At 60.8% G+C, this 46,054-nt stretch carries 35 protein-coding genes, 1 tRNA gene and 1 pseudogene; 18 read left to right on the plus strand and 19 right to left on the minus strand.

The annotated features are described in order from the left end of the window. Positions 1-125: pseudogene (locus G7020_RS19110) on the plus strand (IS5/IS1182 family transposase); the annotation flags it as partial. An 82-nt stretch (positions 126-207) separates the two neighbouring features. Here G7020_RS19110 and G7020_RS19115 read toward each other — a convergent pair. From G7020_RS19115 to G7020_RS19135, 5 genes are all read right to left on the minus strand, one after another. Beyond that, positions 208-501 (minus strand): type II toxin-antitoxin system RelE/ParE family toxin, encoded by a 294-nt coding sequence (locus G7020_RS19115; RefSeq protein ID WP_181086673.1) that lies wholly within the window; start codon positions 499-501, stop codon positions 208-210. Next, on the minus strand, positions 489-761 hold the full coding sequence (locus G7020_RS19120) for a CopG family ribbon-helix-helix protein (protein WP_181086674.1): 273 nt from the start codon (positions 759-761) through the stop codon (positions 489-491). The genes G7020_RS19115 and G7020_RS19120 overlap by 13 nt, the downstream gene beginning before the upstream one ends. Positions 762-1,122: 361 nt before the next feature. Further along, positions 1,123-2,010 (minus strand): metal ABC transporter ATPase, encoded by an 888-nt coding sequence (locus tag G7020_RS19125; protein ID WP_181086675.1) that lies wholly within the window; start codon positions 2,008-2,010, stop codon positions 1,123-1,125. A gap of 212 nt (positions 2,011-2,222) precedes the next feature. After that, a complete protein-coding gene (locus G7020_RS19130; RefSeq protein ID WP_181086703.1) occupies positions 2,223-2,996 on the minus strand; it encodes an aldo/keto reductase in 774 nt (257 codons plus the stop codon). Positions 2,997-3,037: 41 nt separating this feature from the next. Continuing rightward, the gene (locus G7020_RS19135) at positions 3,038-4,210 is read right to left on the minus strand and encodes an NAD(P)/FAD-dependent oxidoreductase (RefSeq protein ID WP_181086676.1); all 1,173 of its coding nucleotides are present in this window, start codon (positions 4,208-4,210) and stop codon (positions 3,038-3,040) included. A 158-nt stretch (positions 4,211-4,368) separates the two neighbouring features. Here G7020_RS19135 and waaA point away from each other — a divergent pair, with 158 nt between their 5' ends. Next, positions 4,369-5,655 (plus strand): lipid IV(A) 3-deoxy-D-manno-octulosonic acid transferase, encoded by a 1,287-nt coding sequence (gene waaA / locus G7020_RS19140; protein WP_181086677.1) that lies wholly within the window; start codon positions 4,369-4,371, stop codon positions 5,653-5,655. Between the two features lie 325 nt (positions 5,656-5,980). On the opposite strand, the gene G7020_RS19145 is transcribed toward waaA, so the two are convergent. After that, positions 5,981-7,411 (minus strand): TolC family outer membrane protein, encoded by a 1,431-nt coding sequence (locus tag G7020_RS19145; RefSeq protein WP_181086678.1) that lies wholly within the window; start codon positions 7,409-7,411, stop codon positions 5,981-5,983. A gap of 228 nt (positions 7,412-7,639) precedes the next feature. Here G7020_RS19145 and G7020_RS19150 point away from each other — a divergent pair. The 3 genes from G7020_RS19150 to G7020_RS19160 all read left to right on the plus strand — a co-directional run bounded on the left by G7020_RS19150 (position 7,640) and on the right by G7020_RS19160 (position 9,794). Then, positions 7,640-7,714: transfer RNA gene (locus tag G7020_RS19150), tRNA-Thr, on the plus strand. A gap of 99 nt (positions 7,715-7,813) precedes the next feature. Then, positions 7,814-9,226 (plus strand): MBL fold metallo-hydrolase RNA specificity domain-containing protein, encoded by a 1,413-nt coding sequence (locus G7020_RS19155; RefSeq protein WP_181086679.1) that lies wholly within the window; start codon positions 7,814-7,816, stop codon positions 9,224-9,226. A 106-nt stretch (positions 9,227-9,332) separates the two neighbouring features. Then, on the plus strand, positions 9,333-9,794 hold the full coding sequence (locus G7020_RS19160) for an REP-associated tyrosine transposase (RefSeq protein WP_181086680.1): 462 nt from the start codon (positions 9,333-9,335) through the stop codon (positions 9,792-9,794). Positions 9,795-9,826: 32 nt separating this feature from the next. Here the strand turns inward: G7020_RS19160 and G7020_RS19165 are convergent, their stop codons facing one another. Further along, positions 9,827-10,936, minus strand: coding sequence for a glycosyltransferase family 4 protein (locus G7020_RS19165; protein WP_181086681.1), 1,110 nt, complete (start codon positions 10,934-10,936; stop codon positions 9,827-9,829). Positions 10,937-11,334: 398 nt separating this feature from the next. Between G7020_RS19165 and G7020_RS19170 the strand changes: the two genes are divergently transcribed. From G7020_RS19170 to gmd, 4 genes are read left to right on the plus strand one after another with little or no spacing between them, the layout of a single operon-like run. Continuing rightward, entirely contained in the window at positions 11,335-13,080 is a 1,746-nt protein-coding gene (locus tag G7020_RS19170; protein WP_181086682.1) for a type I secretion system permease/ATPase, read from the plus strand. Positions 13,081-13,103: 23 nt separating this feature from the next. Next, positions 13,104-14,417: an HlyD family type I secretion periplasmic adaptor subunit gene (locus G7020_RS19175; protein ID WP_181086683.1), complete on the plus strand. Its 1,314-nt coding sequence runs from the start codon at positions 13,104-13,106 to the stop codon at positions 14,415-14,417. Next, the gene (locus tag G7020_RS19180) at positions 14,414-15,808 is read left to right on the plus strand and encodes a TolC family outer membrane protein (RefSeq protein ID WP_258189398.1); all 1,395 of its coding nucleotides are present in this window, start codon (positions 14,414-14,416) and stop codon (positions 15,806-15,808) included. Before G7020_RS19175 ends, G7020_RS19180 begins: the two co-directional genes overlap by 4 nt. Then, complete coding sequence (gene gmd, locus G7020_RS19185) at positions 15,805-16,851, plus strand: GDP-mannose 4,6-dehydratase (protein ID WP_181086684.1); 1,047 nt, start codon at positions 15,805-15,807, stop codon at positions 16,849-16,851. Before G7020_RS19180 ends, gmd begins: the two co-directional genes overlap by 4 nt. 7 nt (positions 16,852-16,858) lie before the next feature. On the opposite strand, the gene G7020_RS19190 is transcribed toward gmd, so the two are convergent. The 6 genes from G7020_RS19190 to G7020_RS19215 form a co-directional block, all read right to left on the minus strand. After that, complete coding sequence (locus G7020_RS19190; RefSeq protein ID WP_181086685.1) at positions 16,859-18,766, minus strand: CHASE2 domain-containing protein; 1,908 nt, start codon at positions 18,764-18,766, stop codon at positions 16,859-16,861. Positions 18,767-19,066: 300 nt separating this feature from the next. Then, positions 19,067-19,828, minus strand: coding sequence for a Crp/Fnr family transcriptional regulator (locus G7020_RS19195; RefSeq protein ID WP_181086686.1), 762 nt, complete (start codon positions 19,826-19,828; stop codon positions 19,067-19,069). Positions 19,829-19,882: 54 nt separating this feature from the next. After that, positions 19,883-24,496: an FkbM family methyltransferase gene (locus G7020_RS19200; protein ID WP_181086687.1), complete on the minus strand. Its 4,614-nt coding sequence runs from the start codon at positions 24,494-24,496 to the stop codon at positions 19,883-19,885. Further along, positions 24,496-25,719, minus strand: coding sequence for an ABC transporter ATP-binding protein (locus tag G7020_RS19205; protein WP_181086688.1), 1,224 nt, complete (start codon positions 25,717-25,719; stop codon positions 24,496-24,498). Before G7020_RS19205 ends, G7020_RS19200 begins: the two co-directional genes overlap by 1 nt. Further along, positions 25,719-26,510, minus strand: a complete 792-nt coding sequence (locus G7020_RS19210) for an ABC transporter permease (RefSeq protein ID WP_181086689.1) — start codon at positions 26,508-26,510, stop codon at positions 25,719-25,721. The genes G7020_RS19205 and G7020_RS19210 overlap by 1 nt, the downstream gene beginning before the upstream one ends. Before the next feature lie 77 nt (positions 26,511-26,587). Then, positions 26,588-27,757, minus strand: coding sequence for a tetratricopeptide repeat protein (locus tag G7020_RS19215; RefSeq protein WP_181086690.1), 1,170 nt, complete (start codon positions 27,755-27,757; stop codon positions 26,588-26,590). A 270-nt stretch (positions 27,758-28,027) separates the two neighbouring features. Between G7020_RS19215 and G7020_RS19220 the strand changes: the two genes are divergently transcribed. The 9 genes from G7020_RS19220 to G7020_RS19260 all read left to right on the plus strand — a co-directional run bounded on the left by G7020_RS19220 (position 28,028) and on the right by G7020_RS19260 (position 38,733). Next, positions 28,028-29,371 (plus strand): FecR family protein, encoded by a 1,344-nt coding sequence (locus G7020_RS19220; RefSeq protein WP_181086691.1) that lies wholly within the window; start codon positions 28,028-28,030, stop codon positions 29,369-29,371. Between the two features lie 125 nt (positions 29,372-29,496). Further along, complete coding sequence (locus tag G7020_RS19225; RefSeq protein ID WP_181086692.1) at positions 29,497-33,405, plus strand: DUF4214 domain-containing protein; 3,909 nt, start codon at positions 29,497-29,499, stop codon at positions 33,403-33,405. 111 nt (positions 33,406-33,516) lie between these two features. Continuing rightward, the gene (locus tag G7020_RS19230; protein WP_181086693.1) at positions 33,517-33,807 is read left to right on the plus strand and encodes a hypothetical protein; all 291 of its coding nucleotides are present in this window, start codon (positions 33,517-33,519) and stop codon (positions 33,805-33,807) included. 13 nt (positions 33,808-33,820) lie between these two features. Beyond that, positions 33,821-35,884, plus strand: a complete 2,064-nt coding sequence (locus tag G7020_RS19235; RefSeq protein ID WP_181086694.1) for a hypothetical protein — start codon at positions 33,821-33,823, stop codon at positions 35,882-35,884. 69 nt (positions 35,885-35,953) lie between these two features. Next, the gene (locus tag G7020_RS19240; RefSeq protein ID WP_181086695.1) at positions 35,954-36,340 is read left to right on the plus strand and encodes a DUF6165 family protein; all 387 of its coding nucleotides are present in this window, start codon (positions 35,954-35,956) and stop codon (positions 36,338-36,340) included. A gap of 363 nt (positions 36,341-36,703) precedes the next feature. Beyond that, positions 36,704-36,976 (plus strand): type II toxin-antitoxin system Phd/YefM family antitoxin, encoded by a 273-nt coding sequence (locus tag G7020_RS19245; protein WP_181086696.1) that lies wholly within the window; start codon positions 36,704-36,706, stop codon positions 36,974-36,976. A gap of 367 nt (positions 36,977-37,343) precedes the next feature. After that, the gene (locus G7020_RS19250) at positions 37,344-37,616 is read left to right on the plus strand and encodes a type II toxin-antitoxin system Phd/YefM family antitoxin (RefSeq protein ID WP_181086696.1); all 273 of its coding nucleotides are present in this window, start codon (positions 37,344-37,346) and stop codon (positions 37,614-37,616) included. Continuing rightward, positions 37,582-37,896, plus strand: coding sequence for a type II toxin-antitoxin system RelE family toxin (locus G7020_RS19255; protein WP_181086697.1), 315 nt, complete (start codon positions 37,582-37,584; stop codon positions 37,894-37,896). Before G7020_RS19250 ends, G7020_RS19255 begins: the two co-directional genes overlap by 35 nt. A gap of 147 nt (positions 37,897-38,043) precedes the next feature. Then, complete coding sequence (locus G7020_RS19260; RefSeq protein ID WP_181086698.1) at positions 38,044-38,733, plus strand: transposase; 690 nt, start codon at positions 38,044-38,046, stop codon at positions 38,731-38,733. On the opposite strand, the gene G7020_RS19265 is transcribed toward G7020_RS19260, so the two are convergent. The 6 genes from G7020_RS19265 to G7020_RS19290 form a co-directional block, all read right to left on the minus strand. Next, entirely contained in the window at positions 38,647-39,039 is a 393-nt protein-coding gene (locus G7020_RS19265; RefSeq protein ID WP_219852767.1) for a hypothetical protein, read from the minus strand. The genes G7020_RS19260 and G7020_RS19265 overlap by 87 nt on opposite strands. 173 nt (positions 39,040-39,212) lie before the next feature. Next, on the minus strand, positions 39,213-40,457 hold the full coding sequence (locus tag G7020_RS19270; protein ID WP_181086699.1) for a DUF4214 domain-containing protein: 1,245 nt from the start codon (positions 40,455-40,457) through the stop codon (positions 39,213-39,215). A 171-nt stretch (positions 40,458-40,628) separates the two neighbouring features. Continuing rightward, positions 40,629-41,768, minus strand: coding sequence for a DUF6447 family protein (locus G7020_RS23905; RefSeq protein WP_219852768.1), 1,140 nt, complete (start codon positions 41,766-41,768; stop codon positions 40,629-40,631). 154 nt (positions 41,769-41,922) lie between these two features. Then, entirely contained in the window at positions 41,923-43,458 is a 1,536-nt protein-coding gene (locus G7020_RS19280; RefSeq protein WP_181086700.1) for a class I SAM-dependent methyltransferase, read from the minus strand. A 128-nt stretch (positions 43,459-43,586) separates the two neighbouring features. Beyond that, positions 43,587-44,354, minus strand: a complete 768-nt coding sequence (locus G7020_RS19285; protein WP_181086701.1) for a SapC family protein — start codon at positions 44,352-44,354, stop codon at positions 43,587-43,589. Between the two features lie 193 nt (positions 44,355-44,547). After that, complete coding sequence (locus G7020_RS19290; protein ID WP_181086702.1) at positions 44,548-45,720, minus strand: glycosyltransferase family 4 protein; 1,173 nt, start codon at positions 45,718-45,720, stop codon at positions 44,548-44,550. Positions 45,721-46,054: the final 334 nt, after the last annotated feature.

Here is a 46,054-nt window from a genome sequence, read left to right on the forward strand (position 1 = left end):
TTGAGCGTCTATTCCGGCGCTTGAAGGGGTTTCGGCGTATATTCTCTCGCTTCGAGAAGCTTGATGTGATGTTCATCGGATTCATCAACTTCGCGCTAATAGTTGACGGACTGAAGATGTGTTAACAGGCCCTAGCCGCAGGCGTAATCCGGGTTTCGAAGGCGTAATCCGACGAGCCGCTATTGAGTCTTCGCGACGCTTGCCTGCTCAGTATCCAGCTTCCTTCTGGTGCCTGAAGGCCAGCACATACACGGTCGTCTCAGCGGGTACATAACGATAAAGCGCAACGTATCCCGTGTCTCCGAACTCGATGACCAGCTCGCGCAACTCTGGCAGATCGGGAAGCGGACGACCGATCTCTGGATGTTGTTCCAGCTGGGTCAGGTGTCGTCCAATCGCCTCGCCAGCACGTCGGGCTACCTGCGGACTTTTCCCTGCCAGAAACTGCCTGCAGCGCTCGAGCCCACGTCCGGCGCCTTCGGTAATGATCAGTCGTGACACTCGGGCAGCTCCGTTTCCACGTCAGTGCCCCAGGTATTGAGCCAGGCGCGAGCTTCCTGGCTGGTCAGGTGCCGGCCCGTTTCCTGGTACGAGGCCCAGGATGCCAATGCTTCCTGCTTGAAGCTCTCGCGGGCCTCCTCGCGCGCTACGTACTCCTCGATGGCTTCACGCATGATCCAGTGGGCTGATCGATGCCTTAACCCTGCCAGCCTCTGGATACGGCTTTTCAATTCATCGTCGATTTTGATTGAAGTTGCCATGCCAGAACCCCTCAGTATCACTAGGTACTACCTTTCGATGAAAAGTAACGGCAAGCTGCGTTGATGTCCATTCCGTCTATCGATGCATCGGGAATGAAAGCGTACTCGTGAAGACTTCGTGGCTGAAGCCACAGGTATTGCAGCAACCTATTGTGGGAAACAACTACAAGACCACGACGGGTACGGTTCCTATTTGTATGGTGTTTGATCGCTTGCTCGTCGGGTCGGTGAAGCGTGACCCGACCTACGACAGCACGGTGTCACGTTTTTCGTAGGTCGAATTAGCCGAAGGCGTAATCCGACAATTCGACGACGTAATCCTTGAGTCTTCGCGACGCTGCCTGCTCCTGATTACAGCACTTCAGCGCACCACGTTGAGCGGCCTGGTCGCCCACCAATCTCTCCAGCGAATGCGCTCTTCACGCACTAGCCATCCATCCTGCGGCGCGAAGCTTTCCGAGAGCCATAGTCCGCGTGTACTCACAGTGCTGAACTGACCGTTACGCAATTGCAGCAGCTGTTCCTGTGGCTGGCCCTGGCACAGTGGAATCAGATACAGATCCGCCCGACCGCGATCCAGGCGCGCTACCAGTTGCCCATCCTCAAGGCGCTCGTCCACGTGGAACAGGCTGGGCTGGCGGGCGCCCTTCGGCAGTTCCAGACGCATGTCGTAGACCAGTTGCAGGGATGCCGTGGGCAAATGGACATAGGCGCGCGGGCGCTCCATCAGCACCTGACTACCGCACTGCACCGGACGTGCTGCACCCGATAGCGAGGCGAGCTTGAAATGGAGCGTTTCGTGATAGGGCAGGCTGCTCTGGTAGGGCGTGGGTAGCCAGGTGTCGCCGAAGCGCCCGGCGAGCCAGCCCTCGGGGGTTTCCAGCAGGCACTCTTCGGCGATTTCCTGAATTGCGGTGAGCAGCGGCAGGTTCAGCTCATGCGCCGGGACATAGCCGGAGATCAGCTTGAGCACCACGTCGCCGCGATCCAGGCGGCGTTGACGGACCAGGACCCAATATTCGCGGCCCTGCCAGCAGAGGGTCAGGCGCACCGAGACGCCGAGGTTGGCCAGCTCGATGGCGAAGGTGTCGGTATCGGGAGCGCTCACCGGGCGTCGACGTTCGATCACTTCACTGAAATTCAGCGGCCTGCCAAGGCTCTGGTAGCGAAGGCTGTCCGGGCTGGCTTCGACATACAGCGGCAGGGTCTTGAATGCAGCGGGGCTCTTGCGCAGCAGGACTTTTGGCATGGGTTTGTTTCTCCGTAGCGGCCCTGGCCGCGAATGGACGGGGCCGATAACCGACCATCGCTTCGCAGGCATGGCCCGCTCCTACAGCGATGCGGCACTAGCGACGGTGCCTTGTAGGAGCGGCCCCTGGCCGCGAATGGACTGGGCCGATAACTGACCATCGTTCGCGGGCGTGGCCCGCTCCTACGGGAGCTGTCAGTTCGTAGGTCGAATTAGCCGCAGGCGTAATCCGACGTTTTGCTGCTCAACACCGAGGCTGCCGTGCAGACATTATCCTCAAGATGCTTCGGGTTTATCGTCCCAACAATGGCGCTGCCGACCCCTGGCTGGCTGAACAGCAATTCGAAACTGCGGCGTACCGGGTCTTCCCCCGGCGCAAGATGGCCGCTGGCCAGTGCCTTCTTCACCAGAATGCCCTTGCCGTGGGCGGCGGCGTAGTCGATCACCTGGCGCTCGGCCTGCTCGTTGAGGTTGTAGGTCACCATCGCGCAATCGCCCTGTTCCAAGGCTAGTAGTCCGCCTTCCACTGTCTTGCCGGAGAAGCCGAAACCGAGAATCTTGCCCTCCTGCTTAAGCTCCGCAAGGGTCTGGTAGACGCCGCTGTTACGCAGGATATCTACATCGTTGCCATCCGAATGCACCAGCACCAGCTCGATGCGGTCCGTACGCAGGCGCCTAAGGCTGCGCTCCACAGAGGAGCGAGTGTGCTCTGCGGAAAAGTCGAAACGCGACTGGCCGTTCTCGAATTCCTCGCCAACCTTGCTGACGACTACCCAATCGTCGCGCTGATCGGCCAGCAGCGGCCCCAGGCGTTCCTCGCTGACACCATAGGCCGGCGCGGTATCGATCAGGTTGATGCCCAGCTCGCGGGCCAGCGCCAGCAACTGCCGCGCCTGGTCATCGTCGGGAATGCTGAAGCCATTGGGGTATTTCACACCCTGATCGCGGCCCAGCTTGACCGTGCCCAGGCCCAGCGGTGCAACCATCAGCCCGGTGCTGCCCAGTGGGCGATAATGATCGTGCAACGTCACAGCAGGCCCTCCCAGAATGGACCTGTCACAGCCGGGCGTGGCAGCTGCGGCAGGGGGGGCTGGTTGCCGGGGAGGATGCCGTCGCGCTCCAGCGCAGCCAGCACGCGGTCGGCGAAGTCCGGCGACAGCGCCAGCTTGGTCGGCCAGCCGACCAGCAGGCGACCCTGCTCGGCGAGGAAGGCATTGTCTGGCCGGGCCAGGCTGGACTGCGCGGGCTCGGCGCGATCGACACGCAAGGTTGCCCAGTGCGCGGCGGAGAGGTCGATCCAGGGCACCAGTTCGGCCAGTTCCTTCTTCGCCGAGGCTATCTGGCCGGCTTCGTCGCGCGCCACGCCATCGGCTTCGGCCAGATCGCCGCCCAGGTACCAGACCCATTCGCCATCCGCCGCCGGATGGCTGGTCACGGTGATCCGAGGCTTGGTGCCGCCGCCCAGGCAGTGGGCGTAGAGCGGCTTGAGCGTCGCCGCCTTGACCATGACCATGTGCAGCGGGCGGCGCTGCATGGCCGGTTGCTGCAGGCCCAGCGTCGCCAGCAGCTCGGTCGTACCGCCGCCTGCGCTGAAGACGATGCGCTGGGCGCGGATTTCCCGTCCATCCACGCGCAGGCCGACCAGCTCATCACCTTCGTGCAATGGCTCTATCTGCTGAGCGGCCAGCAGACTATCGCCGGCGAGTTCTGCAAGCCGGGCGATCAGGCTCGGCACATCAAGCACCAGCTCGCTGAGGCGGTAGACCTTGCCCTTGAACTTCGGGTGTTGCAGTGCCGGCGGCAGGTCGCTGCCCTTGACCTGGCCGACCCGCGAACGTACCGCCTTGCTGGCGAAGAAACTGGTGAGGTTGCCGGCCAGGGTGCCCGGCGACCAGAGATAGTGGGCGTCGGAGAGCAACCGCACGCCGGAAAGATCCAGCTCACCACTGCCCGCCAGCGCCTCGCGCCAGCGTCTGGGCATGTCGGCGATGGCCTCGGAGGCGCCTGTCAGCGCGCCCGTCAGCGCGTACTTGGTGCCGCCATGGATGATCCCCTGTGACTTCACGCTCTGCCCGCCGCCCAATGCGGCTTTTTCCACCAGCACAGTGGCAAAGCCTTGCCTGCGCAGACGCGCATTGAGCCAGAGACCGGCGACGCCGCCGCCGATGATCAGGACATCGGTGCTGAGGGGTTCGGACATGGAAGCCTCGCCTGTAAAGCTGTAAATGTGGGCCGGCAGTATAAACCGGATGACCTCTAGGAGCGGGCCCTGCCCGCGAACCAATACGGCTCCGTTCACGGCCATGGCCCGTTCCAGCAGAGAGCCGCCCGCTTTTCTTTCGCGTAAACTCCGCTCCCATGAACCGTACCCTATATACCTTCCTGTTCCACCTCGGTCTGCCACTGGTGTTCCTGCGGTTGCTCTGGCGCGCCAGGCGGGCGCCGGCCTATTCGCGGCGTATCGGCGAGCGCTTCTCCTTTGGCCTGCCCACGCTCAGGCCGGGTGGTATCTGGGTGCATGCGGTGTCTGTGGGCGAGAGCATCGCGGCGGCGCCGATGATCCGCGAACTGATGGCCCGTTATCCCGAGTTGCCGATCACCATCACCTGCATGACGCCGACCGGCTCCGAGCGGATCAGGGCGCTGTTCGGCGGCAGCGAATACGCCGGGCGGGTGCAGCACTGCTACCTGCCTTACGATTTGCCCTGGGCGGCGGCGCGCTTCCTTGATCGTGTCCAGCCCGAACTGGCCGTGGTGATGGAAACCGAGCTGTGGCCCAACCACATTCATCAGTGCGCGCGGCGCGGCATTCCGGTGGCGCTGGCCAATGCGCGGCTGTCCGAGCGCTCGGCCCGAGGCTATGCACGCTTCGCCCGGCTGACCGCGCCGATGCTGGCCGAGCTGAGCCTGATCGCCGTGCAGACGGAAGCCGAGGCCGAGCGCTTTCGTCGTCTGGGTGCGCGGCCCGAATGCGTCGAGGTGACCGGCTCGATCAAGTTCGATCTCAGCATCGACCCGGCGCTGCCGGCAAGGGCGGCGACGCTGCGCGGGCAATGGCAGGCTGAAGAACGTCCGATCTGGATCGCGGCGAGCACGCATACCGGTGAGGATGAGATCCTGCTGGCTACGCATCGGCAACTGCTGGTGGCTCGTCCCGATGCCTTGCTGATCCTGGTGCCGCGTCATCCCGAGCGTTTCGGTGCGGTGTACGAGCTGTGCCGCAAGCAGGGCTTCGTCACGGTCAGGCGTTCCCTGGACGAGTCGCCTGAAGCGGCTACGCAGGTGTTGCTCGGCGACACCATGGGCGAGCTGCTGTTTCTCTACGCGCTGGCGGATGTCGCCTTCGTCGGCGGCAGCCTGGTGCCCACCGGCGGGCACAACCTGCTGGAGCCCGCCGCGCTCGGCAAACCCGTGCTCACCGGGCCGCACCTGTTCAACTTCCTCGACATCGCCGCGCAACTGCGAGACGCCGGCGCACTCGCCGAAATCACCAGTGCTCCCGAGTTGACGAGGGAGACCGAGACCTTGTGGAGCGATCCCGCGCGAGCCGATCGCATGCGAAACGCGGGATACACCGTGTTGAAGAACAACCAGGGCGCGTTGGGAAGGCTGTTGGCAGGGCTGGAGCGGCTGATCACCCCGTAGCGGGCCACGTCCGCGAACCGGTGGCCGGTCATTGGTGTGGTTCCGTTCGCGGCCAGGGGCCGCTCCTACAGGTACGACGCAATCCCACCTGTCGTAGGAGCGGGCCACGCCCGCGAACCGGTGGTTCGGATATCTGCGTGGTTCCGTTCGCGGCCAGGGGCCGCTCCTACAGGTGCGTCGCAATCCCATCCGTCGTAGGAGCGGGCCACGCCCGCGAACCGGTGGCCGGTCATCGGTGTGGTTCCGTTCGCGGCCTGGGGCCGCTCCTACAGATGCGTCGCAATCCCACCTGTCGTAGGAGCGGGCCACGCCCGCGAACCGGTGCTCAAGGCTTCGGAAAATCCGGTGGCAGAAAGTCGCTGTCCGGGTCGTAGTCGGCCTTCAGGTAGGTGGCAAGGTCCTGCAGGTCGCCGGGGTTGAGGGTGCCGGCGGCCTGCTTCAGCCGCAGGTTGTCGAGAATGTAGTCGTAGCGCGCGTTGTTGTAGTTACGCACCGCCGCATACAGTCGGCGCTGGGTGTCGAGCACATCGACGATGTTGCGTGTGCCCACCTGATAGCCAATCTCGGTAGCCTCCAGCGCACTCTGGTTGGAGAGAATCGACTGCCGGCGTGCCTGCACCTGCTCGATATCGGTGTTCACCGCACGGTGCAGGTTACGGGTGTTTTCCACGACCTGTCGGCGCAGGCCCTCGCGCCGTTGTTCAGCCTCGGTCAGTTGGTGAAACGCCTGGCGGCTCTGCGAGCTCGTCATGCCGCCGCTGTAGAGCGGGATATTCAACTGCAGACCGATGCTGCCCTGTTCGACGTTGCCGTTGTAGCGCGGATAGCCCGGCAGCACATCGCTCATGCCGCTGTTGGCAAAGCCCAGGCTGTCATTGTCGCCCTTGCGGTAGGCGGCCACCGCATCCAGCGTTGGCGCATGGCCGGAACGGCGCTGGCGCAGGGTTTCGCCGGCGGCATTGACGGCCTGATCCACCGCCAGCAGGGTCAGGTTCTGCTGCATCGCGGTATCGACCCAGCGGCTGGCATCGTTGGGCATCGGTGGCAACACCGGCAGGCTGTGCTCGATGCCCTCCAGCGCCACATGGTTGCGATTGGTCAGTGTGTACAGCGCCTGGAAGGCATCCTCAACCTGCCGCTCGGCGACCATCCGGTTGGCTCGCGCGGTATCGAAACCGGCCTGGGCCTCCAGTGTATCGGTGCGGTCGGAAAGGCCCACCTCGAAACGTTCGTTGGCCTGATCGAGCTGACGCTTGAAGGCGGCCTCCTCGGCCTTGGCCGCCGCCAGGTTGTCCTGCGCGCGCAGCACGGCGAAATAGGCCAGGGCGCTTTGCAGAATCAGGTTCTGCTCGGCAGCTGAAAACTCCAGTGCCGCCTGTTCGCTGATCGCCTCGGCGGCCTGCAGTTGAAACCAGCGGTCGGCGCGAAAGATCGGCTGGCTCAGGGTCGCCTGGTAAGCCGTGCCGCTGCGTGACAGCGTGCGCGAGCCGGCACTGGTATCGACTCCGGTGCGGGTATCGCTCAGCTCGGCACCGGCACGCAGATTAGGCAGCAAGCCGGCCCGAGCCTGGGGCACGGCTTCGCGAATCGCCTCGAACTGGGCGCGTGCCGCCGCAAGGTCCGCGTTGTTTTCCACCGCCAGTCGATAAACGCTGACCAGGTCGCTGCGCGGGGCGAGCACCGGGGCAGTTTCAGCCCAGGCGGATCCCGATACGGCGGCGGTGACGGCGAGGGCCAGAGTAAGTGTGCGCGGCATTGTATCGGTCCCTGAAGCGGAGTGATGGGCAAGGCTAAGCGGCGCCATGGACAGGGTCAAGGTGCGCGAAATGGGCGCGATTCACGGGCGGGTATGGCCGGAATTGCTCGAATCGCCGAGGAGCGGGCCCCGCCGCCGTGCAATCCGTTGTTCGCGGGCAGGGCCCGCTCCTACCGGTGGGGGCTTGTGGCGCACTGCCGCAATCTCTATGATGTGCGCCCTCTCAAGGCCCATGTAGCTCAGCGGTAGAGCACTCCCTTGGTAAGGGAGAGGTCGGCGGTTCAAGTCCGCCCATGGGCTCCATCCTTTGCGTAACCTTCCTGACTGTGAACCGGGCAACCGCCCACGGCGAACTGTCACGCTATCCTTTGCCGCTCCAAGACAGCGTTAAGGGATTAACCGATGGAAATCATTCACCACGGTGCGCGGGACGGGGTGACCGGCTCCTGTCACCAGCTGCGCATGGATGATCGGCACAGCCTGCTGATCGACTGCGGCCTGTTCCAGGGGGCGGAGGTTTCGGCAGGTGCTGCCGGAGCGGATCGGTTGCAGATCGACTTCGACATCACCGGCATTCGCGCCCTTATCGCCACCCACGTGCATATCGACCATGTGGGGCGGATTCCCTATCTGCTCGCGGCTGGCTTCAAAGGGCCGATCCTCTGCAGCGAACCTTCTGCTAGATTGCTACCCATCGTGCTGGAGGATGCCTTCAAGCTGGGCGTCAGCCGCGACCAGCACAAGGTCGAGCGCTACCTCGCACTGATCCGGCAGCGCATCATCGCACTGCCCTACAACAGCTGGTTCAGCCTCCACGAAAGCCCGGACCTGTCAGCGAGGATTCGCCTGCAGCGTGCCGGGCACATCATCGGCTCCGCCTATGTGGAAGTGGATCTGTACTACCCAGCGCAGGGCGAGCGCAGGCGCGTGCTGTTCTCCGGAGACCTCGGTGCGCCCTACGCACCGCTGCTGCGCGCTCCGAAGCCGCCTTACGGCGCCGATGTGGTGGTGCTGGAAAGCACCTATGGCGACCGCAACCACGATGACCGTCGCCTGCGCCGGCAGCGTCTGCAGACGGTGATCGAAAAGGCCCTCGCCGATCAGGGCAGTGTCCTGATTCCGGCATTCAGCATCGGGCGCACCCAGGAACTGCTCTACGAACTGGAAGACATCATCTTTCGCGCCCGGCGGGGCAGGCCGGGCGCCGATGCAGGCTGGCAGGCGCTGCCGATCATCCTCGACTCGCCATTGGCCAGCCGCTTCACCGAAGCCTATCGCGAGCTTCAGCCGTTCTGGGATGCCGAAGCCCAGCAAAGGCTGCGCAAGGGACGCAACCCGCTGGCCTTCGAACAACTGCTGACCATCGATTCCCACGATGACCACACGCGAATGGTCCGGCACCTGACACAAAGCGGGCGTCCGGCTGTCGTCATCGCTGGTGGCGGCATGTGCAGCGGTGGGAGGATCGTCAACTATCTCAAGGCCATGCTCGGCGACCCCAGGCACAACGTCCTGTTCGTCGGCTACCAGGCCAAAGGCACGCCGGGCGAGAGCATCCAGCGCTTCGGCCCGCGCGGTGGCTACGTCGAGCTGGACGGCGAGCGCATCGACATTCGCGCCGGCATCGAGAGCATCGGTGGCTACTCGGCCCATGCCGACCAGCGCGGGTTGGTCAACTTCATCACACGCATGCGCCATTGGCCCGGCGAGATTCGCCTGATACACGGCGAGGCCTCGGCCAAGGAACAGCTGCGCCAGGCGTTGCAAAGCGAATACGCGCGTAAAGGGACCAAGGCCAGCATCCATATCCCCTGAAGCATCGGTTCGCGGGCGTGGCCCGCTCCTACAGGTTTGGCAGATTGCGTCGCCCCTGTAGGAGCGGCCCCTGGCCGCGAACGAAACCTGGCAAGGAGGCCGGAATATGCAGGAACGTATAGCCCACGGACATACGCTTAGAAAAGGCCGGCTATCCGAGGTGGGGCGGATTTACCTGGTGACGACCGTAGTGCGTAACCGGCGCCCGATATTTCTAGACTGGCGGTTGGGTCGGCTACTGGTGAATGTCATGAGACAGGCCGAGCAGCAGGGCAGGGTTGAATCCTGTGCCTGGGTGATCATGCCGGACCATCTGCACTGGTTGTTCCGCCTCACCGACGGAACGCTGGACGGGCTGATGCGGGATATGAAATCGCACAGCGGCAGGCAGATCAATCGAGCCGGCGGCTTGGTGCCGCCATTCTGGCAGCCGGGCTACCATGATCACGCTGTCAGGCAGGATGAGAGCCTGAAGGCCATGGTGCGTTATGTCGTGGCCAATCCACTCAGAGCCGGTTTGGTCACGCGGGTGGGTGAATACCCGCTATGGGATGCGGCCTGGCTCTGACCGGACCGTCGGTTCGCGGGCGTGGCCCGCTCCTACGGGGTGATCTCACGGTATACCCGGGCGGTTGCTGCGCACATGCGCTCGGCGGTGAATGACTGCTCGAAGCGTATCGCCGCATTGGCGCCGAACTGTTGCGCTTGCTGAGGATCGTCCCAGAGGCGGCCCATGGCCTCGCGCAAGGCCGGAGGATTGGCTGGCGGCACGGCGAGGCCGGTTTCGCCATGGATATTGACGAACGTCGTACCCGTGCCGATTTCGCAGGAGATCATCGGCTTGCCGTACATGGCCGCTTCCAGCAGCGAAATGCCGAACGCCTCCGAGCGCAGATGCGAAGGAAACACAAAGGCATGACACAGTTCGAGCAGGCAGGCCTTGTCCGCATCATCGATACGCCCAAGAAAGGTCACATTCTGAAGGCCAAGCCGGCGTGCCTGCTCTTTCAGGTTTTCCTCTTCCGGCCCCGAGCCTGCGATCACCACCGGCCAGGACGTTCCCTCCAGCGCCTCCAGCAGGAAGCTCAGCCCCTTGTAATAGCGCAGCACGCCAACGAACAGGAAGAACGGTCCGCTCAACCGCGCCCGCCAATGGGCCAGCCGCTCGGCAGGCGGTGCCGGATAGGCCGCGCGGTCCAGGCCATAGGGGATCACCTCGGTCTTGTCGGTGAAGTGCGAAAGCACCTCGCTGCTGCGCATGTAATTGGGCGAGGCCACCAGAATCCGGTCAACGCTGGCCAGAAAGCGCATCATCAGCGGGCGATACAAGGTCAGCAAGCCGCGCTGGCGCACGATATCGGAGTGGTAGCTGACCACGCAGGGTTTGCCGTGGCGCGTGGCGAAATGCACCACATCCATCACCGGCCAGGGGAAGTGAAAATGCACCACGTCGGCTTCGCGTGCCATTTCCTTGAACGCCGCAAAGGCTTCGCGGGAAAAGCCCGTCGAGGCGATGAAGAAGTCCTGCCGCGCCCGCCGCACCTCATGGTTCGCTACGCGCAGGCGAGCGGGTTGCGCATCGGCGCTCAGCGTCAGCACCTCGCTCTCGATACCCAGGCTGCGACCACCTTCGGATAGCTGGTAAATCACCTGCTCGATTCCGCCGGTCGTGTCTGGCAGGTAGGTTTTGAAAAAATGAAGGACGCGCATGAGGCTTCCGAAGTCGTGTTCGTTTGGCGAAAGGAGGGTGGCTGCACGGGCGGCGGGCTTCACCAGCCATTCGGAAGCGGCGCAAGACTCTACCGGGCGCGACGCAACCGGGCAACCGTGTTGCTTCGCGGGCGCAATGCCATCCATGTGGATCGGCCCCTGGCCGCGAACGAAGCCATGCCGATGCCCGAGCACTGGTTCGCGGGCAGGGCCCGCTCCTACGCGCGGGGGTGAGAGACACGCTGGAAGCACGCAACACCTGTAGGAGCGGCCCCTGGCCGCGAAGGGAGCCGCGCAGTACGTCGGGCATCGGTTCGCGGGCATGGTCCGCTCCTACAATCGAGAAAGCATCGGTGTTAAACTCCCGCGCTTTTCAACGTCCTGGCAGTTCCCAATCTATGCGCAGCACACATGAAAACAGCCTCAAGGCCGCGCTGAAGGCCTGCAGGGGAAGCTTTATCTCGGTTGGTTTCTTCAGCCTGTTCGTCAACGCTCTGATGCTGGTGCCATCCTTCTACATGCTCCAGGTGTACGGGCGTGTCGTTACCAGTGGCAGCATCACCACGCTGGTAATGCTGACAATCATCATGACGGTGCTGATGGTCACCATGGGTGGGCTGGAATGGGTCCGTTCACGCATCATGGTTCGCCTGAGCACCAAGCTCGACGTCCTGCTCAGCCGTGATGTCTATCGGGCGAGCTTCAAGCGCGCTCTGGACAGCGGTGGCATGGACGCCTCTGCGCAGCCTCTCAATGACCTCACCGGGTTGCGTCAGTTCCTCACGGGTAACGGTCTTTTCGCGTTTTTCGATGCGCCCTGGCTGCCAGTCTACATTGGCGTCATGTTTCTCTTTCACCCATGGTTCGGCTGGGTGGCGATTGCCAGCGCCATCGTCCTGCTGTGCCTTGCGGCCGTTAACGAAAGGCTCACGGGCAAGTCGATCGCCGAAGCCAACAAACAAAATATTGCTGCGAGCCTCTATACCACCAAGAACCTGCGCAATGCCGAAGTCATCGAGTCCATGGGCATGCTGCACACTCTGATGGGGCGTTGGGGGCAGCGGCAGAAGAAAGTGCTGCAACTGCAGTCGCAGGCAAGCGACAACGGTGGTTTGATCAGCAATACGTCTAAAACCTTCCGCATGCTGGTGCAGTCGCTGATCCTGGGCTTGGGTGCTTACCTGGCGGTCAAGCAGGAAATCACCCCCGGCCTGATGATCGCCGGCTCCATCCTGCTGGGCCGTGCACTGGCGCCAATCGATTTGATGATCGGCAGCTGGAAAGGCTTTATCAGCGCGCGATCACAGTACAGCCGCCTCAACGAAATCCTGGATATTCAGCAGGCCGAGCCGCAGCGCATGTCATTGCCACCACCCGAAGGACATGTACTGGTCGAAAACCTGATCGTCAGCGCGCCTGGTTCAAAAACACCGATTCTGAAGAACATTGGTTTTGCGGTACCCGCAGGTTCGGTGGTGGGCATCATCGGCCCCAGCGCCTCGGGTAAATCGACGCTGGCGCGTGCCCTGCTGGGCGTATGGGCACCGCAGCACGGCGTGGTACGGCTTGACGGTGCGGACATCAATAACTGGGACAAGCAGGAGTTGGGGCCCTTCGTAGGCTATTTGCCTCAGGACATCGAGCTGTTCGAGGGCAGCATCAGCGAAAACATCGCCCGTTTTGGCGAGATCGACTCTGAAAAAGTCATTGCCGCCGCCAAGACCGCAGGTGTGCATGAAATGATCCTGCAACTACCCGAAGGCTACGACACCGTCATCGGCAGCGACGGAGTCAACCTTTCCGGCGGGCAGCGTCAGCGTGTCGGTCTGGCGCGAGCCATCTATGGCACACCCCGGCTGATCATTCTCGATGAGCCTAATTCCAACCTTGACGAGGTGGGTGAGCGTGCTCTGGCGCAAGCGATCCAGCAAGTCAAGGCCACCGGTGCGACCATTTTCATCATCACCCATCGCACCAGTATTCTGGCCCAACTGGATCAGTTACTGGTTATGAGCGCCGGGACAATCGCCATGTACGGTCCGCGTGAGCGGGTCATGGCTGAACTGAATAAACAGCAACAGGCCGCCCAGCAGCCTGTTGTCCAGGCTGTTCCAAGCGTCAGCGCCGCCACAGTGCGTACCTGAGCAGGACTATCTAGATGACCAGTATGAACAAAGCAATTGAAGATAGCCTGGCCGGCCTGCCAACCTCCGATTACCGGACTCGACTGATCGGCTTCCTGATCGTATTCGTCACCTTCGGTATTTTCGGTACCTGGGCCACCTTCGCGCCGCTCGAAAGCGCAGCCCTGGCGCCCGGTGTCGTGACGGTACAGTCCTATCGCAAAACCGTGCAGCACCTCGAAGGCGGTATCGTCAAGGAGCTGCATGCCCGTGACGGCGAAGTCGTCTCCGCCGGCGATCCGCTGATCGTCCTCGACGATACCCAGGTGCGAGCCGAATACGGCATCACCCGTAGCCAACTGGTTGCCGCCCAGGCCATGGAGGCGCGTCTGCGGGCCGAGCGTGATGGTCTTGAGACGATTGACTACAGCCGCATGCTCGAAAGCGACAGCCACCGTGCCCAGGAAGCACGTGAAGGCGAGACCCAGGTATTCAATGCCCGCAGAGGCTCACGGCTCGGCGAAGTGGCGGTGCTGGAAAAGCGCATCGGCCAGTTGAAGGAGCAGATCAGCGGCCTGCGTTCGATAATCATCACCAAGGGCAGCCTGGAAAAATCCTACAAGGACGAAATAGGTGAGCTGGCGGATCTGCTGGCCGAAGGTTTCGTCGACAAGCAGCGCCTGCTGGACCAGGAGCGCAAACTGAACATGCTGCGCTCCGAGATCGCCGATCATCAGTCGGAAATCACCAAGACCCGCCTGCAGATCAGCGAAACCGAATTGCAGATCCTGCAGCTCAACAAGGACTTCAGCGCCGAAGTGGTCGCACAGCTTGCCGAGGTGCAGACCAAAGTGTTCGACCTGCAGGAGCGCATGTCCGCCCTTGAAGACCGCCTGACCCGTATCGTCATCCGTGCCCCCGAAAACGGCATGATCATCGGCATGACCGTGCACACCGTGGGCGGCGTGATCAGTCCCGGCACGCCGCTGCTGGACATCGTTCCGGCTCAATCCGACCTGATCGTCGAGGCCCAGGTATCGCCAGCCGATATCGACCGTGTACGGGTCGGCAAGCAGGCCGACATTCGCTTCAGCGCTTTCAACAGTTCTACCACGCCGGTGATGAAGGGCGAGGTCGTACATGTCTCGGCCGATCGTCTGATCAACAAGGACACCGGCATGCCCTATTACCTGGCGCGTGTGGTGCTGACCGAAGAAGGCACCCGTGCGCTCGGCTCACTGCAATTGCAGCCCGGCATGCCTGCTGAAGTCCTGATCAATACCGGCCAGCGCACCATGCTCCAGTACCTGGTATCGCCGGCGACCGACGCCTTTGCCAAATCGATGATCGAGGATTGATCGTGCGAATAGCCGTCAGCCTGCTTCTGGCCGCCTTCGTTGCTCACGCCCATGCCCAGGAGCCTGACAACCTGCCGCCAGCGCCTGCCAGCATCAGCGCTAATGAATATGCCGCTGACCTGATGCAGCTCTACCGCGAGTCGCGGCTGGAAGACCCCCGCGTGCTGGCTGCCTACGCGCATGCCCAGGCCGGTGTGGATCGCCAGCGCGAAGCCTTTGGCGGGCTGCTCCCGCAGGTTACCGCCAGTGGCTCCTTCAACCGCACCAATCGTGACGTGGAAACCTACTCCGAAAGCTACAACAACGAAAGCTACGCCCTTCGTCTCAGCCAGCACCTCTACAACAAGGCCGCCTGGGAGAACTACCAGAAGTTCAAGCAGCTTGCACGTCAGGGCGAATTCGAATCGGTGGATGCCCAGGCCGAAGCCACGGTCGATCTCGCGCAGCGCTATTTCGTCGCGCTGGCCTCCGATGACGAGCTGGAACTGATCCTGGCCGAGCGTCGCGCCACCCAGAAGAACCTCGACCGCGTCAATGCCCTGTACGACAGGAAAATGGCCATGGTCACCGACGTGCTCGACCTGCAGGCGCGTGTCGATGCACTGGCCGCGCAGGAAGTCGAGGCGCGCAATCAGGTGCGGCTCAGCCGCGAAGAACTCTCCGAGATCGTTGGCAGGCCCGTCGAGGAAAAGCTCAGCCGCATCCGTGAAGACGTTGAACTGCAGGTTCCCGGCGAGGCCATCGATCAGTGGATCGATCGCGCCCTGGCGGCCAACCCCGCTCTCAAGGCTCGGGAACAAGCCCTGGGCGCAGCCGATGCAGCAGTGCGCGAGAGCCGTGGCGCGCATTATCCCAGCCTCAGCATGAACCTCAGCGCCCAGCGCAGTGATGTGGGCTATGACAACACTCTGGCGCCGCGTTCGGACAGCTACGTTGCCAGTTTCGGCGTGCAGATCCCCATATACAGTGGCGGCTCCGCCTCGGCGCGTGTGCGCTCGCTGCACAGTGACCGTCTGGCGACCGAACAGCAACTGGAAGCGATTCGCCGCCAGGTCGTCAAGGAAACCACCAGCGCCTACCTGACGGCCCAGTCCAGTATCGAAAGGATACGCGCCTCGCGCAATGCACTGGAGTCGGCGGAAAAATCCAGCGTTGCCGCTGAGCGCGGCTTTCAGTACGGCGTGGTCAACGCCGTCGACGTGCTGACCAGCGTGCAGAATGAATACAAGGCGCGGCGTGACCTGCTCAAGGCCCAGTACGATTTCATCACCAATCTTCTGGTATTGAATCGTTGGGCCGGACGGCTGTCCGAGCAGAGCATCGAAAACGTAAATGTGTGGCTGGCTCGCAGCGAACAAGCGCGAGCCCTGGAAAGGAAAACAACGGAATGAGCATGAACAGCAAGACTGCAATCGTCACCGGCATCACCGGCCAGGACGGGGCATACCTCACCGAACTTTTGCTGGAAAAGGGCTACAAGGTGTTCGGCACTTACCGCCGTACCAGCTCGGTGAACTTCTGGCGCCTGGAGGAAGTCGGCGCCATCGGCCACCCGGATCTGGAACTGGTCGAACACGACCTCACCGACCTGGGCGCAAGCATCCGCCTGATGGAAAAGGCCCAGCCTGACGAGGTCTACAACCTCGCAGCACAGAGCTTTGTCGGCGTCTCCTTCGACCAGCCCATCACCACGGCTGAAATCACCGGGATTGGCGCAGTCAACCTGCTCGAAGCGATCCGCATCGTCAACCCGAAGATCCGTTTCTACCAGGCCTCCACCTCGGAAATGTTCGGCGAGGTCCAGCAGATCCCGCAGACCGAAGCCACGCCGTTCTACCCGCGCAGCCCCTATGGCGCCGCCAAGCTCTACGCCCACTGGATGACCGTCAACTATCGCGAGTCCTACGGCATCTTCGGTACCAGCGGCATCCTCTTCAACCACGAGTCCCCGCTGCGCGGCAAGGAATTCGTCACCCGCAAGATCACCGATGCGGCGGCGCGTATTTCCCTGGGTAAGCAGGACAGCCTGGCACTGGGCAACCTCGCCGCCAAGCGTGACTGGGGCTACGCCAAGGAATACGTCGAAGGCATGTGGCGCATGCTGCAGGTCGATCAGCCGGATACCTTCGTCCTTGCCACCAACCGCACCGAGACCGTGCGCGACTTCGTCTCGTTGGCCTTCAAGGCAGTGGACATCCAGCTCGATTGGCAGGGCAGCGAAGAAAATGAGCGCGGCATCGACAGCAAGACCGGTAAAACGCTGGTACAGGTCAACCCGCGCTTCTATCGCCCCGCAGAAGTCGATCTGCTGATCGGCAACCCTGAAAAAGCCAAGGCAGTATTGGGGTGGGCACCGAGCACAACGCTTGAAGAGCTCTGCAAGCTGATGGTTGAAGCCGATCTTGCTCGTGTTGAGAGTGGTAAGTCGTTCTGACCTGGCTTCACGGGCCCGATGCTGCACCGACACCTCCAGGCGTCGCATGAGCGATCCGTCTGGAGGGGAAGGCGGGCCTGGACTGCACAGGCGAAAAAATTTCGATCACCGTGTTGGTGCCGCGTACTTGTAAAGTACCTACTGCATAGGTCTGGTGCCGCTGCAGCTTCTGATTGGCCGAAGCACCAATGACCAGCGAGACGGGTAATTCCCGAGCTGCGGCCTCCAGTCGCGAGGCGAAGTTGATGCAGTCGCCCACGGCGGTATAAGTGCTGCGGAACGGTGTACCCAGATCGCCTACCAACGCCTGACCATTCTCGATGCCAATCCTTACCCGTACAGCTTCCAAGCCATCGGCTAACCGGCGCTTATTGAAGATTTCAATCTCTTCAAGAATCTGTAGGGCAGCGCTTACCGCCTCGTCCGCCTGATCCGGACAAGCAAGTGGCGCCCCCCAAAATGCCACTACGCCATCTCCGGTGTAGCGATCCAAAGTGCCTCCATGCTCCAATACCGGACGGGTCAGGCAATCGAGAAAACCCTTGGTCAACTGGGCTGCCGCTTCCAACTCCAGTGCAGAGGTATTTCTGGTATAGCCCTCCATATCGGCGATCAGCACGGTGATCTCTTTGTGTACCGGCACAAGACTGTAAACAAGCCCTTGGCGGGTCAACTCATCCAGCACAGGCTTCGCAACATAATGCGACAGCGTTTCCAGAACCTTGCGACTTTGTCTTTGCGCTAATCGCCACTCATAAGGCACAAGCAGCAGGAACAGCAGCACATAACCTGCCAAGGGCGTGAAGAAAGGCCAGGTAGCGCCCTGTCGTGTTCCGACAATGGCTATTGCCATCCATGACAGACAGAGGGCGCTGAGCAACAGCAAGCTGCCACTGGCCGCCAGACGACTGAAAGCATGAGCTGCCAGGACCATGCTCAGCAACAGCCACAATGACAGCAACCAAGTCACCTTGGGGGAGGGGGCGTCAGCATGTGCAGCATCCAGCAGGGCGGATACGCTCTGAGCATGTACCAGTGCTCCCGTTGTGAGAGGGTCGAGGGGTGTACTGACTCGATCCCCCAGACTCATAGCAGACGCACCCACAATCACATGGCGGCCTTTCACCATTTCAACAGGAGCCGTATGAGTGAGAATTTCATGGGCTGGAATCACCACATAAGCACTAGCTGAATACCTGAAAGGCACACGCCACAGCCCCGCAGTGGAAGGCTGGGGCAGGCTGATACCGGCAGGCGGTGGATTTGCAGCGCATTCCAGCAGAGCCAGCGCGAACAGCGGGTACCTTTGGCCATCAAAAAGAGAATGAACGGGCAAGTGCCGCAACACACCGTCTGCATCCGGCAGATAGCCGATATTACCCACACAGCGTGCAGCTTCGCTGAGAACTGCATGGTTGCCGATAAAACCATAAGCAGGTTTGGCAACCGTCAGCTCTTCCTGGAGCGCTGCTTCCGGTTGATAAGGAGGCGTCAGATGCCCCCTGAACAATGGCGGCTGCCTTGGTGTGAAATCCATGATCTGCGCCAGCGCAAGGGGGGCATGTTGCGCCAGCATCGCCAGGCGAGCATCTCCGAGTGCGTCGCCAGGCTCGGTAAAAACGATATCCAGACCAATGGCCCGAGCACCGTAGTCTGCCAAAAGCACTTCGATCAGATCAGCGATTAGCGCCCGACTCCAGGGCCAGTTTCCCAAGCGCCGTATACTTTCCTCGTCAACATCCACCAACAGTACCCGCCCCTCAAGCTCAGGCACGGCGGCGTGTTGCAAAACTGCATCGCGAACTCCCTCATCCAGACGCTCGATCAAGGGTGGCCGCAGCCCCTCCAGCAGAATGCACAGGCAAAAAACAGCCAAGGCCAGCCCCAGACGAGTGAACGCCGCGAGCCTGGGCATTAGGCAAGCGCTCCAAGCATAACCATGCTGCCCAAGGCGGCGCCTACTGCAATTCCAGCCAGGTTGCAGGCCATATCAAGCAGGCAGAAGCCTGTCCCGTAAAGATGGTCCCAGCATTCCTTGGCCAAGCCAATGAGGAACACGAGCGTAAGTGCTCCTATGGGAGGCCATAACACATAAGCACCGACTGTCAGCCAAAAACTCCACTTCATGTGTAAGCGTTTGTCCTCTTCTGCAATGCACCTGCGGATTAATGCCGCTATATGAGTCAGGCAACTCCGTACGCAAGCAGCAGAATAGTTAAGCGCCATTCTTATCCTGTTCAAAAATCATGGCCTTCAACTGTTCAGGATGACGCACGATCAGGCGGCGCAGGTCTTTCTCCACCACACCCTGCTGTATAAGAACCTGCAAAGCGCGGGATACCGTTTCACGGCTGGTATTGGCCATGATTGCGATTTCCTGTTGAGGTGGAACATTCTCGATCACTGCCAGGCCGCCAGGTGCGACTTTCACCAATTGAGCCAGCAGGGCATAAACACGCCGATGGGCATTCTGGATGCCGAGAATGGAGCGGTGATTAGAGTCGGAGCGGATCTTCTCTGTTAGCCGTTGCATGACCCGCTTGGCAACCAAGGCATGGGAATAAATCAGGTTGGAGGCATGGGGTGCCGGTAAAAGGGCAATCAGGGAATGCTCCGTGGCCACCACCGAAGCCGAGCGAGGTTGTCCATCGATAATGGAAAGCTCTCCGAAATAATCTCCAGGAGAAAGAATCGATAGCCCGATTTCTCTTCCGTCCTCCGTCAGGTCCACCACTCGCAGCCGCCCGGCAAGCAGGAACAGAAGATAGTCGCCCGCGCCACCCTTGTGCAGAATGTAATTGCCCTTTTCAACCTTGCGAAAAGACATCGATATCCCGATTTGCGTCAAGATATTCGAGTCGAGTCCGGACAGCAGAGGGATTTTCTGCAGATGGACCGTGACCGTTTGCTGTCCCTGGGCTTCGACAGGTGCCTGAGGTTCCGTGCTCTCGCACAGGCTTGCATCAGCGTCGGTCATCGGAGGCTCCAGGCAGCACTGTGCTGCCCCTGAGAAGAGGGAAGCGTGGCTCGATCAATCCACATCCTCCAAGAGAATGTCCTTCAAGATAGTCGTAGACTCCTTCCAGGTCAGCCAGCCCATGCCGCTAGAGGCGGGTGCCGTTCCACGCGCCCTTGACTCCAGCCAGCGATACAAGGCTTTTGCTAAATCTTCGGGGCGCTTGCCGGAAAAATAAAATGCATGTGATCCGGCGATTTCGCGAAAGACCGGAATGTCGCGGGCAATGATTGGCAAATCGTGCTGGGCTGCCTCGATCAGTGGCAGGCCGAAGCCTTCGGTCTGCGAACCTGCGATCAGGCAATCGGCTTTGGCATAGATTTCCTCCAGAAACTCATCACTGATGCCCTCAAGCCAGAGCAGGCGGTGGCCCAGCTCGGAATGCTGCCGCAGCCGGGCAGCAAACGGCTCCATCATCCAGCCTTCCTTGCCTACTAGCACCAGACGAGCATTGTTACCGTCTCGCCATAGCATCTCGAAGGCATCCAGTGTCTGCTCCTGACCCTTGCGCGGCTCGATGGTGCCGACGCTGAGAAATACCGGGCCGCCGGCCAGAGTGTCGAGAATTACCTTGGCATCGTCTGGTTGGCCACGGGACGGTAGGGAGTGCTCAATATCCGCCCCGAGGTGAAAATGTCGCACATCTGGATGCGGCAGCGGGGCGCCATTCTCGGCGAGCCACTGCCGCACATCCTCGGCAACGGCTGCCGAGATGCAGAGCAGGCCATCAGCCTGGCGGGCCAAGGACTGCAGCCACTCGGCAAAGGCAGTGTGGATGGCCTCGATCGTGAACTGCGGGTAACGCAGCGGAATGATGTCATACACGACAAAGAATACCCGCGCTCCGGCCAAGCGGAAATTGTGCAACTGGGTTTCGGCCTCGGGAAACAGGTGCGCTCCGAGATCCAGGCCGAGGAAGATGTCGCCGGCCCGGACCACGATTTCCTCTCCCTCGGTAATGCTCTGGGCTGGAGCACCGCTTGGCGCAAAATGAGCGGTGTGGCGCCAAGGTTGCCCCTTGTTGGCAAATACAGGACAGATTTCGTAACCGGCTGGCGGTGCCGTGAACAGCTCATTGAGCACACTGCGCACCACGCGCTGGATGCCGGTTCGCGCGTCGCGGCAATGCAGCTCCGAAATATCGACGAACAGCCTGCGTGGCGTCGTTGTCATTGCCGTTGAGGCTGCTGCAGTGTGCGTAGCCGCCTCGATCTGGCGCTGTCGGCGAAGCCCGTCGAGCATGGCGGCCAAGCGGCCCGAAACGTGCTGCCAGTCACGTTCGGTCAGCCAGCGCGCCTGATGTTCGAGCAAGTTCGCGGCGCGGGCCGGCTCGGCTTCCAACTGACAGATTGAGGTAACGATGTCATCGACCCCATAGCCCGTCATGGTGCACGTGCACTCGGCGACGTCACTGAAGATATCGAGCGGCGAAACCAGAACGGGTCGCATAGTCGCCAAACCGATGGTCACTGCTGCGCTGGCGCTCTCACGAGTGTTCCTGTAAGGGAAGACGATGTAATCGGCCAGCCCGAGAATATCCAGGCACTCGTCGATTGGGCGGAAATCACTGATCCAGGTCGTATCTTTATCCACACCTTGTTTGCGGGCAGCTTTCTGCCAATCACCCAGGGTCTGTTCACTGCGAGCGTCCAGGATCGAGTTCAGGCCCAGCAGATGCACCTTGCGTCCGCTGGCGCTTGCCAGCGGCTTGAGAGCGGCAACCAGGGTATCGCCACCCTTGTGCGGTAGTGCGAAGCCAAAGGAGCCTATCACCAGCGCATCATCGGGAATATTGAAGTCGCTGCGTCGCCGGCTGCGCTTCTTCTCCTCCAACGGCTGCACCACTCCAAGCGTCAGCAGCATCACGTTATTGCACAAGCCCAGAGCCAACAGATAATTGAGGTCATCTTCCTTATGCACAATGATCCGATCTATCTGGCGTAGCGCCGCCAGTGACTGCGCCGACAGCCGATGTTCGCTGAGCAGCGGCTGCGTCGAATGCAGCTCCAGGACCACGACGCAGCCCTGCCTGGCCAGGGCAGCCAGCCGACTGCAAACGGCAGGCGTCAGAACAAACAGACTCGGCTGGTGCTGCACCAGCAAGGTATCGGGCAGGTCCTGAGCAATCAGGTCGAGCGTCGCACAAACCGAGGGGTTGTCTCCCGGCGTCCAGGACGGGACATGAACCACCTTATCCGCCTGCCCCACATCCTCTGCCGTGCGCGTATCGCAATACACACGCAATCGCCAGGACTCGTTTCCGAGAAAGGCCGAGAGCAGGTTGTGACTGTATTCGGCGATGCCGCATCGCGTCTGCCACGGGCTGAGCAGCGACAAACTGCGTATTTCAGCGAGTGCCGGAGCCTGCTGCAGCCAATGGGATACTTTCTCGACGGCCGCAGCGCACGCCTGCCACGAATAAGTGCTGCGCACATCCTCCACACCGCGTGCGCGTCGGGCTGCGAGGTTGGGAGAATCACTCTCGACTTCGGCTCTCAAGCGGCGCATCTGCATCGCCAGATCAGCCGGATTTGCACTCACCCAGCACGCGTTACCAGCGCTGACATGGCTTTGCGAACGGGAAAAACGGAAGGGCGTCAGCAGCGCATTGGCCTGCGTAGCAAAATCGAGATGCGCCCCGTGCCCTGTGACGATCAGCGGTAAACCAAGAGCCAGTGCCTCCGCCGCCGGCAGATTGAAGCCTTCACCACGCGTAGGCAAAACCATCGCCTGTGCGCTGCGGTACAGCGCAAGCATCCCGTTATCGTCGAGTGGTGCGTCATCGATCACCACCCTGGCAGGGTTAGCCAGCCCGCTGGAGAGTTCGTGCAGCAGCTCGGCGACCCGGTTGTGCGGATTGGGGAACGTCTTGATGTACAGCTCCACCGCATCATCGCCCGTGAACGCATCCAGATAGGCTCGCAGCAGAGTATCAGGCCCCTTGCGCTCGAATGCTGACGAGACATGCAGGAAGCGCAGGCGATTACCTGCCGCCGGTTTCAGATCACCAAGCGCGGCCACGTTACCGTCAATCAGATGATCGATGCCCAGCGGCACGATGAAGACCGGAGTGCGACAGCCGGAGTTGATCAACGCCCGGCGCACGAAATCCGCAGCCACCAGCACACCATCGAACTCGGCATTCAGACGCGCGATAGTGGCGGTGGGAATCGCCGTTTCCTCCCAGAAAAAAAAGATCAGCCGCTGCCGTGCCGGGTTGGCATCGTTGATGATCGGATAATGGTGCACGATAGAAACCGCATCACGTCCGGCAAATGCCTCGCTGCGCGCTATCTGGGTATGCAGAGCGTCCGCCTGGTGGGCGGGCAAATCGGTTGGGTTGGAATAAGAAGTCTCGTGCCAAGGCTGAAAGGCAACACAACCAGGGCGGATTTCCTCAAGGCCCAGAGCCAGGCCGCGGTTCACGATAGCCAGACTGTAATGTCCCTCGATATGCCCTGTAATGCGGAAAACGGCAGGCACCGTCGGCGGCTCGGCATGTAACCGAGAAGCTTCCGGCACGCGTGGCATCATCGGCATGGAAGCGACATCCACATGTGGCCACAGGCTCCCCACGTGGTCGTCAGGAAAGGCTCCAGCCATCCTCGATCTTGCCCCCTGAGCCTTGTGATACAAGCGCAGCAACAGGGCATGGGTGCCGGTCTTGCGCGCAAGCGCCCCAACCATACGTCTGAGTCGGGGCATGCGTGCTGCCTGACTGACGAAGAAATCCACTCCGTCCCTGGCCACCCACTGCCTGGTCTGCCGGATATGCTCACTGGCCTGGCGCAAGGGGGCCGTAATACGCCACGAGGTGCTGCCGTAGATTGCCTCGATATGCTGCTCTGCCTCGTCCAGGCGGTGGGCGAGCACCTCCATCTTCTTCAGCTCCGCGTGCGCCTGTCCTAACTGCGCAGCCAGTGTGCGGCTGTTCTCCTGCTCGTTGACCAGATCCGACAGAACGAACGCATCGAACACATTAGGGGGCGAGCTGAAATGCCCTGCCAGTTCGTCCGCTCGCTCTAACGGTACGTAGTAACGGTTAAGGCCGTCGAAATAGACCTGGCGGTAGCCAGCAGCGAGAATTTCCGGCTCCCAGCTGGCATCGATTTCCCGCGTATTAGGAATCGTCGCCTCGACCAGCAACACCCAGGGGCGAAAGCGCTGCAGATCCATCCCCGCCAGCACCTGCGCCTCGAACCCCTCAACATCAATTTTCAGAAAATGGATGTTCTCCGGCGCATGCTCGGCACAGATATCCTGCAGGCGACGCAAGGGTACGATACTGGACACCGTCTGTAGGCCGGCGTCAGTGTGCCTCCCAGCGATAATTGCCGAAGCCGTGGCCAGCCCGCGCACCGGCGTGTCGAACAGCTCGATTTCGCCGTTTTCCGCACCCACCGCTACCTGCAAGTTGATATCGCGAGGGCGTTCCTGCTCCAGCTGCCTTGCATGCTTGGCCAGCGGCTCGATATTGATGCCCGACCACCCGCGCTCGTAGAAAGCCTGGGTGACCGAATCCTCGGTCGGGTGGTTGGCCCCAACGTCGATATAGAAGCCGCGCTCGACGTGGCCAAGCGCACGCCACAACATCACATCTTCGAAATTCTGCGCATAGGAGATGAACATTATTGTTTCTCTATCGAAATCACAGGCTCGTTCCACAGGCAACCTGTGAAGCTGTTGCGGTCTGCATTGACAACATTGAACACGACAGCCAGATCGCGCCACTCATAGTTCTTCGACAAATGAGTATCCCGGTCCACCAGCGCGAGTTGCACCGAATAGCTGCCGACCCCGAAATTGGCCGGGAACCGGAGTGAAAACCGGTAGCGTCCGCCGGTCTCCGGCTGCTCGACAACCTGCCCGGTATGCCAGGTATTGGTGCCGTACATCACCTGTCCGAGACGATCCTTGATGCCATACCCCAGTACCAGGCTGCTGATCGGCGCATGCACTGCCACCAGAACACGCAACTCCAGTGGCTCGCCGACACGCACCACCTCAACCTTTTCACCGGTCGCGTTGTACAACCCCACCGACTCTACGCTCGCCTCGCCAGTCCCCGAGATCGTCTGCACGCGACCGTCAGCTGTCTGCTTCTGCGCCACCTGGGCATTCTCGCTGTCGGCGAGCAGGGCATTGTAATAATCCATGACTGCCTCAGGCTCACCCTCCAGCGCAACCCGGCCTGCGTTGAGCAGGATGGCCCTGTCGCAGATCGACTGAATGGCTGCCTTGTCGTGCGAAACGATCAGCAGCGTCGTCCCCTGGTCGCGGAACTGGCGAATCCGGTCGAAGCTCTTGTGCTGAAAATACGCATCGCCGACCGACAGCGCCTCATCCACGATCAGTACATCCGGACGCTTGCACGTCGCAATGCTGAAGGCCAGACGCATCTGCATCCCGCTCGAATACACCCGCACCGGCATGTCGAGGTAATCGCCGATCTCCGCAAAGGCTTCGATCTGCGGCATCAGCTCACGGATTTCGCTGGCCTTCAGGCCAATCAGCTGGCCCGCCATGAACGCATTCTGGCGCCCGGTGAAATCAGGGTGAAAGCCCATGCCCAACTCCAGCAGGGCTGCCACCCGACCTTGCACCGACACGCTCCCGACAGTCGGCTGTGTCGTCCCCGTGATCAACTTCAACAAGGTGCTCTTGCCCGCTCCGTTGATGCCGATGATCCCCACCGCCTGGCCGGGGTCCAGGGAAAAGGACACCTCCTGCAGCACCCATTTCAGACTATGGCGCGGTCTGGAAAACGGAATGATCCACTCCGCCAGCCGTTGCCAGCGAGACCCGTACTGCCGATAAGCCTTGCCCAGGCCGCACACCCTGATCGTACCCATTACAGTTCATCAACCATATCGCCCGCATGCTTCCTGAACAGCAGTACGGCATAAATGCACAGCAACAGAGCAAGCAGTGCAACCGGTGCCAGCTCACCCCAGTTCGGCCAAAGGCCGCGCACCATGATGCCCTGATAACCCTCCATCAGCGGCAACAGCGGGTTAAGACGCATCAAAGCGGCCGCCCAGTCCGGCAGGATGGAAAACGGATAAACGATAGGCGTGAACCAGAACCAGAACTGGATCAGCACGCCGAACATCTGTCCGGCGTCCCTGAAGAACACATTGAACACCCCCAGGATGCCCCCCAGACCTATAGCCAGCATCACCTGCACCAGCAGCAAGGGCAGCACCCCCAGCAAGGGCCAGCCTGGGAAGTTGCCCGAAACCAGCAGAAACCCCAGAAACAGAGCAAAGATGATGCAGAAATTGAAACCCGCGCTCAGCAGCACAATCAATGGCAGGCACAGGCGGGGAAAGCTCAGCTTCTTGATCAGGTTGGCGTTATCCACAAACACCCCCACCATCCGCTGCGTGGTCTCTGCAAACAACCCCCACGTCACAATGCCTGCGCACAGATAAATGGAATAGGCAAAGCCGCCCGACACCCCAGGCAGGCGCGAACCCATAAGCTGGGAAAAGATCACCGTATACACCACGATCATCGAAAGTGGCTGAATGATCATCCAGGCAAAGCCGAACAGAGAATTGCGATATTTAGCCTGAATCTCGCGCTTGACACTGCTCAACACAAAACCGCGAAATGCCCATAAATCACCCAGCAAACCCATGCTGCTCCCTCAAAAAGTCTCGGATCAGGGGTCTCCCCCAGGCCCGCCTGCGCCACTGTTGCTCACCTGCAGGCAGTTCAAAAATCCAGTTGCCAGCTCAGGGAGAGCTGGCGCGAACGGTAACTGAAGATACTGATGTTCTCATCGCTATCGATCTGGCGAAGCTCAGCCACCAGCGAATGCCTGCCCCCCAAGGGTTGAATCACGGCAAGTCGCCACTGCTCCACATCCTGTTTGCGTATCTCATCGATCAGCCCCGGTGCAAAATCCTGGCTACCCTGCCAATGCTGCCGCGACCACATGAACTCGCCTGCCGTCTGCCCCCATAGCACTCTGCCCCAGATGTTCACCGACCAGCCATCGCGGTTACCGCCGGGGCGATCCTGCTGGCCATAATCGCGCAGCCCTCCGGCTGCCAGGCTCAACCTGCCCCGTCCTTGCTCGTAGCTCAGCACACCCCGCAACTCCGCCTGGCGCGCATCGAAAACCGGCTGGTCCACATACTTGAGGTAAGACTGCGCCGCCACCAGCGAAAACTGCCAGGGATGGGGTAATGGAAGGGGCGGCGTCACCTGCCCCTGAATCAGCGCGCTTTGCTGATACAGCTTGCCGTCCAGCTCAAGCATGCCTCCCGCCAGTGACGCCCGCATCTGCCAATCATCGCGCTCCCAGAGCTGCTCCAAACCCAGTGCCAGGGAGCTGATATCGAACGCACGCACATCATCATGACGGCGCACGGCAAGCTGCCCAAAGCCCACAAGGTCTCCATCGGCCAGCGGCAGCGCGCCATCGACCTGCAGGCTGGTGAAACCGTCGCCCCTGGGTGCAAGCTCCGGCGCCAGCACCAGGGTCACGCCGCCTGGGCCGCCGCCGATGGGTAGATTCGGATTACTCGCTCCCTGGTTTGCATTGTCGTCATACCCGCGGCCCAGGCGCACACGTACAACCCCCGGCGCTCGCGCTCGCTGGCAGCCGCCGGCTAGCTGGCGGGCCATCAGTTCGCGCAGTGCTGGCCCCGGCGCAAAACGCAATTCGATGGTCTCGAACAGAGCCTCGGCCTCCGTCCGGTTGCCCAGGGCACAATGCAGAATCGCCAGATCCAGCCAGGCTCCCGCATGTTCCGGCTGCGTGGCTGCCAGGTGCGACAGTAGAACCCGGGCTTCTTCATAGCGGCCCTCGGCAATTGCGCCCAGGGCCTGCGCATAGGCATCCTCCCCCTCTGCTGCCAAAACAGGGGGGCACAGCATGGCCAGCAGCAGAGCGCTTGCCCACTTCAGCCCAGACCAGGCGCGACAGCTGTGCAACAGAAGAGAAAACAGACCGGACAAAAGACCGCCCGCACCAGGTAAATAGCCGCGCACTATAAGGGCAGCCCAAGCTGTACGCCAGTCCCGCCGCGCCCTTCACCTTCGGCTGTTACTGTGCTAAAAGGCAAAGCCTGGAGCAAATCCCGGCTCACAAGGCGGCACGCCCCATTGCGCCGCAACGCACAACCCAACCCTGATGGAGGCAGCGCGATGCTGATCCCGTATCCCTTTCGCGCGCTTGGCAGCATCCTGTGCCTGTTTTTCGTGGCCCTGCTTGCGATCAGTCTTGTCCCGGCAAGCGCCAGCGCACAGGGCGACGAGCCGCTCGCCGCAGGGCAGGTGGTACTCGCTATCGGCCAGGTCAGCCAGGGCACGCAAACCCTCAAGGCCGGTGATTCCGTCTTCCCCGGTGACCGGCTCGCCACAGGCGATGACGGCTACCTTTATATACGCACCCGCGACAACGGCTTCATCATCCTGCGCCCGCAAACCGCAGCCACCCTCACCACCTACCATATCGATGCCGAAACACCCGGCCAGAGCCGCTTTCGCATTGACCTCCGCCAGGGGGTGGCCCGCAGCATCACCGGCGACGCGGTAAAAGAGGCCCGGCACAATTTCCGCTTCAACACTCCCGTTGCCGCCATCGGCGTCAAGGGCACCGACTTCACCGCCTACACCGATGCTCACACCACCCGCATAGTCGTGCTTGCCGGCGCCGTCGTTGCCAGCCCCTTCGGGGCGCAGTGCCAGCCTGGCGGCAGCCACCGCTGCCAAGGCCCCGGCGCCCTGGAGCTCAGTGCCGCACAGGTCGGGCGCATTCTGCAGATTGACAAGGTTCAGGGTGCCCAACTGCTTGAAAACCCCGAGGCCAGTCCCGACCAGGCCGCTCCGCCGCGCAAGGACGAGCCCAAGCCTCAGCATGACCGGCGTGCGCCTGTCATCGATCCGGATCTGGGGCCTGCCAAAACAGAAAGTACCCTCACGCCCGAGCGGCCCCTGCTGCCGGCGCCCCACGCCGGCCCCACGCTCCAGTGGGGCCGCTGGGGCGAGCTTGCTCAAGCTGGCGATGCCCTGGACCTTGAGCAGGCCTTCGTCACTCACAAGATCGTCAGCCTCAATCCGCACTTCATTCTGCTGCGCCCGCGTGACAGTCAATGGGAGCGTCCGGCCAGCCGCACGCTGGATTTCCAGCTGCAAAATGCCCAGGCTCTCATCCAGCGCCAGTCCGATGGCAGCACCTACGCAGCACAGGTGGAAAACGGTCGCCTGAACATGGATTTCGTCAACAGCCGCTTCACCACCCGCTTCGACCTTCTCGCCGATGGCCAGCGCATCTCGCGCCATGCGCAAGGGCAGGTATTTCCCGACGGCACCTTCCAGAACGTCAGCCAGTACCTGGGCAACAACAACATGCGGGTAGACGGCTTGCTGCACCAGGAGGGCGGCAGCCGTGCTGTTTACCTGTTCCAGTCGCAGCTTGACGATCAGCGAACCGCTTACGGCGTGACCGATTGGAGTTCTCGGGAGGTGCTGCTAAATCGGCTAAAGTGACGAATGTCACATCGCCATTGCGGGCGCTTTGAGACTATTGCCGCCGCATTAATGCACAAGGGTCCTCGCGGCTTTCCTTCGAAGAAGCGAATCCCTTATCTGAACACCCCTAGGAGCAAGAAGAAATGGCTTTGACCATCGCGCAAATTCAGAATGCATATGTTGCATTTTTCAACCGCCCGGCTGATGTCGCGGGTCTGCAGTACTGGAGCAGCTACGCTGGCAACTCCGCTGACCTGCTGAACACCTTCGCCGAGTCTGCCGAGTACAAAGACCTGTACGCCGGCATGAACTCCACTCAGCTGGTAAACGCTGTTTACCAGAACCTGTTTGGCCGCCCGGCTGAAGTGGCCGGTCTGACCTACTGGGTAGGCCAGCTCGACAACGGTGCGCTGAAGATCGGCAACATTGCTGAAGCCATCAACAAAGGCTCTCAGGGCACCGACGCTGACATCATCAGCAACAAGGTGACTGCTGCCACCGCCTTCACCAACGCACTCGACACCAATGCCGAGATCGTTGCCTACGCCAGCGCCAACGATACCGCTCTGAACGCTGTCAAGACCTGGCTGAACACCGTCACCAGCGACGCAGCTTCCGTCACTGCCGCCACTGGCGCTCCGCTGGAAAACGTCCTGAACACCGTTCAGAACAACAGCAACGAAAATGCTGGCCAGACTGTCATGCTCACCAAAGGTCTGGACAACGTCCAAGGCACTGCGGGCAACGACACCATCATCGGTTCGATCACCGCCGTCAACGGTACCGGCGAACTCGATACGCTGAGTGCTCTGGACATCATCAACGGCGGTGCTGGTAAAGACACCCTGAAGATCGCTTCGAGCCTGACTGCGGGTACCGCCCTGCCTTTGGCTAACATCAGCAACGTCGAAGTGATTGAAATCGAAGGCACCACTGGCGTGACCGTCAACACCTCCGCTGTGGCGGGTGTGACTGACCTGAACGTGGTCAAGCACGGCTCCGCTGCCGTTGATGCCACCGCCGCTGCTGCAACCAACATCGCTGCCACCCTGCAGGAAAACGGTACTGCTTCAATTCTGGGTCATACCGTCAATGGTGGCAACAACGTCACCGTGACCGCTGCTAATGCAGGCGCCGCTTCCAATGCCGACACCATCACCATCGGCGGCGCCGCCGCTGCCAAGGGTGATGTGGCAGTCAACGTCACTGGCAAAGCCTACGACGCTGCCAGCAATATTGCCTTTGGCGCCATCACGGTCACCGGCGGCAAGACCGTTTCCGTGACCCAGAAGGCCACTTCTGACGCCTCCAAGGCTGCTGCCGACAATGCGGCCAACAGCGTTACCCAGGCTGCTGTCATCGTCAACGCCAACACTGACACCACCGCCATCACCGTCAAGCAAGACGCCACTGTAGCTGCCAAGAACGCTGCCTTCACCACCGGTGGCCAGACCGAAACCGCAACCGTCAAGTTCGGCGCGCTCAAGGGTGGCGATGCAGTCACCATCAACGGCCTGACCTTCACCGCTGCTGCCGGCGTCAACCTCACTGCTGAAGAAGTCGCTGCCGCCTTCTCCAACATGGTCAGCGGCCTGGCCAACCCCAACACCGACACCCAGGGCTCGCAAGTCGCTGCCAAGGGCGTCTTCACTGGGGCTTTTGCAACCGGTGCCAACGTTGCTGGTGGTTACACCGCTGCAGCCGCTGCTGGCGACACCGTGGTGTTCACTGCCGTGCGTGCCAACCAGAACGTTGCGACCGATCTGACCGCCACCCTGACCAACACCTCGGGCACCTCCGTTGCCCCGACCGTTACGGTTGTCCAAGGCAAGGCTCATGATGCAACCCTGGCTGGCGGCGTAATGGGCGTGACTGCAGGTGCTGTGACCATCGCTGGTGGCGCCGATGCTGCCGCAGTCAAGACCATCACCGTCGATGGCTACGCAGCAGCGGGTTCCGCAAGCACTGGCACCACCTCCGCGCTGGAAACCCTGAACCTGTCCAACGGTGGCAACTTCACCCTGGCTCAGGCTGCTGCCACCCTGGCGCTGAACCTGACCAACGTCGGTACCGCTGCCAAGGCTGAAACGCTGACTAGCGCTTCTGCCAACGCTGCGCCGGCCTTGCTCGACCTGAACAACACCGCTACCAAGACCCTGAACGTTCAGAGCAACGGCACCAACACCGTTGATCTGCAACTCGATGGCGCCACCGGCACCACTGCACTGAACGTCAGCGGCACCGGCCTGCTGGATTCCTCTAGCGGCTCGAGCACTTCGGCCCTGACCACCATCAAGGTTACCGAGACCGCTGGTCTGACCCTGAACAGCCAGGCGACTGCCAACGTCACTTCGGTTGACACCACCGGCACCACCGGCGCCACCACCCTGACGCTGGACGGCACCAAAGCCACCTACGCAGGCGGCGCGGGCAAGGACAGCGTGACCATCTTCAACGCCAACGTGGCCATCACCAAGGCCATCGACCTGGGCGCCGGTGACGACATCCTGACCCTGAGTGGCGTAGCTGGTGCAGCCATCGCCATCCCGACCGTTGACCTGAAGGGCGGTGAAGGCGTTGACACCATCGCCATGTCCGCAGCAGACGCCGTGGCCCTGACTGCCAATGGCACCTTCGCAGGCAAGATCGATGGTTTCGAGAAGCTGAGCCTCAACACCAAGGCGGCTGCTGCCGGTACCGTCAACCTGGCCAACCTCGACAACATCAACTACGTGGTCAGCGCCAACTCGGATTCGATTCCGGGCGTTGCAACGAAGGAAGTTGTTACCGTTGATTTCGCTACTTCTGGCGCCATTGTCGGCGCGGATACTATTGAATTCAACGGCCAGACCCTGACCCTGGCAGGTGGTGAAACCGCTGCGCAGATTGCTACCAAGTTCTATGCTTTGGGTACCGCCTTCACCGATTGGGAGGCCACAAGCGTAGCTGGAAGCGTAGTGACCTTGACGCGTAAGGTCGGTGGTGAGCAGGCTGATATCGGCACTGGTGCGTTCACCATTGTTGATGTGGGTGGTGATGGCACTACCGCTGCAGTGGTCGTCAAAACAACCACTCAAGGCGCTGCTGCTCCGGCAACCGCTGCAGCTCTGACCATCGACAAGATGGCCAGCGGCGGTACGCTGGAACTGACGGCTGCCGGCGCAGGCGCCATCGTCAAGGTAACCGACGCTGCCAAGGGCACCGCCGACGTGCTGAACGTGGTGACCAAGGCTATTGGCGACGTGGGCACCGTGACGGTCGCTGATATCGAGACCATCAACCTCAACATTGGCAACGTCAGCAAGAGCTTCACCCCTGCTGGTTTCAATGATGCCAACGGTATCCCCGTCAAGACTGCCGATGTCTCCAGCACCACGCTGGCTGTGGCTGGCAATACCGCTACCAAGGCCATCACCGTGGAAGGCGCTGGCAACCTGACGCTGACTGTCGCGGCCAACACCAAGCTGGCCACCGTTGATGCCAGCAAGGCAACCGGCAACCTGACGCTGAACCTGTCCGCTCACAATGGCGATGCCATCACCGTGACCGGCGGTTCGGGCAACGACGTTCTGACGGCTTCGCAAGGTACCAACGCCAAGGCCGACGTGCTGGTGGGTGGTGAAGGCAACGACACCCTGTTCGCTGGCTCCAACGGTGCCAAGCTGACCGGTGGCGCAGGCAACGACCTGTTCGTGCTGAAGGCTGCAACCAAGGAAGCCAACACCCACAGCAGCATCCTGGACTTCCAGGCGGGTGATGTGCTGAAACTGGAGCAAAGCGGCGCGGCTACAGCCATCAGCAGCTTCAGCAAACTGGGCGCCACGCTGGGCACCAACGCAGTGTTCTCGGACTACGCGAACGCCGCCATCGCCCAAGCGGAAGCGAACCAGGCGGTGTGGTTCCAGTTCGGTAGCAACGCTTATGTGGTGATTGATCAGGGCACGAACTCCACTGCCTTCGATAACGGCCACGACTCGATCATCGAGCTGGTCGGTATCGATCTGGCCAACGCCTCGTTCAACAGCACCTACGGCACCGTCGCTCTGATCTAACTGATTGGATACAGGCCCCGCCTTCCGGGCGGGGCTTGAGATGGAAGCCTTTGAACCCCGTCCTTCGCAAGAAGGATGGGGTTTTTTCATGAGCAAGGGAGTTAAAGCGCGATGGACCATACGATTGACGACTTCTGGAAGAGGCGTTTTTCGCTAAACCGAAAAACTCAGGGCTTTGTGGCCCGGCCTGGCTGGAGTGATATCAGCCAGCCACTGGAGGCATTCGAGGTGGCTGATCTAAGCTTGCGTGCCGGTTACAGTGACCTTGAGCAGCCGCTGTGGTTGATTGCTGCGCCAGGCGAAAAGGTTGGTGCCTCTTTTCAGGATGTGAACCTCAAGCGATACGGGGCCCAAACACAGGCCTACCTACGGGCCTCGGCTCTGCAAACCGTGAACTCGTAAGGGCGGGCTCTTTATGCGTTGCTTTGCGCTGCCACAGGACCGGCTGCTCGACGCCAGCCTGTACCGTCGTCGCTATCGGGGTGGGAGCGATCCGCAGGCCTTGCCGATGGAGTGCCTGTATCTGGATGTAGGGGGGGAGGCCCACCTGCTGAAGAAGCTGCCGCAGGACGAAGGCTGGCGATCAGGCTTGCTGCCAGGCAAGGCCGAACCAGAAGAAACGAACCAGGCACCGGGTCTGCATCTGATCGAGGAAAGCAGCTTGTTGGCCTGGCCCTATTTCCCCGTTCGGTTGGGCCGGATGTCCGCCTCCGTTGGGCAGGGCCTGCGCCTGCACCTGGAGGATGAACCCCTGCCCAGGCAGCTCCAGGCCCTGCGTGCGCGCAAGCCGGACAAGCAGCATCTACGCCTTGCCATCGTCAATGGCTTTGGCACCAACCTGGGCGACTGCACCATCGGTATCACGGCCTTCCGGGCTGTACTGAACTGCCTGCGTGAGCATTTGCCTTCGCTGAGCTGCGATATCCTGTTTGGGCCGGGAACCAGTGCGGCCACTGCGGATATTCTGCAAGATGCGCCTGAGATCGAGCGTGTGCTCTTCCATGCGCTGACGGTAACCGAGTTTGCCCAGTACGACGCTTATTTCGATTTCACCCATTTCATTCGCCAGCCCCGCTACAACGAGCTGCCCACCGTGGACTGGGTGCTGTGGTGGTGCGGCCTGGCCCCGCAGAACGTGCCGCCCGAACACAAGCGCAACCGAGGCCATATCCGCCAGGATGCCTGGCAGGCGGTACGCCAACACCTGCAGGCGCACCCAGGGCAGAAGGTGTTGTTCAATCCCAAGGCATCCGTGGCCTTGCGCACCATGCCGCCCAGGGTAGCTGCGGACTTTGCGTGGCAGTTGCTGCAACTGGCACCCGAAATCACCCTGGTGGTGGACCAGCCTCTTGATTGCCAGCATCCGCGCCTGCTGGATGTAAGCGCCCATATCGATTGCCCCGAGAGATTCCGCGCCCTGGTGGTGCAGATGGATGGCCTCGTCACGGTCAATAGCCTGGCCTCGCATGTGGCAGACATCGGCGCCGTGCCCACCGTGCATCTGTGCGTGACGGTGCCGGGGCATTTCTATCCGTATTACCCGTTCACGGCAGCGTTGAACCCCGACGGCTATGAAGCCCTGCCGGCCTTTGGCCGGGTAAAGGTAGAAGCCGAAGAGTGGGAGGTGATGCGCGAGCAGTACGAAGCGGCCTGGGCGCGCATTTCGCCTCTTCAGGTGTTGACCCTGCTGCGCGAGAAGATGGCGCAGCGCCAAACAGCTATTGCCGAGCCCGCTGGCCTGAGCATAGGCGTCGGGCACAAGCCCGCACGCAGCGTGGTGCTAGATGACAATGGTGTCCCGCGCCTCAAGCGGCAGCGCCTGGCCCCGCTGCACGCCTACGCCAGCGAGCGCTTCGCACACCTGAGTCAATCCCTGTTGAAGCCCGGCGCAGTATGCGTGATGGCCTGCGCCCCCGATGCCGGACTGGCCCAGACGCTGGCCCGGCGCGTCGCACCGCATGGCGAGCTGATCGTACTGGAACCCCGCGCCCCGCTGGCACGCAATGTGGAAGCGGCATTGCATCTGGCCGGCACGGGCTGCATCGCCCGTGTATTGCAGGCCGTACCGCTGGCCGGCGCGGCGCAGGTGCAAATCAACCTGCTGGAACCCTGGTCGGAAAGCCTCTCTACGCAATGGGGCAACCAGCCCTCGCTTGTCACTGTGCCGTGCCAGACCGTGGACCAGCTGGCGCTTGAGCACTGCGACGCCTTGTTCGTTCAGTCGCCCATGCCCTTTGTGCCCTTTATCGATGGCGCCCTGGAAACCCTCAAGCGCTGTCGCCCTATTTTTCTAATGACATCCGTCGACCGCGAGCAAGCCTTAGCCGTATGTCAGGCTGCGCGCCAGGCGGACTACGCGTTCTGGGTTGAAGCGGCCGTGCCCAACACCCCCAGAGAGGCGGGTAACTGGCTGCTGGTCGGCGCGCCTCAGGAGCGCCCGGTGCAGATTGAAGGCTTTGCCAGGCTCAAGCTGGATTGATAAATGACTTCCACTCTATTAACGATTTCGTCCTCTGCGCTCACCCCCTGTGTCGCCTCATGGCCCGCCATGCCGCAACTACCCGTAGCCTGGGGCGAGGTGTTCGACAAGCTGACCATTTTGCAGATCAAGGCGCAAAAGCTGCAGCAGGATGCCGCCAGACTGGCCAATGTGAACAGGGAGCGCCAGGAGATCGAGAGGGTCGTGGGCGACCTGTCCCGCTTTCCCGCCGACCTGCCTGCACTGGTGCTGGCGCTGAAAGCCATCAATGCTCGGATATGGGAGGTGGAAGATGCCAAACGCGACTGCGAACGACGTCAGTGCTTCGATGACAGCTTCGTCCAGTTGGCCCGCCAAGTGTATTTCTGCAACGACCAGCGTGCAGCCATCAAGCGCCAGCTGAACGAATTGCTGGGCAGCGTGCTGGTGGAGGAGAAGTCCTACCAGGCATATTGAGGGAAAAGGGGTCAGGTACATTTACTAGGTACATTTACTAGTAAAACCGGGGCCTCCAGTTCGTCCTCGTCCTCGCTGTCCTCCCACCCCGCTCCCTGTAGATTTCAGCCTTTATGGGAACACCTGATCGCGACTCGTTCTAGATGTAGCACATCAAAAAACATCTTACGGAGTGCTTTTAGGGGTGCTACGCTATGCGCGCTTACCCCGTTCGCACAATGACTTTGCGAAGACCTTAATCAAGACAGCTCGGCCCACAGTAGAGAACCACACATTCGCTCAACGAAGCGTGACGGTTCGGCCCATAGATATGAGCTCAGGCACCCTAGTAGCGCGGATAGTAGACAACAGGTGGATATGGCGATGACTTACACGGTACTGGCTGACGTTGCGGCGTCGGTGACAGAACTTAAAAAGGACCCAATGGGCACCATCCGCGAAGGTGGCGGCGAAACGGTCGTGATCCTCAATCGAAACGAACCAGCGTTCTATGCCGTGCCACCCGCACGCTATGAAGCCATGCTGGAGCTGATTGACGATCTGCGGTTGGCTGAGATCGTACGCGCTCGCGCTGGTGAACCTACTGTACGAGTAGATATCGATGGCCTCATCGCGCAAGCCGGCGGAGCCGACTAAGTAAGGGAAAAGGGGTCAGGTACATTTACTAGGTACATTTACTAGTAAAACCGGGGCCTCCAGTTCGTCCTCGTCCTCGCTGTCGTCCCACCCCGCTCCCTGTAGATTTCAGCCTTTATGGGGACACCTGATCGCGACTCGTTCTAGATGTAGTACATCAAAAAACATCTTACGGAGTGCTTTTAGGGGTGCTACGCTATGCGCGCTTACCCCGTTCGCACAATGACTTTGCGAAGACCTTAATCAAGACAGCTCGGCCCACAGTAGAGAACCACACATTCGCTCAACGAAGCGTGACGGTTCGGCCCATAGATATGAGCTCAGGCACCCTAGTAGCGCGGATAGTAGACAACAGGTGGATATGGCGATGACTTACACGGTACTGGCTGACGTTGCGGCGTCGGTGACAGAACTTAAAAAGGACCCAATGGGCACCATCCGCGAAGGTGGCGGCGAAACGGTCGTGATCCTCAATCGAAACGAACCAGCGTTCTATGCCGTGCCACCCGCACGCTATGAAGCCATGCTGGAGCTGATTGACGATCTGCGGTTGGCTGAGATCGTACGCGCTCGCGCTGGTGAACCTACTGTACGAGTAGATATCGATGGCCTCATCGCGCAAGCCGGCGGAGCCGACTAAGTACGCCCTGGAGTTCAACGCCCAAGCACTCAGGGAGTGGGGCAGGCTGGGCAACACTATCCAGCTGCAGTTCGCCAAGAAGCTGAAAGAACGCCTCGATAATCCCCGCGTCGAGGCCGATAAACTTAGGGACATGTCTAACTGCTACAAGATCAAGCTCCGCTCCATCGGCTACCGCTTGGTCTATGAAGTGATCGACAGCCGTCTGGTTGTCACGGTGATCGCGGTAGGCAAGCGGGAACGGAGTAGAGTCTACGGCAGTGCTACGAAGCGCTTGTAGGGGCCTGGGGGAAAAGGGGAAAAGGGGTCAGGTAAATTTATTCGCATTTATTCACGTCCCGCCAGTTCACAGTTTTCCCCTCCGGCGATGGTGATTCAGGGGGCAATTGTTCAAAGTGAGCTGAAGTAATCAACCCAAGGAGGGGTTATGCCGCGTCAGCCGCGGCTGGAGGTCGTTGGGCTGCCGCACCATATCGTGCAGCGCGGCGTCGACCGACAGGCCGTATTCTTCGATCATCAATGCTATCTGGAATATCTGCACCTGCTGAGCGCCTATGCGGGCCATCTGGAGGTGAGTGTTCATGGCTGGTGCCTGATGACCAACCACGTGCATCTTCTGCTGACGCCAAGCGTGCCTGGCACGCTCAGTCGATTGATGCAGAACCTCAATCGCCTGTATGTTCAGCGGATCAACGCCCGGTTCGAGCGCACCGGGCATCTTTGGGCCGGACGATTCAAGGCGAGCGTGGTGGGTAGTGAGCGCTACCTGCTCAGTTGCATGCGCTATATCGAGCTCAACCCGGTACGAGCCGGAATGGTTGCGCATCCGCAGGGCTATCCGTGGAGTTCTTGGCACGCTAATGTTGGTAAGCGGCAGTCCAGGCTGGTGACTCCGCATCCCGAATACGTTGCCCTTGGTGCGACGGATATGGAGCGCCAGGAAAATTATCGAGCTTGGGTCCTGCAGGACGAACAGAAGGACATGACAACTCAGCTGCGCAACGCTACCCAGCAGAACGCTGCCTTTGGTTCACCGCGATTCGCCCATCAAATTGAGCAGATGCTCGGGCGCGATGTAACGATCAGGCCACGAGGTCGGCCTAAAAAAGAACCATAGGATAAATGGGAAAATGTACCTGACCCCCTTTTCACACTGACCAAGACGCTTGAGCGTGTCTTCGGAATCGGCGTCCGATGCAGCATGGGCCACGGACCAGACCATGGCCTTTTGCAGATCGGCCGCTGCTTGAGGCGCGTGCAGCCAGCGCTCGTTGTCGGGAACGACAGTGGCAGTACGCACCAGCCAGACGCCAGGCTCGTACTCTTCCACCAGCACCTGGCGGCCCGCGTATTGCTTGCCCAGCGAAATCTGGCCGTTGGTGCCGACGACCTTGACGGTGGGAGAGTGTGCCGTGATGGCCATGATGAGTCTCCTTGGTAGCTATGCACGATATTATAAATTTCGTGCGGCACCAGTTCACGGTAAGTGGTGGTGGCTCTAGGATTGCCAGATTCGCAAATTTCCCAGGTGCTGCACTGGCCTGGACGTTGAGGCGCGGGGCGGGAAAAGGGTCATTTCAGTTTGACCCTTTTCCCCTAAATAGGCAGATATTCCACTCCATTCTGGATGATGCCGCTCAGTGCGACCTTGTTTTCATTGGACTCGGAAAAGCTGGCCAGTACCTGTGCTTCGTTCATCGTTCCGGTTTTCAGTTGTTTGACCCAGAAATCGAAGCCGCTTTGTTCTGGTGCGCGGTCGAGAATGTTCTGATACAGCGCAATGACGAAGTCGTCGTTGGAGGGGGCGTTCCCATACAAGCTTGTAAACTCCGTACTTGCGATAAATAGCGCGGATACGGATTCCAGTGACACTCCCCGGTCAAATTCGCTGATCCAGTAACCCAGCCCTTCGAGATCCGGCGCGCGGTTGAAGGCGGCCTCGTACAGGCGGTATGCCTGGGCAGCCTGGTCATCGATGGCCACGCTTTTGTCCGTGAAGTGAACGCGCTCCACGCCATCGAGGTAGATGCCGAGGAAACTGCTGTCGGGCTTGCTGTAGACGATATGGCTGAGCTCCCCACCTTCAAGCCTGGCGGAGATCGAGCTGGTATTGAGATGCAACTGGTCGACCCCAGCCCCACCCGATATCCGCACCGAAGTGTTCAGGGTCTCGACGTTCAAGTTGAACTGGTCATCGAAATAACTGCCCGCCGTGTATACGCTGGAGACGGTGATGACATTGGCAGAGGCCTGTCCGCCCGCGCTCCCGTACAGGTATTGAAGCGCCATAACATCGAAATCACCCAGGTGGTTCGAGTTGCCACCGTTGTAGGACATGATCGTGTGGTTCGCTGTCGCCAGTTCGGCAGGCAGATACGGGCCGGTGTCCCATTGGCTGTACTCGCCTGGATGCTTGAGCCCCAGGGCGTGGGCCGTTTCGTGGAGGGCCAGTTGCCGTCCGTAGCCCGCGTCGAGGTTCTGGATTTGCGGTACGGTCCAGTTCAGCCAGACATTGGCGCTGTTAGCGGTGAGGCTCATTTGGCCCTTGCTGGCGGAGCCGTCGGCAAGGGCCTGCCCACCCGAGAACAGCCCGTAGCGCAGAATGCCGCCTTCCTCGACATGCTTGAAGGTGATGCCGACCAGGGTCGATATCTCGCTGAGCATCGAATCGATGGCCGTTCGTTGCGCCTGGTTCAGCGCCTTGAAATCTCGGACTGCCGTAGCGGGCGCTTCCATGAAGCCGTATGAAATCACTACCGGCATGCCTTGGGAGTGATTCGTTGCGAGGCTGGCTTGAGGAAGTGCCAGTAGCGCGTCGATTCGAATATCGCCTGTTGCCATTTATTGCTCCTTGCTTTTTCGTTTGTGGGCCAGCGGGCAAATGTACCTGAACTGAGCCCTTTCCCTACGCGCGCCCCAGAGACGACAACGGCGCTGCCCAAATCGCGTTTCCCGAGAGCAGCGTCTCGATGCCGTCGTACAGTAATACGCCCATCTTGACCTGACCTCTTTTCATTTCAACGCCGCCTTCAACGCACTGAGGTAGGCATTTCGCGCAGTTTGCATCGCCGCCACCTGCGCCTGCAGGCGGGCCAGTTCCTGGTCGACGAACTGGATGCTCTGCAGTTGCGCTCTGGCGTCGTCGGAAAGATGTTCAAGGTCGTAGTCGATGTTGTCAATCTTGATTGTGGGCACTTTTCTGTCCTGAAGAGGTTGTTGGCACGCGTGCACGAGTTGCAGGTTGACCCGCTGCACATCGTATGTGACTTGGGCTGGCCAGCTGTGATGCAGATGCCAGCGCTTGGCACGCTGCTCGCGACACTGCTGCAGGGCCTGCTGGCGCCCTTGTTTCGGGGTGGTGGCTAGCGTCAATCCGGTTTTTTCCAACGCGTTGCGCACGCGCTCGAATACCGCTTGCGGCATGGGCGCTTCGCGTAGCGCTGCCTCGCTGGGTTTGAATGCCTGGCTGCGCGTCATGGCCAGCATGTATTGGGTGGCGTCGCGCAACTGGATGCGCCCACTCTGGCTCACGTGGATCAGCGGGCAGTGCGGCGCAAGGGTGGGCAGCACGTGATTGGGGTAGACTTCATCGCCCCAGTAGCGACAGGCCATCTGCCGGAAGTGTTCAAAGTCGCGGATGGGAACGAACTGTGCTTGGTCAAACGGCAGGATTTCCACTTTGGGTTTGGTGGGGGTCACCGTGTCGTTGGCCACGTCGATGTACAGCGTGCCGACCTGAAAGGCATTCTGGAAATACTGCCCGCGCAGGTCGCCCCAGACCTGGCGGAAATCGCCTCCAGCACTTTGAAAGGCGCGCAAGGCGCGCAGCCCTTTCACGGCATCCGAAGCGATTGCGTTCTCCTCGACTGTCCGCAGGCGCTTGTGGACAGCCTCGGCGATTTCCAGGCACTGCCCTACCGGGTAGGGCTTGCCCAGTTTCACCGGCTGCAGCCGCTCAAGCTCTGGGTCGAGTTGCCGGCGCACGGCCAGCAGGCAGGCTTCCAGTTCGGGCAATACGGGCAGCAGGTACTGCGCCGTCAGCGCAGTCTGGGTGGCCTGGTCAAAAATGCGGGGCTCATTGGGCAAGAGCGGGGTGAGCCAGCTACCCACTCGCGGCAGCGCCCGTTGGCCGCTACCTGAACCTTGAGTCATGGCACCATTCATAAGGATCATTCGATTCAGGTTGGTTGTTTTTCGTGAGCGCACTCTACCGGAATGTGCTCATGAAAAACTGTCCCTCATGAGAAGAACAAGCTGCAATATGGAGAGGAGTCGAGGCAGCGCCTCAACTCTTCTCCAGTGATGCTTACGCTATCTGCAGCGCTCTGAGGATCGGCAATTGCTTCTCGGCGAACTCATTGGCCTGGGCGGTAAGCTCGGCAAGGTTGGCTTCGGCTGTATCCAGTACTTCCCCCTGTTTGATCAGGCGCTGCCCCTGCATGGCCAGCAGGTTCCAGGTTGCGCTGGCCCAGTCTGCAGGGTGCTTGTGTCCTTGCTGGCGGGCCAGCAGGAAAAGCTGTTGGAAACGCGGCACGGTGATGCCGCCGCCCGTAACCGGGCTGGTGAGATAATTCAGCTCACTGTTGCTGCGCGCCTTGTTCATCAAGTGGAGGTTGAGGCGGTCAGTACGCTTCCTGGCTTTCGTTGTGGCCGCATCGTCCTGGGCAGCGAGCACTGTGCCAGCGCCACTGAGTACCATGATGGCCTCGCTGATTTGCGCAAAGGTGATGCCGCTGGGTTGCAGGGCCTGTTCCAGCTGAGCCAGCGATTTGGGCTTGTTGTCGGCGAGCTGGTCGAGAATGGGGCTGTATACCGAATCCTGCATTGTGGCTTCGCCCAGGCTGCCCGTGACCTTGAGGCTGACCTCTGCTCTGTTCTGGATAAGGATGACTCGCTGCGCACGAAGTTGTTCGGCCTGCTCCAGGGCGCTCAGCTTGCGGGCTCCCTTGACCCAGTAATCCTTGCGGAACTGCTGGTTAACGCAGAAGTCACGAGTGGTCTGGCGGAACATGGGGTCGGGAATGGTGGCCAGCAATGCCTGTTGCTCGGCGGTGAGGTTTAACGCGTCAATGGCATCCAGATAATTGGCTGAGCAGGCCCACTGTAGCTTGGCTGGGGCCAACCATTGCGCCATGTGAGCGAAAGCCATGGGTTGCCAGTCGCGGTTGAAGTATTCATGGGCGACGTAGTGGCGGTCCTGCTCCTTGATCTTCTTTATGCGTTCGGCGATCTGTGGGTTGGCGCGAGCATAGAGCGGGTTGGCGGCCAGCAACTGGTCGGCGAACGCGAGAGCGCTGTCGATACGGCTGACGATGCCGGAGCCGTCGGCGCCCAGCACTTCGGCATGTTCGGTCAGCAGGTCGCGCATGGGGACCATGGCGGCCCAGCCGGGCTGTGTGTTGTAGCTGATGTAAAGCACGCCGCCTACCTTGAGCTTGCGACGGATGAACTCGATGATGACGGCGCGATTTTCGTTGGAAATCCAGCTCCAGATCCCATGCAGGCCGATGTAGTCGAACTCAGGCAGATCGGCGCGGTTGCAGAAGGCGTCGAAGGCTTCGTCCAGAAGCTGAGCCCCCGAATCGGCGATGCTGGCCAGCTCCTGAGCGAAACCGGCTTGTGCCGGATTGAAGTCAGTACCAGACCACCGCACTACAGAGGCTGCAGCATGCAGGTTGGCGCTCATGCCCTGGCCGAATCCCAGTTCGCAGGCGGTGCCGACTTCCGGCGGAACGAGGCCGGCATTGAGGAAGGCCAGGCGCACGCGCAAGGGGTTCAGCTCGGTGTAGTAACCGTAGGTGTAGCCGATGTCGGCAACGTAGCCGGCAGTCCAGTCAGTCATGGGTATCCTTTTTTGTGATTGTTTCAATAAATGCCAACGTTGGATGAAAACAGCGCGCTCAGGAGGCAATTTCCAGCGTAGCTAGCGGCCTACGCCAGAACCTCGACAAGAGAGAGGCCGGTGCTCTGTCAGAAGTTGAAGCTGAAAACGCCGTCTTGCCCACCGAGGAATTGCCCATTCTCCGCCTCGCGGGCTTGCTCTTGTGCCCGGGTCGCAGCCAGTTGCCCGAGGACCTGGATATGCTGCATGGAGATCAACTGGCAATAAGCTATGGATAGGGCGCCTGCCTGGTGGATACGGGCAATGGCTTGTGCGTCCAGCTGATTGAGCCGGGGTTCGTCGATACGGTAGAGCCCCGTTATGTTCTTCTCGCCCTCTTCAGTAGAGATTTTGAGTGGCCAGGGAACAATCAGGTCTTCGGCTGCCAGCGCCGCGCAGAGGCGCTGGGTCAGGATGCGATTGCTGTGTACCTGCTGCAGGAAATTGAGCACTTCCCCGACGGCTTGTGCCGGCTCGCCATTGGCATCGAAGAAGGCTTCTTCATGCTGCTCTCCCACTAGATGGCTATCCAGATCCACGCAGAGTACCAATTGGCCGTCTTCGGCTTCCGCCAGGGCAAATGGATAGCCACGGTAGGCCGCCGGGGTATAGGCCACTGCCCACCGTCCTTCGGATGTCACCAGCAGGTTCTGCCCCATTTGCAGCCCCTGGACTGCCGCGGTGATGAAGGCATCGCCCTGCTGAATAAAGGCAATAGGCAGGCTCATGCAGGCCTTGGAAAGCTCCTGTGCCAGCACGGGGACAGTTGCATCCTGGGCGGCAAACGTGTAGCTGTCGTAGCGCTTCCAGCGCAAATTGGCAAAGTCGGCCTTGGTGATGGCTTGGTAGCGGGGCATTTGATCTCTCCGGTTATTGCCTGGGGAATGTTTTTCCGGTTTTTTCCGTTGTGCAGCTTCATTGGAACGGTTGGGGATGTTTTCTCGCAATCCGTGTCGCTGCGCAAGATATCGCTGGGCCTGCTGGGGCGCTCGTAGGCGTAGGGAGGCCGGCTGGAGTCAATGCAATGTAGACGGGAACGCTAATGGTCTCCTAGGCGCTGATATGGCGGTAAATAGCCAGGGTCTGATTGGCGCAGCGTGCCCAGGAAAAGGCCTTCGCTCGTTCAAGCCCAGCGGTGGCAAGGGCGGCGCGGGCTTCACTGTGTTCCAGCAACCATTGCATGTTCGTCGCGAGCTGTTCCACTGAGCCGCGTTCGACAAGCAAGGCGCTGTCGCCGGTTATTTCGCACATGGAGGTATCCTGGGTGCAGATCACCGGTACGCCGCTGCTCATGGCTTCCAGTACGGGCAGGCCAAAGCCTTCGTAATGTGATGGGTAGACGAACGCCTGGGCGCCGGCATACAGCGCCGGCAGGGCGCTGGCCGGTACGAAGTTCAGGTGGCGCAGGCCGCGTGTCTGCTGCAAATGGGCGATGCGCGCCAGTGTATCGGCGTTGCCCCATCCGGGTGCCCCGGCAAGTACCAGCGGATACGCTTCGGTAAGGGCGGGTGGCAGGCTGCTCCAGGCGTCAAGCAGGGTATCGAGACCTTTACGAGGTTCCAGCGTACCGACGAACAGCAGGTACTGCCCGTGGTGTAGTTTGAAACCGCTCAGCGCCTCCTGTGTCTGCTGCGCATCTTGTGGGGCGTAACAGGTTGCAGCGCCCAGGTGAATGGTGTGAACGCGCTGTTCATCCACGCCGTACAGTTCGATCAGTTCCTTGCGAATGTATTCGGAATCGGTAATCAGCGCATCCGCCCGCGCCAGCGTTTTCGGCAGTTCGCGGCTTAGCCATGCGACGCGCTTGGCCGGGTGGAACTGCGGATAGTGGATAAAGGACAAGTCATGGATGGTGGCGACACATGGCCCTTTGTGGGCACGCAGAATGAAGTTCGGTTCGTGATAGACGAAGTCCCGTAACCGGGCTGACTGCATCCGAAGCAGATTGTTTCGCAGCACTTCGCGCGCGCGGTAGGCCAGACTCGAATTGCGCAGCAGGCGATGCAGGCGGCCCTGTGATGGGCGTGACGACGCGCCGCCCGATAGCGCACGGGCATGACACTCATGCAGGGTCTGTGTGGCCGAGGCGAAGTGGTGGCCGGAAAAACACTCGATGCTTTCAAGTGCCTGCATCGCGACGAACTGCTCAAGCAGGTTCTGTGTGTAGGTGCCAATGCCTGTCACAGGTGGCAGTAGCGATTCGGTGTTGAGCAATAGCTTCATTGAGTGCTTTACCTGGGGGCGTATCGTATGGCGAGCATGTGAGCTTGGGGATAAGGGTTCTGTATCAGCCTGGTTCGCGGGCGTGGCCCGCTCCTACGGGGTTGGGGCATTGCACCGCTGTAGGAGCGGCCCCTGGCCGCGAATGAAACCACGCAGGTGCTGGGCCTGGTTCGCGGGCGTGGCCCGCTCCTACGGGGTTGGGGCATGGCACCGCTGTAGGAGCGGCCCCTGGCCGCGAATGAAACCACGCAGGTGCTGGGCCTGGTTCGCGGGCATGGCCCGTTCCTACGGGGTTGGGGCATTGCACCGCTGTAGGAGCGGCCCCTGGCCGCGA

The sequence above is a fragment of the Stutzerimonas stutzeri genome (assembly GCF_013522825.1).
GTDB classification, from domain to species: Bacteria; Pseudomonadota; Gammaproteobacteria; order Pseudomonadales; family Pseudomonadaceae; genus Stutzerimonas; species Stutzerimonas stutzeri_AK.

Bases quoted from the DNA above. Each gene is read 5' to 3' on its own strand.
- waaA (WP_181086677.1), top strand. From the start codon at position 4,369: ATGAACCGTACCCTATATACCTTCCTGTTCCACCTCGGTCTGCCACTG.
- G7020_RS19290 (WP_181086702.1), bottom strand. From the start codon at position 45,720: ATGAAGCTATTGCTCAACACCGAATCGCTACTGCCACCTGTGACAGGC.
- G7020_RS19235 (WP_181086694.1), top strand. From the start codon at position 33,821: ATGCGTTGCTTTGCGCTGCCACAGGACCGGCTGCTCGACGCCAGCCTG.
- G7020_RS19260 (WP_181086698.1), top strand. From the start codon at position 38,044: ATGCCGCGTCAGCCGCGGCTGGAGGTCGTTGGGCTGCCGCACCATATC.
- G7020_RS19280 (WP_181086700.1), bottom strand. From the start codon at position 43,458: ATGACTGACTGGACTGCCGGCTACGTTGCCGACATCGGCTACACCTAC.
- G7020_RS19165 (WP_181086681.1), bottom strand. From the start codon at position 10,936: ATGCGCGTCCTTCATTTTTTCAAAACCTACCTGCCAGACACGACCGGC.
- G7020_RS19215 (WP_181086690.1), bottom strand. From the start codon at position 27,757: ATGCTGTGCCCCCCTGTTTTGGCAGCAGAGGGGGAGGATGCCTATGCG.
- G7020_RS19130 (WP_181086703.1), bottom strand. From the start codon at position 2,996: ATGGTTGCACCGCTGGGCCTGGGCACGGTCAAGCTGGGCCGCGATCAG.
- G7020_RS19285 (WP_181086701.1), bottom strand. From the start codon at position 44,354: ATGCCCCGCTACCAAGCCATCACCAAGGCCGACTTTGCCAATTTGCGC.
- G7020_RS19250 (WP_181086696.1), top strand. From the start codon at position 37,344: ATGACTTACACGGTACTGGCTGACGTTGCGGCGTCGGTGACAGAACTT.
- G7020_RS19245 (WP_181086696.1), top strand. From the start codon at position 36,704: ATGACTTACACGGTACTGGCTGACGTTGCGGCGTCGGTGACAGAACTT.
- G7020_RS19210 (WP_181086689.1), bottom strand. From the start codon at position 26,510: ATGGGTTTGCTGGGTGATTTATGGGCATTTCGCGGTTTTGTGTTGAGC.
- G7020_RS19155 (WP_181086679.1), top strand. From the start codon at position 7,814: ATGGAAATCATTCACCACGGTGCGCGGGACGGGGTGACCGGCTCCTGT.
- G7020_RS19265 (WP_219852767.1), bottom strand. From the start codon at position 39,039: ATGGCCATCACGGCACACTCTCCCACCGTCAAGGTCGTCGGCACCAAC.
- gmd (WP_181086684.1), top strand. From the start codon at position 15,805: ATGAGCATGAACAGCAAGACTGCAATCGTCACCGGCATCACCGGCCAG.
- G7020_RS19120 (WP_181086674.1), bottom strand. From the start codon at position 761: ATGGCAACTTCAATCAAAATCGACGATGAATTGAAAAGCCGTATCCAG.
- G7020_RS19205 (WP_181086688.1), bottom strand. From the start codon at position 25,719: ATGGGTACGATCAGGGTGTGCGGCCTGGGCAAGGCTTATCGGCAGTAC.
- G7020_RS19240 (WP_181086695.1), top strand. From the start codon at position 35,954: ATGCCGCAACTACCCGTAGCCTGGGGCGAGGTGTTCGACAAGCTGACC.
- G7020_RS19225 (WP_181086692.1), top strand. From the start codon at position 29,497: ATGGCTTTGACCATCGCGCAAATTCAGAATGCATATGTTGCATTTTTC.
- G7020_RS19125 (WP_181086675.1), bottom strand. From the start codon at position 2,010: ATGCCAAAAGTCCTGCTGCGCAAGAGCCCCGCTGCATTCAAGACCCTG.
- G7020_RS19230 (WP_181086693.1), top strand. From the start codon at position 33,517: ATGGACCATACGATTGACGACTTCTGGAAGAGGCGTTTTTCGCTAAAC.
- G7020_RS19195 (WP_181086686.1), bottom strand. From the start codon at position 19,828: ATGACCGACGCTGATGCAAGCCTGTGCGAGAGCACGGAACCTCAGGCA.
- G7020_RS19135 (WP_181086676.1), bottom strand. From the start codon at position 4,210: ATGTCCGAACCCCTCAGCACCGATGTCCTGATCATCGGCGGCGGCGTC.
- G7020_RS19145 (WP_181086678.1), bottom strand. From the start codon at position 7,411: ATGCCGCGCACACTTACTCTGGCCCTCGCCGTCACCGCCGCCGTATCG.
- G7020_RS19255 (WP_181086697.1), top strand. From the start codon at position 37,582: ATGGCCTCATCGCGCAAGCCGGCGGAGCCGACTAAGTACGCCCTGGAG.
- G7020_RS19270 (WP_181086699.1), bottom strand. From the start codon at position 40,457: ATGGCAACAGGCGATATTCGAATCGACGCGCTACTGGCACTTCCTCAA.
- G7020_RS19220 (WP_181086691.1), top strand. From the start codon at position 28,028: ATGCTGATCCCGTATCCCTTTCGCGCGCTTGGCAGCATCCTGTGCCTG.
- G7020_RS19170 (WP_181086682.1), top strand. From the start codon at position 11,335: ATGCGCAGCACACATGAAAACAGCCTCAAGGCCGCGCTGAAGGCCTGC.
- G7020_RS23905 (WP_219852768.1), bottom strand. From the start codon at position 41,768: ATGACTCAAGGTTCAGGTAGCGGCCAACGGGCGCTGCCGCGAGTGGGT.
- G7020_RS19200 (WP_181086687.1), bottom strand. From the start codon at position 24,496: ATGTTCATCTCCTATGCGCAGAATTTCGAAGATGTGATGTTGTGGCGT.
- G7020_RS19190 (WP_181086685.1), bottom strand. From the start codon at position 18,766: ATGCCCAGGCTCGCGGCGTTCACTCGTCTGGGGCTGGCCTTGGCTGTT.
- G7020_RS19175 (WP_181086683.1), top strand. From the start codon at position 13,104: ATGAACAAAGCAATTGAAGATAGCCTGGCCGGCCTGCCAACCTCCGAT.
- G7020_RS19160 (WP_181086680.1), top strand. From the start codon at position 9,333: ATGCAGGAACGTATAGCCCACGGACATACGCTTAGAAAAGGCCGGCTA.